We start from the raw sequence: 48,509 nt of genomic DNA, 5'->3' as shown, positions 1-48,509 counted from the left end.
TACAACAAACTACATTGAAATTTAGTCGGATTTAACTGTAGCATATTTTGGGTTCCAGTTAAGATGCGTTTACCCTGTTATTTTGACAGAGATAGCAATCTTTTTGGGAAACGGGCGATCGTGTCGCGTCCTCGCCCGTGCTACGGCTTTTTTTGCGCGAAGCATCGGCAAGACGCCTGTTCCACAAATGAAGAGAAAAGGAAGAGTTTACAAGTGCTGGGAGAATTGCTAGATATGCCTAAAGTTGGTTCCTCTTAAAGAGAGTAACTGCTATGATATATCGATAGCTAGAACAAGCATCAAATATGTCTGTGCTAGAAGCTGCTTGGAAACACGAATTTATCGCTACGAACGGCATTAAACTGCACTGTGTCACTCAAGGTTCTGGCCCGCTGATGCTGATGTTGCACGGATTTCCTGAATTTTGGTATTCTTGGCGGCATCAAATCCCGGAATTTGCATCAGATTATAAAGTTGTCGCTGTGGATCTCAGGGGTTACGCACTCCCCAACAATTGCTGAGAATTTGGTACATCTTTTTGTTTCAGTTGCCAGTTTTGCCGGAGTTTTTAATTCAGTTGGGCGACTATCAGGCAATTTCTGCTGCTTTGGAAGGTATGGCAGTTGACAAAAACACCTTTAGCCCCTCAGATATCGAAGCTTACAAAGATGCTGCTGCCAAACGGGGCGCTCTGACTGCTACTATCAATATATTACCGCAATCTAGCTGGCGGATTTCTCGATCGCCACAATTAGAGGGTTCTGCAAGTTCCGACGCTGATGGTTTGGGGAGAAAATGATGTCGCCCTCGGCAAAGAGTTAACCTATGGAACCGCAGATTACGTGCGAGATTTTCAGATTCATTACATTCCTAATTGCAGCCACTGGGTGCAGCAGGAACAGCCGCAGTTAGTGAATCGGTACATGAGAGACTTTTTGGCAAACAAAGCTGTTTGAATTGATATAGCGCAAAGAAGTTCGGCAACGAGGATTGTACAAGATGTAACGGGTGTAATGGATGTAAAAGCAACAAATAAAGCCTCAACAATTGCTGAGACTTTATTTTCTAATTTGTTGTATGTAAAACAGCTTTAAAATATACACTCAGAAAGCAATTATTAGGGCAACAGCGGCTAGACTGTAGGTAAAAAGTTGCCCTATTTCTGAATAAAACTCAAGCTGATAAATCGCCCTATCCTAAAATATCTTTGATGAAGCCGATAAAGCTTTGTTTAGTCAAAACTTCGATCGCCAGCAAAGAAACAAAGCCAATCATCGCAAAACGTCCGTTAACTTTCTCTGCATACTCGGTAAATCCGGTGCTGACGTTGGCGTCTACATACATCGCGGGCTCGATCGCGAAGTTGTTGAGCAGGCCTTGGTCATCTACGATCAGGTTACGTGAAGTCATGTGTTTTTCCTTGTTTCGTTGCTTTATGTAAATAAATGTAACAAAATGTTAATTTACATTACAGTGACTTGACGCATGAAAGTTAGTGATGCTAGTCACAACGGCTGCCAGTAGGGCTTGGGCGGCCTCGAAACGCACGCCTGGAAACCAGTAGAAACTCTCGCTACGGGGGCATCCTGCCCGATCGCCAAATTAAATCTAAATATATAAGAGCCAACTTGTTTGAGAACGATTATCATTGTATTTATGAGTCAATCAACAATCACCGCCGTAGCGGGCCCGCCCGGAAGCGGAAAAACAACCTGGATTCGACAGCAGCTAGCAGCCGAAACCTCCCCAGCGCTGTATTTATGCCCTGGAACAGGCAATGTGCCGATCGACCAAACCTGCATCGCCGCCGAATTTGGGCAAATCACCACCCTGACAGACGGCCAAGAATCCGAGCTCGCGAAACACCTAGAAAACGGCGTTTCAGCTTATATCGAACTGGGATTTTACCTGCAACTGACAGCAGTAGAAAACCTGCTTCAAAGCTTCCCCAGCCGCCGATTTGCTGTAGTCCCGCCAGAAATCAAAAACACCGAATGGCATCAATGGGCGGATGTAATTGTAGAAGGAATAGCCGTTAGCGGCGAACCAGAAAAACTATCAATTTGGCGCAGCCCCGCCAGCGGACAAGTCCTCGATCCCGCCAGCCTCGATCTGTTTTGGTACCAAGAAATGACTCAAGGAGCCTACGGCAAAATCCACCGAGCCAAAGGCATTTTTGACATAGCCGACGGTCGATCTTTTTACTTCGATTTCTCTGCCGAATTCAAAGAAACCGCCCACGAAGAATTGCCACTTCCCCGCTGGCTCGAAGGCCGCCCCCAAAGATTTAGCGGCATAGAAATAGTCGGCGAAAATCTCGATGAAACAGCATTAGGACAAACCCTAGAAGATTGCTGTCTGTCCGAAACAATTCTGTTGAATTACCAACAACAAGTCAAACAAGCACTTTTATTAGCAGAATAAATAACATGAAAATAGCAGTTATGTCCTGCATTCACGGCAACTATGAAGCCTTAAATGCAGTTTTATCAGACATTGACGAACAACAAGCAGAAAAAATCTTTTGCCTCGGAGATTTAGTCGGCTACGGCCCCCATCCCCACGCCGTCGTAGAAATGATTCGCTCCCTCGACATTCCCACCTGTGTAGGCTGTTGGGACGAAGATATAGTCGAAGGTTTGAACTCCTGCGAATGCAGCTATCCCTCAGTTTTAGCCGAAAAAAGAGGAAAATTAGCCCACGAATGGACTAACGCACAAATTCCCTTAGAAACGCGGGAATATTTAGCCACTTTGCCGCACAGTTTGCGGGAAGACAATATGTGTTTTGTCCACGGTAGCCCTCACAGCAATCATGAATATTTACTGCCGACAATGGATGCTTTTTCTGCCTTAGAGCGGGTATTTTCTGCGAGTGCTGACGTGCTGTTTTGCGGTCACACTCACGTTCCCTACGTTCGTACTTTAGATGCTGGAAAAATGCAGGTTCGGGTAAGCGGGCCGAGTATTGATAGAGAAAAAGATTTAAGTTTTACTGCTCCTTTAAAGCGGATTGTGAATGTTGGTTCCGTGGGAGAACCGCGCCACGGGAGGCCGAATGCTACCTACGCGATTTACGATGTTGACGCTCAACAAGTGATATTGCGAGAAGTCGAATATGACTATCAAGCCACTTGCGCTGCAATTATTGAAAAAGGTTTGCCGCCGATTTTTGCTTGGCGTTTGGCTAGAGGTTTGGAATATGCAGAAAGAGCTGACGATCCGACTCATGTTTGTGAGAGGTAGATAAACAGTTAACTGTTGACAGTTGAGAGTTGACTGTTGACTGTTGACTGTTCAATAAAGAGGTAGATTGTGATTTACCGTTGGGCGGGGGCGGGTTTATAAGATTATTGGTTTTTGGCGATTATTGTTGGTGAACCCGCCCCAACAAGTTTTTGATATTGGTATAAGATATCAGTTCAAAACAACTTCTGTTTATTAAACAGGTAGATTGTGATTTACCGTTGGGTGGGGGCGGGTTTATAAGATTATTGGTTTTTGGCGATTATTGTTGGTGAACCCGCCCCTACAAGTTTTTGACATTGGTGTAAGATATCAGTTCAAAACACGCTCCGAAAAAAAAAATCCAAACTAACCAGGCAAAAACCTCGATTATTACTAACAATTAACAAGTATGAAAAACTGGGCAATACTAAGTGGAGTCGAAGGAAATCTGGCTGCTTATGAAGCTGTAATAGCTGACATCAAGCGCTTGAAAATTCGTGTTGAGGAGTTGTATATATTGGGTGATTTAGTCGGCCCGAATCCCGATTGCGAAAAATTAGTGCAGCGAGTCCGATCGCCCAAACGAGGAGAAATCGAACCTCAAATTTGTATCGGGTGGTGGGAAGAACAGTGTTTCAACTTACACGGAATAGGTTCTAGCCCTGATGCGGCAGAATTGCGACAAAAATACGGCGCAGATACGATTAAGTTGCTCTGGGATTCTGTTAGTCGGAAAACTGTAGAGTGGTTGCGCTCTTTGAATTTTGGTTTTCATGAATTGGATTGTTTGTTGATTCACGGGAGTACGGTTAGCGCGTCTGATGAGCTTACCCCGGAGACTCCGCCGCCTGTGATGCTCGATCGCGTTATCCGCGCTGATGTTAATACTTTGTTTTGCGGGCGATCGGGCTTAGCATTTGAGTATCAACTACAGCCCACCATTATCAATAACTGGGTAATGACTCTGGACTCTCAAGAGCCGCCTGCAACCGTGTCTGCAACAGCGCGAAGGGCTATCGGAGTTGGGAATGTGGGTCGGCTCAGCGGACAAGCAAATTATACTCTCTACGACCCAGACACGGATACGGTCAAGTTCCGAAACGTCTCTTACACCACCCGCAAAGGGTTTCAAGCTTAGCAGTCGGGCATGGCAATGACTGAGAGCTAGTTGACATATATTATCAATTAGCTTAAGCTGTATGTTCTATCCAAAGTAGCGGTGACGCTAAACCTAAATCCTATGACTCTTTTAACCTACACTCCTGCCTTGTACCCTAATCTCAGACAGCAGACTTTCACCTGCCGTCAGTTGATACCCATGCCCTTTAACGGCTTACTGCGAATTGAGCGGGGAATTGTCCGAACCATGACTTGGAGCGAACAGGGAACACCAATAACCCTCGGATATTGGGGAGTTGGAGACGTACTCGGTCATTCGCTGTCAGGCGTTCAACCTTATCAAATTGAGAGCAAAACTCATGTAGAAATTAGTTACATTCCTCAAAATTTGTGCTATCAATCCTTAGATGAAGTTTTCAGACATCTTCAGCAAACTCAAGAATTTTTCTGCATTGTTCGCAGCGAATGTCTGCGCGATCGACTGTTGCAACTATTAGCTTGGTTGGCAAAAAAATTTGGTCGGGAAGTAGCACAAGGAGTTTTGATCGATCTGAGATTGACTCACCAGGAGATTTCTGAGGCGATGGGAATTACGCGGATTACGGTGACGCGCCTGATGTGTCGGCTGGAGGAGGAGGGAATTATCGATCGCACTCGCCCTCAATACATTGTTTTAAATTCCCGTTTGTAACATGGGATTTATCTGGAAAAGGGATGACAGTGAAGTGTTTATGAATCATCAGCTAGCTGAGCAATAATTCTAGGGCTTGCGCTTAAAGCACATCTGAAGTATGATAATGATTATCATAGTCGATATAGTGCGATACAGGCGACCGCACCTAAAGTTTGGCTAGGAAGTGCTATCCACAGGAGCTTTAGGATACTTAGCAGCTTTCTGAACTCACAGCAGGGCCTCTACAATTAATCAATGAGGAACAATGACTAATCTCGCTGTACAAACCCCAGATTTAATTTCCGATTTTCCCAAAAGAGGAATGCCAGTAACCATAATTACCGGCTTTCTCGGCAGCGGCAAAACCACTTTGCTCAATCAAATCCTCAAAAATCGCCAAGATTTAAAAGTAGCAGTTTTAGTTAACGAGTTTGGCGACATCAACATTGATTCGCAGCTTTTAATTTCTACCGAAGATGACATGGTAGAGCTGAGCAACGGCTGTATTTGTTGTACCATCAATGAAGGCTTAGTCGATGCCGTCTACCGAGTTTTAGAACGGGAAGACCGTATCGATTGCATGGTAATTGAAACCACCGGAGTTGCCGATCCCCTGCCGATTATATTGACATTTCTCGGCACGGAATTGCGGGAATTAACCAGTCTAGATTCAGTCCTCACTGTAGTCGATAGCGAAACATTCACCACCGATCATTTTGACAGCGAAGCAGCTTTAAAACAAGTAGCATTTGCAGATATCGTGCTGATGAACAAAACCGATTTAGCTCCTTCAGAAAAAGTAGAAGAATTAGAAGCTTACATTCGCACTGTGAAAGAAGGAGCGAGAATTTTACACTCAGAATATGGTGAAGTTCCTTTACCCTTAATTTTGGGTGTAGGTTTAACCAAAGCAGAACTTTTCGACAGTTTTGAAACAGAGGAAAAACACGAACATCACCATCACGAACACGAACATCACGAACACGAACATCACCATCACCATCACGAACATCACTCCAATCACTTAGATAATGACGGATTTGTTTCGCTATCATTTCAGAGCGATCGACCTTTTGATGTCCACAAATTCCAAGAATTTCTCACCGAAAAAATGCCCTTCGATGTATTTCGCGCTAAAGGCATTCTCTGGTTTAGCGACAGTCCGATGAGACACATATTTCAACTCAGCGGCCCCAGATACGAACTAGATGCTTCGGAATGGTTGACTTCACCTAACAATCAACTCGTAGTTATTGGTCGCAAATTAGATACCGCTCAAATTAGAGAACAACTGAACAGTTGCTTAGTTTAAGATTTCGTCAATCTAAGCATCTAGTAACTAAAAGTCCATACCCACGGTTAAACATTTCACAAACTGCAAGCATGACTTTATCTACTCGTCCCGAACTGACTTCTCCAAATGGTGTAGTGTCATCGATTCCTACTCAATCTCAACCCCCTGTATCAGATGAAGAAATGAGGCAAGCAGTGCGTACATTGCTGGTAGGATTGGGAGAAGACCCAGACCGCGAAGGGTTGCGAGATACACCGAAACGAGTTGTCAAAGCCTTGCAGTTCTTAACTGGAGGTTATCGTCAATCTCTAGACGAACTGCTCAATGGAGCGGTGTTCACAGAAAATGCTAACGAAATGGTATTAGTGCGGGACATTGATATTTTCAGTTCCTGCGAACACCACATCCTGCCAATTATAGGCAAAGCGCACGTTGCTTACATTCCCAACGGAAAAGTAATTGGACTGTCAAAAATTGCTCGAATTTGTGAAATGTACGGGCGCCGATTGCAAGTACAAGAACGCTTAACCGCACAAATTGCGGAGGCACTTCAAGGATTGCTAAAACCTCAAGGTGTAGCAGTTGTTATCGAAGCTACTCATATGTGCATGGTAATGCGGGGAGTGCAAAAACCAGGTTCTTGGACTGCGACTTCAGCAATGCGGGGAGTGTTCGCTGAAGATGCCAGAACTCGTCAAGAATTCATGAGTTTAATCGCGCAGAAATCAAGCTTTCACTAGCTAGAATTGTCTGCCAAAAATTCCGTGTTTGTAGGCTGAACAAAGAAAAGAGAGTCATATTGGATTACCATGTTTCTCTCTTTCCCTTTCCTCCCTCTGCGCCCTCTGCGCCCTCTGCGGTAAAAAATCTTACTTGAGGAAATACAACCCCTGTAAACTGAATATGGATCAAAAATATTTGTGGATAGAAGCTTTAAAATTTAACGATCGAGGTTTGATTCCGGCGATCGCCCAGGACGATCGAGATGGTACCATTTTAATGATGGCGTGGATGAACAAAGATTCTATTAAGCAAACTCTCGCCACAGGAGAAGCACACTATTGGAGCCGATCGCGCTCTGAATTTTGGCACAAAGGCGCGACATCCGGGTACATCCAAAAAGTCAAACAAATATTTTACGATTGCGACGCCGATACTATTGTGCTCAAAATAGAACAGATTGGTGAAATAGCTTGTCACACAGGCGTGAGGAGTTGTTTTTTCAACTCCGTGGCGCTACCGCTGCGCGCAATAATGTAATAATAATGATTATCATTATTGCCCTCTGTTCCTATGTCATCTGCAAATAACGTCGAGTCCGCCGTTCCCACTGAGAACGATCGAAATCCCTCCCTCACAACCATCCGTCCCCGCCGCCTCCGCCGTACACCAGCTTTGCGGCGGATGGTACGGGAAAATCACCTGACAGTTGACGACCTCATCTATCCGATGTTTGTGATGGAAGGGGAAGGGCAAAAAGTTGAGATTGCTTCTATGCCGGGTTGTTATCGCTATTCCTTGGATTTATTGCTAAAAGAAATAGCTGAATGTTGGAATTTGGGGATAGGCGCGATCGCCCTTTTCCCAGTCATATCAGACAGCAAAAAAGATGACGCCGGAACCGAAAGCTACAACCCTGAAGGATTAGTCCAACAAACAGTCAAAGCTATCAAACAAAACATTCCCGAAATAGTAGTAATTACCGACGTAGCTCTCGACCCTTTCACATCACACGGACACGACGGTTTAGTTGATGAAAATGGTAAAATTCTCAACGATCAGACTGTTGAAGTGTTAGTAAAAATGGCAGTTTCTCAAGCCGCTGCCGGTGCGGATATGGTAGCACCTTCCGACATGATGGACGGCAGAATCGGCGCCATTCGCAAAGCCTTAGATGCGGCAGGATACATCGATACAGCAATCTTGGCTTATTCAGCAAAATATGCCTCTGCTTATTACGGCCCGTTTCGAGATGCCCTCGATTCTGCCCCAAAATTTGGAGATAAAAAGACTTATCAAATGGATGCTGCTAATGCACGAGAAGCACTGAAAGAAGTTGCTTTGGATATCGCAGAAGGTGCAGATATTGTGATGGTAAAACCTGCTTTGGCTTATCTGGATATTATCTGCCAAGTGCGCGAAGCAACTAATTTGCCCGTAGCTGCTTATAATGTCAGCGGCGAATACGCAATGATCAAAGCTGCTGCACAGTTGGGTTGGATTGATGAAAAGCGAATTATTTTGGAGAGTTTGACGAGTATCAAACGAGCTGGTGCCGATCTGATTTTGACTTATTTTGCTAAGGAAGTTGCTTTGATGTTGAAATAAGGGAGTTTTTTTACTGCAGATGCACGCAGATTAACGCAGATATTTTTCCTCGTCCCTAGGAAGATCCTGGGAACCAGTTACACGGCAAAGAACTTTTTGTGGCGTTGCTGATTAACGGTATGAACCAAATTTTGTCGGAAGTTACAAAACTCACCATACTTGGCTGATGGCAATTCCGAACTATTCAATTCATCCCTGTATTAAGCAACGCCCTTTTTGCTATAGCCCGTCGGGCGATAGAACTCCCGCTTCACATATCGCAGTCGCCTAAAGACGACTGAACAGCAAAATAAATCTCAACATTTACTCCTCTAACACTAGATATAATCAGTGCTCAAAAAACATCGTCGCATAACCGCAGCGCGCAATTTAGTGATGGTTCACGCTGCGGTTATGCGGTAAATGCGATCGGCTTGAAGCTGATTGCCAGCCCTGTCTGGCGTGACTGCCGACCCTGGTATATAACTCCCTCAAACGCTTGAAATCTCGTAGTTTGTGGGTGAACACTGCCCTCATAGTGTATTGGTGCGATCGATCTACTTTACCTCATCCTACCGACTGGCGATCGGCGAGCAACCTAGTTTATGCTTAATCACCTGTTAAAAGAATAAGCTTGACAGGGCTGGTTAATAGAGTAAAATTTTTTCAAGCCTCAAGCCTGAATTCCAAATCCCTAGACTATTAGAGAGATTTTAATACTTACCTTGACAGCGTTGGAGGTTAAGCACTAAGCTGTGGAGCATTTAAACAACTAACGAGGCTTGTAGGGTGCGTCAGGAGTGAACACTTACGGGACAAGGAAAACACTTCTGTAAGCTCGGCACGCTACTATCGTCTTTTAAATGGCGAACAGCTTATTTCTACAACTAAAAACTGAGAGCGGGATACTTGTCTTTGAAAGTGAATATGATAGAATTCAGGTAACATATATGTTGATTGGTCGAGTGTAACTTTAGTTTGACCTATCTTTTTTTAACACAAGTCGATCAAATATGAGTGCGGTCTGGGTTTCCGGCGGCGTTGTCACCCCGCCAGATATTTAACGCAATTTATAGGGTTAATTGTTATACCCAACGATTTTACTGTGGTTGTTCGAGGTGAATCTTCACTTTTGACTGCTACCCGTGCTATTTTACTTTATGTATTAATTAGTGAAAGGGGTATAATAGTTAATGCTTTTTGATTACAACAGCTAACAAAGTCGCGCGATCGTCGAGTTATATTAGCGATCGGTCTCTTTACTTCTGGCAGAAAACAACCTAAATTAGTAGTTAATAATTACGTGTTATCAAAAACTAGAATTCTAATTTTTTTTCTCTGTTTTTTAATTGCCATCAGCCTAGAGTTGTTCATCGGAACGACAACTTTTACTCAAAACATCGAAACAATTAAAATTGCAGGTACGGCTGCGGGTGTCAGCACTCGCTACATCGGTGCAGTCGAGGGCAATATCAATTTTGACATCAAAGATTTGCAAGATTTGGGAATTAATACCTACCGCATTTACGGCGGGATGTCCCGGTGGGAACCCGAAGACGACGACGGTAAATACGGTTGGCCATCTATTGACGAAATTAAGACAAATCCCAATATAATTAATTGGACACATTGGGATCGGATGATGACTAATCCGCCCCAAGGTAGCGATTATTGGTGGTCGGGACAACCCGGCACGGTTTGGGAAGGCAATGCCAAAACTATTTTTAATACTCTCAAACAAGCAAATATTCGCCCGGTGGTGAGTATTCGGAATGTAGATAATGGCTGGAAGCCGAGTTGGGCGCTGCAACTGAATCCGCCGCGCACAGGAGAAGATTGGAACGAGTGGTGGGAACACGTTTTTGCTACAGTTTATTGGCTGAATGTTCGCAATGATTACCGCGTTGATGATTGGGAAATTCACAACGAACCGGACAATCGCGATCAGGGTTGGGGCGGGACTAGGGCTGACTATTTTGAATTGGTTAAGGTGGCAAAAGATGCGATCGACTTTGTTTATAAAACTTATTTGCCTTCGCGCACTTACCGCATCCACGGCCCGAAAACCATAGGCGGCAGCAATTGGCCGGCTAGTGCTTTGCAGGAAATACCGAATTATTTCGATACAGTCAATGTCCACAACTACGATGCAGATATTTCTAACTACACCCGCAAAGTGCGCGGCTGGATGAACGGTACTGTCCGCGCTAACTCGCAGCTTTGGTTAGGAGAATGGGGAACTTACAACATTAGCTACGGCGATTTATCTTTAGCTTTAAATTTGATTAAGAATTTGATTCGAGGTTCCGAACCGGGGGATAATTATATTGACGGCAGTCACATATTCTGTTTGTACGACTGGGGAAAGCAGGGGCTGGCGGAAGGTTTGCTAGGGGACGGGGGAAAACGGCGCGCAGGCTACTATGCTTTGCGGATGGGAATTAGGGCTTTGCAGGGCGGGAAAGCTACCTTTTTTCCTATCACTAAAAGTTCGGATTTAATGGCAGTTGCAACTGTTGATGCTAGCAAGAATGTTTACTTGCTGGTTGTCAATGACCGAGCAACATCTTACACTGTTAATGCTGATATTTCGGAGCTGATAAAAACTGGTAATGGCACGGTGCGGGAGTTCAGTTCTCAAAGAATGGATGAGGTTGTTGGTAGCTTAATGCTCAAGGGTGGCAAGGCGAGTTTTACACTGGCGGGGAACAGCGCTATTCTCATCAAGTTCGTTAGCGCAGCCCTCGAAGAGGATCGCCAGAATTGAAGCTCAAATCCTCTGGGCCCTAATTTGGATAAGATAGAATTAGTTATGCTCAAAATTATTTATTTTCTGCCTGTTTGGCCCTGGAACCCTGGAACCCTCGAACCCTCGAACCCCCAATTGCACAGTTGCAATACCTAGATGTCATGTTGTGATTCCCCTCCTGTCGCTGGTAAATTGGTAGGGTGCAGGTATCTGGCCTCAAACAGAATGCGAGCGAGAGTTCCGTTGAGGGGCAGAAAGTAGGGTGCAGTCTAGACAATCGCAGAAATTCTTGCTCGTAAACCAGCAGCAGTTAGGCTAGGCGAGGAATTACCCGCCCGCCTTCATGTCCGCCCTCTGGCAGATAGCATTGGTTCTGAAAGTCAGAAGCCGTCAACAATCGGGATATGGCACGGAATTAATTTTAAATGCCAAGATGCTGGAAGTATGGGTGAGTTGAATCGTACAGAAACTTTGAGCGCGCTTGGAAATCTCGCGGGTAAAGCCTCTCAATCAACCTGCTGCTCGCGATCGGCTTTTTCCAACAAATATCACTTTTATGCCCCCTGATGTTTATTCCCTCCCTCAGTCAGGTCATCAACCGCAATCCCCTCACCGTCACCCCTGAGACGCCCGTAGAAAAGGCGATCGAGCTGATGAGTAGCACAGGAGCCAGTTACGTCCTCGTGGTAGAACCGCGCGGGAATTATCAACTCGGAAATCCTACAAACGGGACTTCCCCACAATCGCGGGAACAGTCGGGTTTCTACAACGGTGTACCGCGTGCGCTACACGCAGGAGGCAACGGGCTGCCTCTCAACGGCTCAAAAGCTCCCTATCCGGGCGGCCAGACAGTGCTGGGGATTTTTACAGCGCGAGATGTCGTACAGCTAAATTCGATCGGCGCTGCTTTGAGGGGATTTGCGATCGAGCAAATCATGATCAGAACCGTAACTGTAGCCCGAGAATCGGAAATTCCCGACTTTTTTGCCTTAGCTAATCTGCTGGAAAAAAATCAAATCGGCCATTTGCCCGTCGTCAGCGAGGCGGAAGAACTTGTCGGTTTAATTAGCTCTCAAAGCTTGGTGCAAGTGTTGCAGGAAATTGGGGAATCGACACCAAAAGCAATTAGCAGCGCTTCGCTACCTGCGGCTTTCGCGTTCCCTCCTCCGCTGCCAATTCTGCATCATAAATTAGAGCTGCCCGCAAGTTTAATTAAACTTTATCAAATCCCTCAAATAGCAGCCTCGCGAATAATTCACGCTCCTTCTAATTCTTCAGTTCGCTATTTGGCGCAACTGATGTTTAGACACAATGTTAGTTATGTATTAATCACTGAAACCCCCGATCGACACTCGAATGCTGCTGCTCAAAATTCCAAATTTACAAATCCCAACATTCACAAACTGATTGGCGTGGTAAGTTCGCGGGATATCGTGCAGTTGCAGGCCCTGGGAAGAGACTCTAACAAAATTAAAGCCGGAGCAATTTGCAGCAGTTCGCCGCCGCTGGTGCGATCGCACTCTAGCCTCGAAACAGCCGTCGCGCTGCTGCAAAAACACTACTGCCAGTTGCCTTTATTAGTCATCAACGAAACAAATCACCCGATCGGGATTATCAATCCTAAAACTATCCTTTTACAAGCGCTGGATTCCAAATCTCTGCATTCTGGCTTAATTGCTTTGCAGCGCCAGCTAGAATCTAGCAACGCTCAATACAAAAAACTCTCAGCAGAAATACAGCGGACAGCAGCAAATAGCCACGAGATGGCTGAAATTTCTCACCACAGTTTCGTAGAGCGGGAAAATCTCCCCCCGGCAGTCAACAATCAGGGGATTTGGGACTGGAATCTCGAAACAGATGAGTTTTTTTATTCGGCGCGGTGGCAAGAAATGCTGGGCTACCAAGAAGGGGAAATCTCGAATCGCCGATCGGAATGGTGGAGTCGCATCCACCGAGATGATATTGACTCGGTAAAGGCAGCTTTAGAAGAACACTTCGCCCAAAAGACACCGGATTTTGCAGCCGAATATCGGATGTACTGTAAAGACGGCAGCACTGTCTGGGTGCTGAACCGGGGTCAAGTTTTACGCAGCGCTACTGGCAAACCGCTGCGGGTAGTAGGAACTCATACAGATATTACTCTAAACAAGGAGTTTGAAGTCAAAAACCGCGATCGCGATCGGGATCAATTTCAACTATTTGACTCTTTGAAAGCAACAGTAATTTTCCAAATAGATGCGGCGGGGGTTTGGAAATTTCTCAACCAGGCTTGGACGGAAATTACGAATTTTTCGGTTTCCGAAAGTTTGCAAACTAATTTTTTAGAGTGGGTGCATCCAGATGAGCGCGAGCAATGTGCAAATTTATTGGAGTCTTTGCTGTCGGGGAAGTCGGAATTTGAACGGCGAGAACTCCGATTTAAGTCCAAGTCGGTTTCGGGGAAAAACTCCTTGGGAATTCACAGTAATTCCGGCTTTGTTTCCGTAGAATTATTTGCCCAAGTTCGGCGGACTTCGCAAGGCGAAATAACGGGAATTTTCGGGACTTTGCACGATGTCTGCAACCGCCTCGAAGGAGTTGAGGAACTGCGGGAAAGCGAGCGGGCAATTCGATCGCTCTACGAGGTAATGGTGAGCTCGGAAGGCTCTTTTGACGATCGAACGATGCGGTTGCTGGCAATGGGCTGCAGTCAGTTTGGGATGGATATCGGGCTGTTGGGCAGGGTTTTGGGCGATCGCTACGAAGTGATTGCGGCTTATGTACCGGAAGATTTTCCCTTTGGATTTGCTAAAGGAGACGGTTTTGCTTTGAGCAGAACCTTTGAGCGAGAGGTTTTGCGATCGAGCGAACCTATTTCTGTCGAATCAGCCGGCACTACTCAGTGGCGCAACCACCCCGCTTACAGCGTCCGCAAGTTGGAGGCTTTTGTGGGGACGAGGGTAATAGTGCAAGGGCGAATTTTTGGCACTTTGAGCTTTACTTCTGGCACCACTAAATCTCCTTTTAAACCGCTTAATTTTGAAATTTTAAAGTTGATGGGCAATTACATCGGCGCAGAAATTGCCCGCGAAGAGCGAGAGCGAACTTTGCAACGTCAGTACCAGCGCGTTTTACTACTCAAACAAATTACTCAAAAAGTGCGATCGACCTTAGATACTCAAGAAATTTTTCAGACTACCGCCACCCAAATCGGCCGCGTATTTGGTGTCAATCGCTGTACAATTCATACATATCTTTCCGAACCTTATCCCCACCTTCCTTGCGTCGCGGAATACTTAGAACCCGGTCACGAATCAGCTTTAGATTTAGAACTTTCTGTCACTTATAACCCCTACACAGAAAAACTCCTCGCTGAAGATATAGCCCTGGCGTCCCCCGATGTTTTTGCCGATCCTTTGCTGGAATCTTCGGGGCCGATGTGCCGCCGCATCGGATTAAAATCTATGTTGGCTGTTCGCACTTCCTATCAAGGAGAACCAAATGGAATTATTACTTTGCACCAGTGCGATGCAACTCGCCAGTGGAATCCCGACGAAATTGAACTGTTAGAAGATGTTGCCGCTCAAGTTGGCATTACCTTAGCTCAAGCACAACTTTTAGAAACGGAAGTTCAGCGACAGCGACAGTTGGCAGAGCAAAATGAAGCTTTGGAGCACGCCCGACAAGCCGCGGAAGTTGCTAACAGAGCTAAAAGCGAATTTTTAGCAACGATGAGTCACGAAATCCGCACTCCGATGAATGCGGTAATCGGGATGACGGGCTTGCTGCTGGATATGGAACTAACTCCAGAACAGCGGGATTTTGTGGAGACAATTCGTACCAGCGGCGATGCTTTGCTGACTATTATTAACGATATTCTCGACTTCTCTAAGATTGAATCTGGAAAATTGGATTTGGAACGCAGCCCCTTCGAGCTGCAAAACTGTATAGAAGAATCTCTGGAATTGCTTGCTCCGAAAGCATCAGAAAAAGGTTTAGAGCTAGCTTACTTTATAGATGATTCTGTTCCGAAAAACATTTTAGGAGATGTCACGAGGCTGCGCCAAATTTTGGTAAATCTGCTGGGCAATGCAGTTAAGTTTACAGAATCTGGAGAAATTGTGGTGTGCTGTACGGCGAGGCAAATTGAACAGGTAGCTGCTAAGAGTTCGCCAGATAGAATTAATATTCTAGATCCACAACCGCTAGCAATTAACCGGGGAGAGTTGGCACGTAGCAGACAATACGAGATTCAATTTGCTGTCCAAGATACGGGAATTGGCATTCCGCCAGACCGGATGGATCGCCTGTTTAAAGCTTTTTCGCAGGTGGATGCTTCGACAACGCGACATTACGGCGGAACGGGTTTGGGGCTGGCTATCAGCCAGCGTTTGAGCGATATGATGGGCGGTACAATGTGGGTTGTCAGCCAGGTAAGTCCGGCAAGTTCTAAGTCTCAAGCGGCCGTTTCTGCGATCGGACAAAGTATCGCTGGAAGGTCGCCTGCAGAATTTACTCCGCCGTCGATATCGGGTTCGGGTTCGATTTTTTATTTCACGGTGACTGCTGAAGCGAATGACATCCGGGCTGAGGAAAAAAGACCCGAATTTGCCGCTGGTAAGCGCTTGTTAATTGTTGAGCATCATGCCATTAACCGGCAAGTTTTGATCCGGCAGGCAGAGTCTTGGGGAATGATACCCGTGGCTGTAACTTCGGGTGCTGAGGCTTTGGAAATCATCAAAGGAAACTCGCCGCTCGATTTAGCTATTTTGGCGATGAATCTACCAGATATGGACGGTGTGGCTTTGGCTGTGGAGATTCGGAAAATTGAGCTGAGCAATTTGTCGGGCGGCGACGGTCAAAATCCGAATGTCATCGTTAACAACCCTCGCAAAATAGCACTGCCTTTGGTGCTGTTTACTTATTTAAGTAAGGCGGAAGTTTGGAAAAAACTTGAAACTACAGAAGTACATTTTTCGGCTTTTTTAACTAAGCCTTTAAAACAGTCCCAGTTTTATAATGTGTTGCTGCAAGTTTTTGGATATGTTACTGGCAGAAGCGGCAGGGGAGAAGTTTCAAATGTGGTGACTGTGACTTCGGGATTGAAGTATTTTGAAAATTCTCAAGAACAGCACCGCGTGCAGCGGACGCCTGCTGTTTTGAGGCAGGTTGCGGCGAATTCTGCCGGACAGGATGCAGCTAATTCTAGTCAGATTCGGATTTTGCTGGCTGAGGACAATGTGGTGAATCAAAAAGTCGCTACGCATTTACTCGACAGGATAGGATATCGGGCTGATATTGCGGCTAATGGGTTGGAGGTTTTGGAGGCGCTGAAGCGGCAATCTTACGATGTTGTGCTGATGGATGTGCAGATGCCGAACATGGATGGGTTGGAAGCGACGCGCCGCATTTGTCAGGAATGGCCTGCTAAGAAGAAGCCGAGAATTATTGCGATGACTGCTAATGCGATGCAGGGCGATCGCGAAAAGTGTCTGGAAGCAGGTATGGACGATTATATTACTAAGCCGGTACGCCGGGAAGAGTTGGCGATCGCCTTGAGCAAGTGCTCACCTCTGATTCGGGATGAATTGGATGCGGTAACAGAGGAAAAGAATCAAGATATTTCTAATCGCATTGACAGTGATGCTGCGGCATCTTCGAGCGTTCAACCTGGAGCGAATTCGCCGATTGATTTTCATATTTTGCAAAATCTCCGCGAGCTAGACGATGAGGAAGACCCGGATTTTTTGGGGGAACTGATTAAGATATATTTGGTAGACGCACCGCAACATTTAGAAACTATTAAGGAGGCTATTTTTCTCGGCGATGCTGATAGTTTGAAGCTGGCTTCTCACACGCTGAAGTCGAGCAGCGCCAATTTAGGAGCTGTGTCTTTTTCTGCAGTTTGCAAGGAGTTGGAGTATATGGGTCGCTTGGCGGTTGAGTCTGGAGGGGAACAGGTTTTTGATGTGAGTACGGCGCGCGATCGCCTGTTGGAAGCCCAAGCGGAGTGGGAAAAGGTGCGGGCGGCTTTTGAGACGGAATTGGAAACGGGGAAGTTGCGATCGCAAATAGGGTAATTGCTAATTGGTAATTGGTAATTGCCAATGGGGAATTGCCGTTACCGATTACCGATTACCGATTACCAGAATAGTTATTTAACTTTCACCTAAATAGGCTTTGCGAACAGTTTCATTTGACTGCAAATCACTAGCAGTACCAGCGACTACAACCTGACCAGTTTGGATGACATAGCCGCGGTGGGCTACACTTAAAGCCATGCGGGCGTTTTGTTCCACCAGCAAAATAGTTGTTCCTTCAGCATTAATATCGCGGACGATCGCAAAAATTTGACTGACTAACATCGGTGCCAATCCCATACTCGGCTCGTCCAATAATAACAAGCGGGGGCGCGACATCAAAGCCCGGGCGATCGCCAACATTTGCTGTTCCCCGCCGCTGAGAGTTCCTCCTTTTTGACTAATTCTTTCTCGCAAACGGGGAAATAAATTTAATGCTTTTTCCATATCCGACTTGATACCGAGAGTATCGTTGCGGAGATAAGCACCCATTTCCAGGTTTTCTTGCACCGTCATGCGCGGAAAAATCAACCGCCCTTCGGGACTTTGAGAAATCCCCAAACGGACGATCGCCTCTGTAGATAGTGCTTCTAAAGGCTTTCCCTCAAATAATACAGTGCCGATTCGCGGGCGCAGCAGTCCTTGAATCGTGCGGAGAGTCGTCGTTTTCCCCGCCCCGTTGCTGCCGATTAATGTCACAACTTCTCCCTGCGAGACTGTTAGCGATACTCCTTTGAGAGCGTGGATATTTCCGTAGTAGGTGTGAATGTCTTTAATTTCTAACATGATTACTCTTTCTGCTTTGTGCCTTTTTATATTATCCCGACTAATTATAAAATTTTATTGCATTTATTTAAAATCAAGCTTTTCTATAGTAAACAGTAATTTTACTTAGATCGAGACCCGCCCAAGCTCCCATACAATGTATTTTTAGTAGCTGTGGCGATCGACTTTACATAATTTTTACTTAAAAATACGATTTCTTGACAGTAGCTTTACAAAAATCTCTAAGTAAATAGGTAGCATTGATACGTAAGCGAAACCAACCGCTACAAGTTACCAATAACAGCACTTAAAATGTTTCAAATTTAAGGAAATTTACCATGAAATTCAATCACATTAGTGGAGCGATCGCATTTTTATTAGCAACTCCTTTAGTAACCAGCTTGAGTGTAGGTATTGCGCCCAGCCGTGCTGCCACAATAGCCGGTTCTGCCGCAGCAGTAACGATTGACAACTTCAGTCACACCCCGACTGACAGAGGTACATCTACTAATACTAACACTCAGACAATAGCTAACAGCGGTGCAGTCATTAGCCAAGCGAACGCTGAGGCATTTTTTATATCTAACTGTCACGAATTGCTGGCAACAAATCTCTCGCAAAGTGAAGTCACAGGCAGCGGGAATAACTATTTGGGTGTAGCCCAAAGTCAAGCAGCAGTGTTCGGCGACTTCTCTATTAATGCGAGAGAAACTTTTTCCTTCACTGTTCAGACTCTTTTACATCTTGTTACATCTGTTAGTAATAGCCAATTAGAACGGGCTAGCGCCCAAAGCAGCATATCTTTTTCATTAATTGACACTGTTTCTAACATTCTTTTAGAATCCTTTGAACTTGGGATCGGTTTGCACTCTTTTAAAGCCCCGGAATTGAGTTTGTCATACAACCTCGCCGGAAACTTTAATCCCACACAAATTAATTTTGCTTTTTTGGCTGAAGGTAATACAAAAAGCCTGAGTTTGTATACTTCGGGAGTGTATTCGCGGACTTTTGACAGCACCACTAATTTAAGATTAGTAGAAGTTAAGAACAATATGGCAGTGGCACAAGCGCAACCACTTTCCAAAGCCGAACCAGTTCCAGAACCTACTACTATATTAGGCACTGCCCTATTTTTCGGTTTCCTGGTCAAGGGGAGAAAATTTAAGAATCAATTCTCTGAAGTTAAATCAAAAGTTTAGGAACGATCCAAAACATCTAAGGATCGTCAATTAAATAATTTCCCTTTTTTATTGTGGGATGGGCCTGAAAGCCCGTCCTTTCTGGGCGGGCTTTCAGGCCCATCCCACAACAGTCATGAAAAGTGGATTTTATTTAATTCTCATCCCTAAGTATGTCAACTATCGCTGTTAGATAGGCGACTTCTTTAATAAGAAGTCGCCTATCTAGTTATTCTATACTATCCATGTCCATCTTCTTCTTTTCCCAAATATGCCTCAATCACGCGAGGATCGGCGCGAACTTGATCGGGAGTTCCCTCAGCAATTTTAGTACCGTACTCCATAACACTCACGCGATCGCTAATTCCCATTACCACTTTCATATCATGTTCAATCAGCAAAATACTCAAATTCAACTCATCGCGAATTCGGTAAATAAAGCGAGTTAAATCAGCCGTTTCGTTCGGGTTCATCCCCGCAGTAGGTTCGTCCAAAAGCAACACTTTCGGATCGGAAGCCAAAGCCCTCGCAATTTCCAATCTGCGCTGGTCGCCGTAGGAAAGGTTTTTTGCCAACTCCGACGCTTTAGCAGCACCTAAACCGACAAAATCAAGCATAGTCAAGGCTTTTTTCTTAGCTTCCCGCTCTTCTACAATCACAGCCGGACTGCGGAGGATTGCACCCAACAAACCTGTTTTTAATCGGCAGTGTCTACCTACTAAAACATTATCCAGCACAGTCATGTTGTTAAACAAGCGGATATTTTGAAAAGTTCTAGCAATGCCGAAAGTTGTCAGGCGATCGGGCGGCAAACCCGTGATATTTTTATTTTCAAGTACCAACTGTCCCCCACTCGGTTTGTAGATACCCGTCAGCATATTAAAAAAAGTAGTTTTGCCCGCACCGTTGGGGCCGATCAAACTGGCGATCGATCCTTTTTCCAAGGTTAAACTAACCTGGTTGACGGCAGTCAAACCACCGAATCGCATTGTAAGTTGCTGTGCTTCTAATAGTGACATTTTGGTTGTGATTCCTAATATTAGTTAAGCGGTTATAGCTCGGATTCTATATAATAATACCAAATCGGCTCTGTTAAAGTGCGTCAGCTTGGCTGTGGTGGGATGCTCGTTACCACAGGGAAAGATTTGGGGATCGGAATGCGTTACAGAAAGTCTTGGGCTAAGCTTCATGACTGCGTTTCGGTTTAAGGTTTCCCCTTGAGTGTAAGGACAAAAAGGGTGGAAAATTAAATTACACTGCTAGTTTTTCATGGGTATGGACTACTCTAGTAAGAGGGAATGTAGAGGCCGGAACTATGATAAAGCTTGGTTTGCTGGTGCGATCGCGAAGCGTCTCCGCAGAAAAATCGCCAAACAACGACTTCGGAATCGGAAAAGTTACCGAGATATCTTACTCTACAGCAACAGTTGAATACTTCTGCTCAATTGGGCAACGCCTTGAAAAAACCTTACCCTTAACTTCGCTTTATAGAGTTCAACTCCCGCCTCAGACACGATGCTACATCCAGCCAGAAAGCCAGGATACATGGATAATTGGCCGAATTTTTGACTGGGACGAAGACAAAGGTCAGTATCGAATCGACCTACCCGATAAAAAGATAGCATTAGTTGCTGAACAGGAAATTTACGTTCGTTGCAACCTACCCATCGATGACCCCATCGAAACTCTAGCGATGAAAGGTCAGGAAACGCCCTACTTTCACGATCGACGTTTAGCTTTTGTCCAGTGTCTCATCGAACAACGCGCTGTCAGTCGCGGGATGACAGGGCTGATTTCTGCCAATATTGACCTTTATCCTCATCAAGTTGAAGTTGTCCGCCGCGTACTCGAAGACCCCATTCAACGTTACCTCTTAGCTGATGAAGTTGGACTGGGAAAGACGATCGAAGCAGGTGCTATTCTTCGCCAGTATCTCCTCGATCAACCGCAGGGACGTGCAGTGGTGCTTGTACCGCAATACCTGCGGGAACAGTGGCTTCAAGAATTAGAACATAAATTCTATCTCTCTGACTTGGACAATCGTGTCCAGGTACTTGCAGTAGAGGATGTCGATCGAGTCAGCCCGAATGCCGATTTGGGCTTCCTGATTTTAGATGAAGCACATCATATTGCAGCAATGGCGACCTCTTCAGATTCGATACAGCGCAGGCGTTTCCAGACTTGCAAACACCTCGCTCATAAAAGCGATCGCCTACTTCTATTATCTGCAACTCCAGTTCTCAATCACGAGCAAGATTTCCTGGCGATGCTGCACCTACTCGATCCGATCACCTACCAGCTTGATGATTTAGAAGGTTTTCGTGCGAGGGTGAAAAACCGCCAACAAATTGGTCGAGTTTTACTCTCATTTAAAGAGAAAGCAAATCCGTTTGTGCTTAAAACTAACCTCAACCAACTGCGAAACCTTTTTGCTGAAGATAAATATCTGCTAAATCTCGTAGACGAATTACAAAATTGTTTGGTTTCTCCAGAAACACTCCCCGCCGATCGAGATCGAATTGTGCGATCGATTCGCACCCACATCAGCGACACCTATCGGTTACACCGTCGAATGCTCCGCAACCGTCGCGCTGCGGTGGAAGATGTAATTTTTGCCCGAAATGTGACACCAAAAGTAGAGTATGACTTAGATGAGCGATCGCCCCAAATTCACGAACTCATCGACGAATGGCGCACCGTCGCCCCCAAAGAACAACAATATCAGCACCTTTTCCTGCTTTTATTCCGTGCTGCTGGTACTTGGCTGGGAATCTTACAACAGATAGTTGCAGTCCGTTTAAGTTGTATCTCCCATCCTGACATCATTCAGGAGTTTGGGATTGATAGCGCCAGAATTTTGACGGAAACCCCTCAATTTTCAGGAGAAGCAGAAATTATGCAATCTTTGCAGCGAATTATTCAAGAACCTTCTTCAGAAGGCGATCGCATCGAATTACTCAAGATAGTTCTACTTTATCATCTGTCAGAATGTTTGAAACTTCAATCTTATCGCAGCAACCTTGATAGATTGCTGGAACAGGTGCAGCAGCGAATTCGCCGCCCGATACCGGGAGATACCCTACCAAAAGTTATCATTTTCACCAGTTTTATTCAAACCGGCGCTGAGATTGTCCGGTGCTTATCAGGTACTTTCGGTAGCGGAACTGTAGCTAGCCATCAATTAGGGATGAAACGCTCTGATGTTGAAAAAAACCTCGCTCGCTTTAAAAATGACCCCAATTGTTTTATCCTAGTGTGCGATTCCTCTGGTGAAGAAGGCCGCAACTTCCAATTTGTGAATTGGATGATTAATTTCGATATTCCCTGGTCGCCAAATCGTTTAGAACAAAGGATTGGCAGGATCGATCGCATTGGTCGCCGGATAAATGTTCAGCTTACACTATTTGCGGGTGCAGACTTAGAGGATAGCCCTCACAGTGCTTGGTATGAATTATTAAAAGATGGTTTCGGCATTTTTAATCAATCAATTGCCAGCCTTCAGTTTTATGTAGATGAAAAACTGCCGGAACTGGAAACAGTGCTGTTTCAATCTGGTGCTAGCGGACTCTTAGAAAAAATCGAGTCAATCCGGGAAGGAATCGCTGGGGAACAAGTTAAAATTAGCGAACAAAACGCTTTAGATGAAATTGATGCTCGGGATGAAACTGCTACCGAATATTTTAAAGCTTTAGATGATTGTGACGCTCGCCATCAGGAAATCAAACGAGCAACTGAAGACTGGATTTGTCAAGCGCTACTATTCAAGGCAATTGACGATCTGAATTTAGAAAAAGTGCAGCATTATCAACATACTGCGCGCACTTTAATTCCCGTTCACGATCTAAGAACTCACTTTGCCGATTGTAGAGAACTATCTGGTACTTATAACCGGAGAATATCAACTCAACATCCTGGTGTCAATCTCTACCGTATTGGGGAAGGATTTGTGGAAGCGCTAGCATCTTACATTCATTGGGATGACCGAGGTCAATCCTTTGCGATGTGGCGGTGCGATCGCTCTTGGGATGCTGGAGAAGGGATGGAATGGTTCGGTTTTCGCTTTAATTATGTAGTCGAGGCTGATTTGGAATTAGCCCAGCAAGTTTTAACAGATTTTGAGCTGGAGCGAAGTAGATTTGTATCTGTGAAACGGCGCGCTGATGCGTTATTTCCTCCGATATTAGAGACAATTTTTATTGATGCTCGCTACGAACCAATGAGCATTGTTGAAGATGAAGCTGTTTTGAAGATTCTCCAAGGTTCGTACAAGGGTAAAAGTTCTCATCCCTGCCGAGATTATAATTTAGCAAAAAGTCGATTATCGGTTCTCAATGAGTTTGTTGATGAGAGTAAGTGGCGTGATTTGTGCAGTCAGGCGCGTGAGACTTCGGAAATACTGCTGCGCGATCGCACTTCTTTCATCGAACTCTGCGAACAGCGCGCCCGAATCGCTGACCAGAAACTAGGAAATAGACTAGACCAACTGCGGCTGCGCCTCAACCGACTGGCTGAAAGCGCACAAACTTCGCATTCTTTACTAGCCAAGGAACTTAACATAGAAACTGCGTTAAGTCAAGCTATGTTAGAAGGGATTCGCTATCCCCGAACCAAGCTTGATTCTGTAGGATTCATTGTAGTTTCTGGGCGACCTCCGGTTGAATCTCAGGAAGGGGGAGATGAGTGATGGCTGATTCTTTTCAAAAGCTCAGAGAAATTCTCCAAACAGGTAAGATTCCTGCCGATACAAGTCAGTTTTCAGAAGCCTGTTACAAGCGCTTGCGGGAAACTTTGGGTGCTGCGGAAACTTCTTATGCGCCGGGAATGGGAGATATTGCGGCTCTGATCCGTCAGGTTCTGCGGCGGGAATACGAGCAAAAGGGCGGGATACCCCCAACTTTGAAAGTACCTCGGACTTCTCTTTTTCCCGATCGCGAAATGTGGCAGCAAAGCGGTATCGATATTTTGAGCGAACGTGCGGATTACTATCTGATTAGCGCTCATCCTTGGCAGCCTGATTGGCTAGATTTTTCCCAACAATATCCCCCAGACAAACCCGTATTTGATGAGAAAAAACGCCGCAATTACGAGCCAGTAGAGGGAGATCCGTTTCTAGAATTGGTGAATTTGCAGAAGTATCGGAGTGTAGGGCAACGTGAAGCAATTCGGGCTGTTTTGACGGCTCCTGACAATTCGACACTCGCCATTAACCTGCCTACTGGATCGGGGAAAAGCCTTTGCGCTCAACTGCCGGCGCTGGTGCGATCGCAAAATGCTGGTGTAACAGTTGTTGTAGTGCCAACTACAGCACTAGCCATTGACCAGGAACGAGCTTTAAAACCTTTTGTGAATCATGCCACTGCCTATTATGGCGACGAGTTTGGGCAAGGACAAGAGAGACGGCAGGAAATTCGCGATCGCATCCGCAACGGCACTCAGCGCATCGTTTTCACCTCACCCGAAAGCTTGATAAATTCTCTCGCACCTGCTCTTTACGAAGCCGCAAAATCAGAAATGCTGCGGTATTTCGTAATAGATGAAGCGCATATCGTCGAACAGTGGGGCGATGAATTCCGCCCCGCTTTTCAAGAACTCCCAGGTTTGCGAAGAGATTTGCTGCGCTGGACTTCTTTTACAACTTTATTGCTGACTGCAACCTTAACAGAATCCTGTTTAGATACCCTAGAAACTTTATTTGGTAAACCCGGCACTTTTCAAGTGATATCTGCCGTACAGTTGCGACCGGAACCGTCTTATTGGTTTGCTTGGTGTCAAAGTGAAGAAATCAGGAAACAGCGATTAATTGAAGCAGTTTATCATCTTCCCCGCCCTCTGATTATTTACGCCACAACGCGCCAAGATGTGAATCGATGGAAACAGGAGTTATTGTTGGCTGGATTCAAACGGTGTGCGATGATGACCGGGGAATCCAGTTCAGAAGAACGCTCTCAACTGATTGAAAATTTGCGCGAGAGACGAGTTGATATAGTTGTTGCTACTTCTGCCTTCGGATTGGGCGTGGATCAGTCAGATATTCGAGCCGTGCTTCATGTCTGCATCCCAGAAACTATCGATCGCTTTTATCAAGAAGTGGGTCGAGGAGGTCGAGACGGCAAAGCAGCAATATCGCTCACCTTACATACCACTCAAGACTTAGACATTGCAAAATCGCTTAATGACAAATCTGCCATAACGATCGATCGGGGATTTCAGCGGTGGAAAAGTATGTTTTTGAGGAAAGAAATTCTTCCCGGTGGGCGGTTTCGCGTTCCCGTCAATATTCCTCCATCCTTACAACCAGGAGACATTGACATGAACAGCCAACAGAATCAGGCTTGGAACATCCGCACTTTAACGCTGATGAGTCGATCGGGTTTAATCGATATTGATGCCGATGAACCGCCGCGAAGAAGAAATTTTAAATCGGAAGCAGCTTATAACGAAGCTTGGGAACTGCACAGAAAGTCCCGGTGTATCCGCATCCGAGATGAATCGCACCTCAACCGTCAAACTTGGGAACATAAAGTAGAGCCAATTCGCCAACAGCGCCAAAACTGGAGCTATAAAAACCTGCAATTAATGCGCGAGTTTTTGCGGCCGGAACGCTGTATTTCCGAAATCTTTGCTGAAGCTTACACTATTCCCGCCCGTGTAGTCCCAGAACCGAGAAAACAGGTGATAGTTTCTCGTACTTGCGGTGGATGTCCTGTTTGCAGAAAAAACAGGGAACCAGAGTTTTCGGGAATTATACCCGCGCCATTACCTGTATGGCAAAAACCGAAGTTTTTTGTAGGTGAAAAACTCAAATCCTTGCTGGGAGAAGATAAGTTAATGCTCGTTTTCTATGAGTCTCTTGAATCTCAAAGCTGGAAACTCCAAAGCTCTAAAATTTTTAACTGGTTAATCGAGCAGGGAATTAATAATCTGGTGGTGACCGATGAATTTCAGAGTATATTGATAGCAGAAACAAATGGAATTGCCGATGCTTGTATATTTTTGTTTGGAAAATACGAACCCATGCTGATGCCGCGCATTCCCACCCTGATATTTCATCCGCCCGGAAAGGCTATCCCTCACAACTATCTGTCACTCAACAGAACTTCTGACGCGCCGTTGATTATCATGCTTCCTGTAGATACACCCGATCCCAGTCGCAATGACCGCAAGCTGATCGAGATTTTTTCAGGCAGATACTTGATGTTTAACCAGTTTTGCAGGGAGGTTAATTTATGAGCGTCTTAAAAACTGCTTTGGCTACTCCTAGCAGAATGCGAGGAATATTTAGATATTTACTTCAAGCACCCAAACAGCGCGAAAACAAGGAAAAACTCACTCGGCTGCTTTCTCCCGATCAATTGTCAGAAGGGAGAAACAAAAGTGCCGAACATCCGATGTTTGATGCTGCACTGCGAGAAAGTATCAAGTGTGGCTTATTAATCGCAGACAATGAGGATATTGCTATAAATTTTGAGCTTCCCGAAGCATCTCGACATCTTCAGACAGGTGATAAATTGTTGCCCGATACGCTGATAGAGCTATTATTTGCTGCTGATAACAAAGATGAAGAAGATTTAGGTCGGTTAATAGCATGGTATTTAGCACAGGATATTTATGAGGCTCCCGATACATGGGAAAAAGTAGAAAAGCTTGTCGCAGAGCAGGGAGTTGCTGAGTCTTTAGATTTGAAAATATCCAGCAATACTCTGTCTGGTCAAGTAGAGGACTGGATGTGTTATTTAGGGTTTGCTTGGAGCCATGCTTCAGATTCAAACAAAAAACTTGTTGTGGCTGAGCCAACTGCTTATCTCAGACGAAATTTAAAGGATTTATTTCAAGGAGAAGCAAAAGCTAAACTTTCAATTCGAGATTTTATCGATCGCCTAGCTAAAAAATGTCCTCTGTTTGAAACAGGCAAATTTCGAGAACAGGTTGAAGAAAAAATTGGTGGTCGCTTACCAAATCACTTATCAACTAGCACGGCTTTTGCCTTATTCCGCCTTCATGATGATGGTTGCATCCAGCTTGTAAAAGAGTCGGATGCCGATTTATTCATCTTTCCAAGTGGAGACAAAGAAGCAGGATTTTCTCATATTATTTGGACGGGGATAGAACAATGACTTTTACAAAGTTTGTTTGCTGGGATGTCGATCGCGTTCGCCGCGTAATGGGTGTGGAGGCTACGCAAACTCCAGATAGTATATTTCTGGCAACTCACCATCCAATTGCCATGTACCGCCAGGAACTTATCGATGCACCGTCGCGAGTTCCCTACAGTGAGGAACAATTTCTGAAAGACTTTCTCGCTGAAAAAGATTTCGCTTTCGTGCCAGTTTTAGGCAGTTCTGGGACGGGAAAATCTCACCTGATTCGCTGGCTAGCTGCGAATATTGAATCGACCCAAAAGCGCCGAGTTTTGCTCATACCCAAAATTGGAACGAATCTCAAAGATATTCTCAGTTTAATATTAGAAGGGATGGCAGGAGCAACCTTCGATGAATACCGGCAGCGTTTAAATCGAGCCACTAGCACCTTGACTGAAGCACAAGCGCGGGAACAACTGCTGAATCAGCTTGCGGCTGCTGTTGGCCCAAATGGTCGGGGCGATCGCACAAAACTGTCGGACGTGGAAGATTACCTAGTTGGTGCTGTTGATTCTTTCCTATACGATCCATTTTTCCGAAAAGAATACTGGCTAAAGGATGGGGGTATTATCCATCAATTAGTTATCCACATTCTCGGACAGCGAGATACGGTAGAAGTTGTGGAAGAACGGAGGCATTTTTCGCTAAATGACTTGCCTCTCAATGTTTTAAACTTGCAAAAAGCTGGGCAGTCTGCGCGGGAATTTTATAGCTTACTCATCGGCGATGAGGATATTCAAAGGGCAACTGTAGATTGGTTGAACCGACATTTAGATGAAGCCATAGCTCAGGTTTTGAGCTTGGGGCGGGAAGATTTACAAAGATTGATGGGGGAAGTTCGCGAAACTTTAGCCCAACAAGGAATAGAGTTAGTTTTGCTGATTGAAGATTTTGCTAAATTGCAAGGCATCGATCGCGAAGTTTTAGAAGCAGTTTTAGCGCGACCTCAACAAGCGGGTGGCAAACATTTGTGCGCGATCCGAACGGCGCTAGCTTGTACTACGGGCTATTTTGACAGTTTGAGGTTAGATACTGTAAAACAGCGGATTACTTTTAGCGTTAATCTTGACCTTGGCACAGTTGGCGAACAATCTTTAGTGAATTATGCAGATATCAAACAATTTGTGGGTCGATATCTCAACGCCGTGCGTTTGGAGGATAAAACAATTCAAAATTGGTGGGCTGACTCTCGCAATCGCGAAGGTGCGGATCGAGAATCTCTACCTAGTGCTTGCAATGAATGCGAACATAAATTAGCTTGTCATGCAGGTTTTTCAGAAGCAGACGGTTTTGGTTTGTATCCTTTTACGCCTGAAGGATTAGAACAAATGCTTTATAGAGTCAATCCCGGCAATTTTAACCCTCGGATTTTGATTAAAGATGTTCTTAAGTGGACGCTAGAAAATTCTGCTGCTGATATCGAGGGCGGAGAGTTTCCTGCTATTTCTGTGCGAGAACACTTTGGCAAGATGCGGCTGAGTGCAATTGTTCAGGGAGATATTCAAGCGAAAGATCCAGAAAATTGCAATCGCCGCCAGATTCTCCTAGATTTGTGGACGGATAGTAACGAGCTTTGCGATTTGCACCCAGAAGTTCACTCTGCATTTGATATTCCGGCGCTGGGGGTGAAGGTTCAGCCTACAAAAAAATCATCATCTATTTCGGGTGCTAAAGAGTCTAGGTCTTCTGTTAGTAAGTATCAAGTTGAGTCACAATCTCACACTAAAAAAAATCTGACAGCAGCCGGACAAGTTCCCGACAAGCTGACTAGGCAAAAAGAAATTCTTGATAGGTGGAACAATCAAGAATTTCTCCCGCAAGATATCGCTGGGGAACTGCGGCCGTTGATTTACTCAGCTATCGGCGAGCGGCTCGAATGGGATACGGAAATGCTGCTTAAGGGGGTTTTTGCTAGTAGTGGGACGACATATTTTAAAAGCAGAAATATTACTTTTTTTAGTCCAAAAGTGACGAGGGAGACGATTTCGGGAGTTAAACTATCTCTTCCTCTGAATCCTGATGATGCAGATGAGTTTCGGGAAACGGCGATCGCCTTTCAAGGTATGTTGCAATACAGCCATTACAAGCATTGGAAGTTCCCCGATGGAGCTCGCTACTTCCGCACCTACGCCAAACAACTGGAAAGATGGAGTCAGTATGTAGTTGAGCAAATTCGCCTGTATCCCCGCGAGTCTGGGGAACCCTGGAACCCTGTCCCTGCTGCTGTTGAGCTACTGGCGATCGCAGCAACAATGGCCGGACATCCTACAAATTCGATTGAAGATTTGATTAATAGTTTGTTTCTCGATTTAGAAGCAAAAGATTTAGAAACTCGTTCAGCTAGCTGGAAAAAGCTATTTAATAGCTTACAAAACCACCGCGAGGCTTTACTAGAAATTGTTAAAAGTCGCACGGCCTGCACAAAAGGAAGTTCTAAACAATTTCAGATTATTGATGTTGTACAAATCCTCGACCCATTGAAACAGGTTAGCAAATCTTGGCAACCTCAATCTAAAATTCCGCCAGATGTTCGAGAAAAGTTTCCCGAAATTAATAAGGCGCGTCAAGCTGCGGATGAACTGCTAGAAAAAGCGATTCAGGAAGAGTGCGATCGCCAACTTGCTGTTTATAATTTTCTAGTAGCTGAATTAGGGGAAGACATCAAGAAAAAAGATGTTACCGATTTAGTAAAGCGGGCGATCGGTCGCTCGACACAAGCTGGTGTATTTCGAGGCAGAAAGAGTGTCGATGACCTAACATCTGTATTGGAACAGTTTAAACGAGTTGGGCTTTCTAGCTATTTAGAAACAATGAAGCGCGTGCAAACTGAGAAAAATAATCCCGATAGTAAACCGGGGAAGTTGCTTAAGTATCTCAGCGAAAATCATCAAAAAGCCATGACAGAGGCTTCCGAATTTGTCGGCAGCACTAACAATTTTCTTGAGGCTTCTATAACCGAGGTGAATAACCAAATTGAAGTTTTAGAAGTGTCCGGTGGTGCAACAGTAGAATCTTGCCATAGGGCTATTCAAGATGGATTGGCTAAACTGCGAAATCTAATTACTGACATTAAAGATAGATAATATGCTTCTAGAAAAATCCACTCAACTGATTGACTTATCTCAAAATAAAATTAATCTTCAGACCTATGCAACCCATCTTCAAGGTTTTCAATCTCGACAACAACAAATAGAGCAAGCTGTGGCTATAACTCTACCTCTCGTTCAATGTTTGAGAGCTTTTCGTAAAAAAGGAATTGCCAATGTGGATTTAACTCAAAAGGCTGAGATTCTGCTGACATTTATTGCTAATGTTGAGTCAAAATTTAAAGAAGATCCTGAGTGGATTATAAATAATGAAAATTTCAACGAAAAAAATTTCACTTCTAGGATAAAACAATTGCAAAAAGCTCTGGAAGAGCAACTCAGTCAAGCTTGGTGGCGCTACCGAAATCAAAATAGGCCAAGCGCTAATAATGAAATCCTAAATTTATTGGATAAAGTTTCGGCATTTAAGTCAACTGTCCAACGGATTAGAAGTTTAGATTTGCAAATTCTGGAATCAAACTCAATTCCCCAAAGCAGTGAGGATTTTGAAAGAGTCGATCGGCTAATTGAGGAATTAAAGCAGTGCTGGGATGGCTTAAATGCTGATGAGGTTCCTGAAGCAGTGCTTCGTTTTCTGAGAGTGGCTGCTAATGAGGGTGCTACCCTGGAACTTTTAACGCCAGAGGTAAAAGATTGGTTGACTAAACACCGTCTGATTGATTCTTTACGAATTCGCTTCACCCAATAAATGGTTTGCGATTGTCCCAGAAATCACTGACGCACCCTCCTGCATTTTCTAGCGTACACACAAAGTGCGATCGTCTGTACTCTGCGGTGAGTCAGCAGCAAATTGTGTCAGTTGAGTCAAATCTCTTGACTGACGCCCCCTACTGCATTTTCTAAGGTACAAACAAAATAGAATTTGAAAAGATTAGATTCTAGCGAACGGCCAGGGCGATATTGTGCGTGTAAATCGGCAGTCGAAAAGTTTTCAATAACTTTGAGATTCAGTTCGTCAGCCAAAGTAGCAATCTTTTCAAACCCCGTAATCCACGGTGCATACATACTTTCGTATTTATCTATGTAATCATTGATATCTTGATACCCCGTCGTTCTCAAAATCACCTTTTCCGACATATAATCAAAGGACAATCGGAAATTATGAACCTTGTCGCGAATTTGTTCTAACACAAATATTACATCTTTTTTGTCAAGCAAAGTAGTGTTGCCTTCCCACAAGAAATATGTCGGTCGAGCGAAATCAAATTCGCTCTGTTTCAGCAAGGGGATTAAACCATCTTTTACGTAGTCGCCGGGAATGTAGCGAGCATTGGCAGTAACTTTGTTAGCTTTGAGAGTTTCTTCTTTTAATTGAAGAGTCGCCTGGTCGTCTATTTCAAAATAAATCACTCCTTCTCCATTAATTCTAGCGGCGCGAGTATCCAAACCCGAACCTAAAATAACTACTTGCTTGCAACCTCCTAAAATGTGATTTGACAAAACATCATCAAAATATTTAGTCCGCAACTTAACCATTTCTTTAGCGGCGGGAGAGTTTTGAGCTATTTTTGCAGCTACTTCTTTTGTTTCCTCGTTGAGCCAAATTTTTACTACATTATCAGTGTAAAGAGGAATTGCCTCTTCATTCTCTTCAGCTCTAAATTCCGCAACGATAAAAGCCGTACCAGTTACATTTTTCATGGCTAACCTTTCACCCTTACTAAGTAGTTGGTTACAAGTAAACATTAGATGGGGAGGGGAGTTTTACACTCGTAAACTCCCTTGTATCCTAGATTCTTAGCTCAACCCGCCTACCAAATACTAGGGTTTTTGCCCTTACCTACTTATTGACTTCTCGCATCTGCTAAAGACTCATTGCTCGCTTCACCATCAGAATGCAGTTCAGCTTGGTGTATCTTATCAGGAATCAGCCCCTCCGGCCGCACGATCATCATGACAACAAGAGTTAGGCCGAATAGAAATAAGCGCATTTGAATCGGGTCTAAACTGGTTGCCAGAAAGTCTCGCAACTGGGGAATTGCAATCCTGGGGAGTACAAAAGTATTCAGAAAACCCTTGAGGACTTGCGCTAATTGTGGCAGATAAAGCCGATCGGCAGACATGATAATGATAGCCCCCAAAATCACCCCGGTCATGTTGCCCAAACCGCCTAAAATCACCATACACAGGATGATTACCGACACCGAGAAATCGAAAACGCTGGGAAAAATCGCGCTGATATAGGCGGCGTAAAACGCGCCTGCAAAGCCCGAAAACGTCGCTCCCATCGCAAAAGCCGAAAGTTTGGTTTTGACCAGGTTAATGCCCATCGCACTAGCCGCTAACTCATCTTCGCGCATGGCATTCCACGCCCTCCCCAAGCGGGAATCTCGCAGCCGCGAAATCATGAAGTAAGCGAAGACAACTAGCAGCAAAATTAGGTAGTACCAGGGAAAATAGTTGCCGGTGCTGAAAGTGCCGACGATGGGGAGAGATGGACGCCCGATCGGGTTTATGCCCGCTTCGCCCCCGGTGAGGTTAAAAGGTCGATCGCACCCAACCAGACACAGCACCAACTCTGGTTTACCCAAAACAGCAGCGACAATCTTCGAGACTGGTTCGTCGATCCGAATCGCGGTTAAATTCCTAAAGACAACCGGGATAATTTCGCCGAAACCGAGGGTAACGATCGCCAAATAATCGCCCCTGAGCCGCAGCGTCGGAATACCCAGGATTACGCCCGCGATCGCAGCTACACCGGCCGCGATCGGGAGTACCACCCAAAAATTCCAAGCAATATTTAACTGCCCAGAAGATAGCAAAGCCGTCGTGTAAGCGCCGATCGCAAAAAACGCCGCATATCCCAAATCCAACAAACCCGCAAAACCCACAGTAATATTCAAACCCAGCGCCAACATAATAAAGATTTGAATCTGTACTACAGTAGCAATCCAGCCAGTCTGAGCCTGAATGTCGATAAAGGGAAACAGAATTAGAAGAAAAGCTAATGTCACCAGAGTTGCCAGCCGCTGCCGTTCCCCCTGCAAACCCTGCAAAGCACCCATTAACGTAGCTGTCAAAATGGCGATCGTCAAACTGCAAATCCCGTACAGCAGCGTAGTCGGCAAAGCCACAGCCGATTGCCCAGAAAAAGGTCTAATCAAAACCCCTTCTACCACACTCGCAACTAACAGCCAAACTCCCAATCCCAAACCCGCTAAACTGCCGATCGCAGCACCCATTTTCGGGCTGTAAACCTTCCGATCCCGACAGCTCATAAACCCTGCCGCCGTACCCATCAGCCAGCCGATCACGGTGCCGCTCCAACCCCCGAATAGGAGGACTGTTAAAGAGCCGATCGCTCCTAAAATACCGCTCGATTTAATTGCTTGGATTATTTTGTTTGACATAAGGAAGTTCGGCAACGGAGTCGCTCCACGGATGTAAAGGATAGAAGCAAGAGGTAAGTCGTAGGGTGCGTCGCCACCTTTAATCCCTCAAAAAAATAGACAATCGATGAGCGACGCACCTTACCATTAGTCTTTAGTCACTGTTCACTGTTCACTGTCAACTGTCAACTGTCAACTGTCAACTGTCAACTGCTATATACTGGAACTGTTACCGGAACACACTTCAAACGGGCGATCGCTATATGGTACAAGCACCTCAAAAAACTATCACCCTCGACGAGTTTTTGCAACTCCCAGAAACCAAACCCGCTAGCGAATACATCAAAGGTGCGATCGTCCAAAAACCTATGCCGCAAGGAAAACACAGCAAACTACAAGGCAGACTCGTAACAGTCACCAACGACATCGCAGAGAAACCGCAAATTGCCCTAGCCCTACCCGAACTTCGCTGCACCTTTGGCGGACGTTCTATTGTTCCCGATGTCGCCATTTTTGTTTGGAATCGCATTCCCCTAGACGCTGACGGCGAAATTGCCAATACATTTAACGATCACCCAGACTGGACAATAGAAATTTTGTCCCCAGCCCAAAGCCAAACCAAAGTCACAAACAATATTTTGCACTGTTTGAATGCCGGTTGTCAGATGGGTTGGTTGCTCGATCCCGATGAAAAAAACATTTTAGCTTATCCCGCAAGGCAGCAGCCTATTTCCTTGCAAGAAGCAACAGATATACTTCCGGTTCCCAAATTCATGCCGGAAATGCAGTTGACTTTAGGCGAAGTTTTTAGCTGGCTCAAACCAGGGAATATTTAAAAGGTAAAACTAAAACGTAAAACGATCTCGCTTTTAGTTCCCCAACTTATATGAAAAATCTGGGAGCTGCCTGCGCTGTTTTTTCATGTCTACTTAAATATCTCTTGCGATTATTTAAACCCAAAATTTCAAACCTTCTCCTGAACATTTTCGCCCAACAAACCCCCAGGCCGAAAAGCCAAAATCACCACCAAAACCCCAAACACCCAAGCATTAGTCCAGCGGCTCGATAAATACTGGTCGCTCAAAGACGAAAGCAACCCAATCAAAACGCCTCCCAACATCGCCCCGACAATATTGCCAATTCCCCCCAAAACCGCCGCCGTAAAAGCTCTCAAACCCGCCGTAAACCCCATCGTAAACACGATCGTATTGTTGTACAAACCCACCAAAATACCCGCAGAACCAGCCAAAGCTCCACCAATCAAAAAAGTCAGAGCAATAATCTGATCTACATTAATCCCCATAATTTTAGCAGCATCGCGGCTTTGAGCCGTTGCCCGCATCGCCTTTCCCAGACGAGTGTACTGGACAAACACGTGAAGCAAAACCATCAATACAACCGCCACCACCAACACAATTAAATCCTTGGTAGTAAATACAATACTCGTTTGAATTCCCAAAGCTTTGAAAATATCAACTCGCGGCAACAAATCTGGAAAGCTTTTCGGAGCAGCAGAATTAGAACCCATCACCGGAATAAAAGCTTTCAATCCTCCCCAAAACAGCCCCATATTTTGGAAAATAAAAGAAACTCCAATCGCTGAAATTAAAGGAGCTAAACGGGGAGCATTTCGCAAAGGCCGATAAGCGTACTTTTCCACAACAATATTGAGTCCAGCACAAAACACCGAACATACAATTAAAGCAACTAACATCACCGGTATAGCAATACCTAAAGGTGCGCCATCTTGAATCCCAAAAGCTCCGAACACGGTTAGGGAAGCAAAAGCACCCAACATATACAAATCGCCGTGAGCAAAATTGATTAACTCAATAATGCCGTAAACCATAGTGTAACCCAAAGCAATAATTGCAATCAGCGCGCCGTTGACCAGACCTACTAATAATTGTTGGATAAAAACTTCAGGATTGCTGACTATTTCTCCAAGGATTTTTGGCAAATCTAATCCGGCGATCGGGCCTAATAACAAAACTATATAAGCTACACCTAGATATAAGAGAATACGCGGCCAGTTTTTCATAACTTTCGGTAATTGGTAATCGGTAATCGGGAATTGGGGAGCGAGACAGAAACCGGGTTTTTTTCCGAAACAACTCGATCGAAACCTTAAATCCAGTAAAAACCCGGTTTCTTTAGTATGAATGCGTCCTAATGACAACTGACAACTGACAACTGACAACTGACAACTGACAACTAACTAATTATTCCGTCTTGAGCGCATTCACGAACTCCCACTTGCCACCTTTAACCACATTTCCTGACATTGTAGTCAAGCTCGTGTCGCCGTTGGTGTCAAAACTCCAAGTGCCGAGTACCCCGTTAAAATCTTTAGTTGCCAACACAGCTTCGCGGATAGCAGCGCGGTCATTTTTGCAAACTTTATTAATTGCGCCGATCGCAACTTTAGCAGCTTCATAGGCGTAAGCTGCATAAGCTTCCGGTTCAGCATTATATTTTGCCTTGTAACTTTCGTACCAATTCGCGCCCGCACCAGTCAATTCTTGAGGAGGCAAGCCGCCAAAAGTAGCGTAAATTCCTTCCGCATCTTTGCCCGCCGCGTCAATTAAAGCTTGCTCTTTAATGCCGTCGGGCCCCATGAATTTAACTGCCTCAGCCGCCATCCCAACATTTCTCATGTCTTTAATTATTTGTCCGGCATTGCTTTGAGTAGTGCCGCCGAAGTAAATCAGGTCTGGATTTAAAGCTTTGATCTTATTCATTAACGCCTTGTAGTCGCTAGCTTTAATATCAATTCCCTCTCTTCCGAGGACTTGAATTCCCAACTTTTTAGCAGTGGCTTCAAAAACATCAGCGATGCCTTTGCCGTAGAGTTCTTGGTCGTCGAGAATGTATACTTTTTGCACGCCTAAAGATTTTGCCCAGTTGCCAGCTACAGCCCCTTGAAGGTCGTCAGCGGGGACAACGCGGGTGAAATTGCGAGTGCCTGCGGGATAATAAACGTTGGGTTCTTTGGCTTCGCCTTTTCCTGGTTTAGTCAGTCCCGGATAAGTGTTCGCCGGACTGATCATGACGATGTTAGCTTGGTTGAGCACGGGAATGGAAAGTTTGGCGGCACCGGAGTTATAGTGACCGATGACGGCAACTACCGAACCGTCAGCCACGGCTTTGTTGGAATTAGACGTTACTTGGGCCGGATCCCATTTGCCGGCCGCGGCGGTGGCGTCGTCGAAAACTTCGTATTGAATTTGGATTTTGCCGTCGCAAGCTTTGGAGTTGGTTTCGGCTAGGGCTTGTTGGATGCCGTTGACCATTGTTTGAGCTTGACCCAAGGCGCTGCCTGTCATCGGCAGCATGGAGACAATTTTGACAGTATTTGGGTCTCCGGGGCTGCTGACTGCGACGGGAGTGGCTGCGGGACTGGTTCCGGGGCTGCCTCCGGGAGTTGTGGCGGTGGGTGCTTGAGGATTTTGACAGCTAGCGCACAGAGAGGCTATTCCGGCGGCAAAAAGTAATTTCCGCAATCCTCCGACGCCGAGATTTTGTGTTGAGTTGATTTTTGGGGATGTGGCACTTTTGCCCCCTGACTTCTGGGAAAAGTTCATAGGTTGGTTTGTTTGTTGCTTGCGTCTTAGCATATTTTCACTGTTTTAACTATGTAGTCAAGGGTTAGCACAAATTTTCAAATTTTAGACCAACTTTTAAAGATACACCGCTGCAACAAGCTGTTTCTCTCGTTTTCTATCGTTCCCAGGCTCTGTTTCTCGTTCCCAGGCTCTGCCGGGGAATGCCTACGGGGAGGGTCTGCTTCCAGCACACGAGGTAGAGCAAGAGTGAAATGGGTTTGCAGGCAGAGCGTGGGAACCAGTTAAAACCAGTTAAACCAGTTAAAATTTAAAAGAGAAAGGAAAATACAAATTTCCTTTCCCTTTTTCAACCCCCCAGCGTCAAATCCGCTTGATTGCGAAATCAAAGATGAATCCCTTTTTCCCTGTGAGCGATCGGCACTAAAATATTCCTAATTAATCATTACTCTAGCTCTTTTAACGCTTCAAACACCAACAGCGAATCGATCGCCCGTAGAGCCTCCGACATTCGCAACTCGTGCGTTCCTCCCACAATCATATACCGCTTTCCTTTCTTCTGAAGAACCTCAACAAACCACTGGTGCATAATCATCCGTAAATGTTCGCTTTCTCGCGTTCCATCCTGAACAAACCCGAAATCCGGCTGAGTCAAAATATACAAATCGCAGCGGCGGCTGTCTGCAATTTGCTCGACCGTCGGGTGTTCCGAACCAACGTAACGTTTGTGCCAAATACAAGTAGCTAAAGCGTCTGTATCGCAAATAACCACTTTGTTAGCGCGAGTAGCAATATCGTCTTCTATAGCAGCTTGTTTCTTGGCAATTTCTACAAATTCATAGCTGTCCCAAATTTCTGGATCGGGGGAATATTGCCTGCCTTCCCAGTAACACCTGCCGTATTCGGGAACCCAAGCAGTTTGGTAGTGCTGTGCGAGCGATCGTGCTAGGGTAGTCGTGCCGCTCGATTCTACACCCAGCACGCAGACTCGTTTGGCAAAGTAGGCCTTGGCTGGGGGAGTTAGCATTTGCCAGTGTTCGGCTAGGTGCGATCGCAATTGCGTTCCAGAAATCGGGAATTTGAGTCGTTCGCGATCGACTGCACAGTGTTGAGATCCCATCAGTTTTGCCCAAGGTTCGCCGTAATCTTCTGAAGTAAAAGCGATATCGGGTTTTCGCCCGGAAAGCACCTCAAGAGTCCTCTGAGCCCAAGGTTCGGGGGCTTCCGGCAAATCGTCGAGCACTTCGATAACTTCTGCGTCGGGATGCAAAAACCGAATCCAGTCGGCTCTAACGCTTCCTGCAACTGCTTGATTTGTTTTGTAACAGGCGAGAACGATTAAACGGTCAACTTTTTTTTTAGCTTCTCGAATTAAGTAGTCGTGTCCTTTGTGGAAGGGGTAAAATTTGCCTACAGTAACACCGAGTATCATAAAGATTGCTGCTGTTTTAACTTTTGTTCCGAGTAAATCCGCTGAAAATTTTGCAGTCCGTGAATTGCCATCAAGCAAAATATCGCGTACAAAATACTCGTCAGATATAGCCCCCGCGAGGCATACAAGGGAACGTAAATCGTGTCTGCAACAATCCACAAATACCAGCTTTCGAGATAGCGTTCCATCAGGTACAACTGGGCGAGCGCGCTTAAGATGGTGGTCAGGGCGTCCCAAAAGGGTGCTGCACCGCCCAAAGATACTAATACTGTTCGCAAGCCAAATACGCCAACTGTAACTAAGACTGCGGTGAGGATGAGCCAGCGTTGGTTCATGCGACATACAGGTTTTTCGGTGCTGTTTTCGCCGCCCCGCAGCCAAATATAAATTGCTTGCAAGCTCGTGATTAAATAGAAGAATTGAATCGCAACTTCGCCGTAAAGTTTAACTTGATAAAACACCGCAGCGTAGGCGATAACTCCGATTAAGCCGACCCACCAGCCTAGGGGATTGTTTTTAGCAAGCAGCCAAACGCTCCAAGCAGAAGCGATCGCGGCTATCGCTTCGATTAAGTCGAGTTGGATAGGGACAAACCACTGCACTGAAAGCAGGAGCACGAAGATGCTTGCTGCGAAGCCGATTAAGTTTTGCAGGTTCGCTTTTTTCATGGCAATCCCTATTTCGGCTGGCTATATGGACTGCGAAATCAAATCCGAATCCTTTTTTTCTTTTGAGCGATCGACACTAAAATCTTCATAGTACGATCGCTCAGTATTCACATCCCACAAATCGTGCTTTTCCCCGATAATATTTCTCACAGCCAGCATCCCCGTCAGCATAGAATGGTCTTGGTTGTTGTATCGGTGCATACCGTTTCGCCCGATCGTCTGCAAATTCTCAAATCCCTTCAAAAAACCTTCAAGTACCTGCAAGTGTCCTCGATATTCCCCATCATAAACTGGATAAGCTTTAAGTTGCCGTATGACAACTCCATCTTGCACATCAGGAGTTGTTGCTAACCCCAAACCAACCAATTCGCTAGTTGCTAATTTGACAAGTTCCGCGTCCGACATTTCCCAAATCTCGTCGCCTACGCTACAGAAATATTCCATTCCCAAACAACTTTTGCTAGCGTCAGGAACTAAAGCAGCGCTCCAATTCTTAAAGTTTTGAATTCGTCCCACTTTGACTTCGGGAGAGTGAATGTAAATCCAGTTGTCAGGAAACAAATCCTTGCGATCGACAATCAGCGCTACAATCAAAAAATCTCGATATTTGAGCGATCTCGCGGCGTGCAATACCTCTTCGGGGGGCTGCGGTTTCATTCTTGCTATCAGCGCCGATATCGGCATACTGGTAATGAAATTATCAGCAGAATATTGAACTAATTCTCCGTTTTCCTCCGCAGTAATACTTTTAATCTTATTACCTTCACGCTCAAAGCTAATCACTTTTGTATCGAGATAAACTTTGCCGTCTTTATTCTCCACAGCTTCCGCAAACTTTTCCCACATCATCCCCGGCCCCAAAGCCGGATAATCAAACTCTTTGATTAATGTTTTAGTGTCATTGCTGCCAAACAAAGCATTAATTATTGCTGTCGTCAGCGACAATCCTTTAATCCGCTGCGCCGCCCAATCTGCTTGAATTTCCGAACAAGGAATGCCCCAAACTTTTTCTGTGTAAGTCTTAAAAAATGTTTTATACAAGCGTTCGCCAAAACGATTGATCACCCATTGTTCAAAAGTTTTTTCTTCGGTAAGTGGCCATATTTTCACTTTCAGATAACTCAAAATAATCAGCGTACTCTCAATTATCCCCAAATTAAAGAGAGTATTGAAGGCACTAATCGGATAGTTGAAAAATTTACCTCGATAAAAAATTCGCGACAATCGTGGCACTTTAATAAACTCATTTCCCAGTACCTCTTGCCACAACTGCTGCACGGCTTCAACTTTAGTATAAAAGCGGTGGCCGCCAATGTCGAAACGATAGCCTTTGTAGGTTTCTGTGCGAGCTATTCCCCCAACTTTATCATCTTTTTCTAGTACAACAGGGATGATGCCTTGCTTGACTAGCTCGTAGGCAGCAGTCAAGCCCGCAGGGCCTGCACCGACGATCGCAACCGGATAATGTTTCACTCAGCCTACCTCCAGCTTTTTTATCGAAACTATACAGTTATTTATAACTTGTCACAGTGATAGATGCACCCGTGAATACCCTGAGAAACGAGCGATCGACCTGATGTTTAAGCACACTTTGCCTTGATTTATTGAGCGGATACTGGCAAGCTAACTTTGCCAGTCACAGGCTTTTTTTGGTATAAGTAGCGACCAGTGCCGATCGCGAATGCCAGTCCGCTGTAAAAGTAGAAAAGCCAGTGCCACGGAATAGTTTTCAGGGCAAATAGCATACCGTGTTTACGGTGAAAAAATCGGTAAAGCGGTGCATTAATTGCTACCAGCGGTATGGCCAGCAAACCAGCCAGTAGCAGAAAGCTTAGCGACCAGCAGGTTCCCAAAGTTGCCAGCAGGACTGCATAAGTTAAAATCACGCTGATGCGGTTCGAGACTTGCAAGTTGAGGTCGTTATTCAATTGGCGATCGCGCCAAATCAGTTCTGTCCAAGGCAGCGCTCGGTAGAAAAAGTCAGCTTTCACCATACCCATAGGTTTCCACCGCTTTAAATGCTTCACCTGCAATGTTTTGCACAGCCGAATGTTATAACCTGCTTGTTTCAAACGGTAGCCGAACTCAATATCTTCGATCGAAGCTTGGCGGTAACTCTCATTAAAGCCACCCATTTGCAAAAAAATTTCCCGGCGAATCACTCCGCAAGCGCCCCAAAAAGTCGAAGCTTCTTCGTTACCTGTTTGGTGCACGTAGTGGTGCAGCAAGTTCCTGTACTGCGATAGAAAATCAGGATCTCCAGGATCGTCGTCGTAAGAGCCGATGAAAGCAGCTAGGTAGGGATTATTTTTGAACACCGATATCGCATAGCCCACAGCTTCTGGACAAACAGCGACATCAGCATCCACAAAAAACAGAATATCTCCCTTTGCAGCCTGGGCACCCAAATTCCTGGCCCGCGCTGGCCCTCCGCATTCGGGAATCCTGATCACTTTGGCGCCGAATTCCTGGGCCAGACGCCAAGAACCGTCGCTTTCGCCATCTGCTACTACAATAATCTCGATCGGCCTGGGCACAGTTTGAGCCAGTTTTGACAAACAGGTGCGGAAGTAAGAGCCCCCGTTGTGGACTGGGATAATAACGGATACAGTGGGGTCGGCGGTAGAAATCATTACCTAAATTGTTTAAATTGCAGGGGCTAAAATTTGCTGGAATTTTATGGGTGCTACTTTACAAAGGGTAAAATCAGCTCTACTTTTTTATTTATAACTCGATTTTTGTTGATCTTCAACTATATTTTTTTCTGGTATTCTCGATTTAATTTTACCCATTCTTACTTCTATTTTACGCCATCTCTTGCTCAGAGTGACCTGATGTAGACAACACCTTTACAAAATCTTTAAATATATCATTGTTTGTATAAACTTGCGAAAAAGCCCCAGCAGCCTTTTGGTGCGACTGTGTTGCAATGCACAAGACTTTGATTTTATAAGTAGGCACACCGTATAAAATCAAACATACTTTATACGGACACCGGGAACTGTCATGACTTGCGCGGTAGAATTTCTTTTACAGACCTCATCCGCCAGTGACTCCTGCACCAAGTGTCGATCGCGACTGCGGACTCCATACACATTTTATGACTTTTGGCAATATATTTTAAATATACGTCTTAAAATTTCCGACGCTGTACGATCGAGCTTTGGTAATTTGCTAACATACCCTTAGCTAGTTCCCTTTGAACCAAAACTTTTACACAAACAAGTTTTTATATTACATGAAAACCTTCCAAAACACTTTAAATACGCCCTTAGTTTCAGTCATCATACCAGCTTACAAAGCTGATTTTTTATTTCTCAAACCAGAGAGTCTTTCTTCTCTCAAAATTGTCAAAACATACAACTTTTAGTAGTTGGTGACGGCACTACAGATACAACAGCCGAAATAGTCCAATCTTTTGCTCAAAAAGATAGCCTAGTCAGCTTATTCCACCAATCAAGTGCCGACGCCGCCCTCGCCAGCAACCTAGCAATTGAGAACTCAAAAGGCGAATATATCGCTCGCATCCATGCCGACGATATTTAATATCCGCAAAACCTAGAAAAATAAGTAAAATGCCTGAACTCCCCAGCACCCTTTGTCGGAGTTGTCTATTCCTGGTAAGTTGATATAAATGAAAAAGACTTGCTCACAGGTGGATTTTATACTCCACCATCGAAGGAGAAGTTTACACAGCATTAATTTATAAATATTTTATAGGCAATGCCAGCTCATCTCTAATCCGCAGCGTTTGTTTTGCAAAAATCGGCGGTTACAACGGCACATAGCCAAACATTATCAATTTAAAGTCATACCACAATGCTTAGTTGCCTATCGACCGATTGCCAGCAGTATATCTAGCAACTATGGAATGAGAATTAAATAACTTAGAATGCGTGATGGTTCTTGTGGGATGGGCGTCCCGCCCCTCGATAAAGGGCGGGCTATAAGAGCTCAACCCACTTTCAAGAGTGTAAATTATTTAATTCGCGATCCTATGCAGCAATGGCAAAATCTCACTCTTTAATTATGGCAGATATCCGGCAGCAACATCCCGAAATTCCCAGCAGCATTTATCGCTGCTATAGCAGCAACTTTTACATTTACTTAGGCTCGCGAATTAAATAACTTACAATTTTAATTGTTATTCTGGGATGGGCGTCCCGCCCGTCCCACTTTCAAGAGTGGAAGTTATTTAATTCTCATTACTTAGCTGTCAAAAGAAACCGCAGCGCCAATCACCACAGTACATTATCTTGGCTGTATCGAGCTTTCAAAGAAGATTTATCTATGGGATTTGTGAGCCACATTTTGTATCTGCTGTCAATAGAAAGTATATTAAAAATAATATTTCCAGCGCCAACTGAATCAGGGTTAGAGTTAAAACAAGCATCAGAATCGAGTGCAGGGAAGACACTTTCTAGGATTGAGACTCGCACGAAGGCTCACAGAATGTTACCGTCGCAGGTATACGAAAGAATGCGATTCAACAGTTTAGGAAATCTAAAATCTAAATAAACCCAACATTGAAAAACCCGGTTTGTTGAAGAAACCGGGTTTTTGAGGAAGCTAGAGGGCGTTTAATTTTGACTGGTTGCTCCATCGAGAATCAGGAAAGAGGGTTAAATAAAAAAATCTAAATTTTCCATTCTTCCTTCTTTCTTCCGTCTACCTAATCTCTCTAAGCGTGAGAAGCTGTAGCAGTTTGAGCTTGCGGCTTCTTACCATCGGGCGCAAGGGATTCCCCTTCAATAAACGATCGCAACATCCAAGCCATTTGTTCGTGCTGTTCCATCAAACCAGTCAAAAAGTCGGCAGTTCCGTCATCCTTAAACTCTTCGCCGCACTGTTCGACGTGTTGGCGGAGATTGCGAATAATCAGTTCGTGGTCGTCAACTAAACGCGACACCATCTCAGTCGCTAAAGGCAAATCGCCAATATGTTCTTTGATCGAGGCATACTTGAGAAAACCCTCAGCAGTACCAATTGGATAGCCGCCTAAAGCTCTCACCCGTTCGGCCATAGCATCGATATTTTCAGTTAATACTTGGTAGTGTTCTTCCCACAACTGGTGGAGCGATCGAAACTGCGGGCCAACTACATCCCAGTGATACTTTTTGGTTTTGATTAACAGCAGATAAGCATCTGACAGGTCGCGATTTAATAGTTCGATAACGCCTGCACGTTGCTCGTCAGATAGACCTATGTTTAACTTACGCATTGAAAATTGTTCCTTCAACTCTAACTTTACTATTAGAACAAATTTCGCCACCCACTTACATCAACCCAGAGGACGATCGAAGACGATCGCACTTGAGTAAAATATCTGCTTTTCAGGTGAAAGTAATTGCAATATTGATACCTTTAGATAGATGCAATCCAACTTCTTGTTCCGAAGCGCCTTTGTTTGGCGATCGCACCGATTGGGCTGCTGGGGAACCCAGCTCAATCTCGCTATATAAAAAGGCTGCACTCTGATTGTTAGTAAAAATCAAGGAATTTATGTCCCAGTTAACCAACATCCCACACAATTAAGTGTGTGGGCTGCTTTAAATGACGGCATAGGGGACTTAGAATTAAATATAACCCCAGTTATCCTAGAAAGCTAGGAAACAGATTTTCTGACATCAGCGGTGCTGACCTCTGTGATTGGGATGCTAGAAATGATATTGAGTCCAACCGTTAAATCGACGTTCCAGGATGGTGCCAAGAAACAGACGGGCGATCGCCGTCGAAACTTTATGGCAAAAGTGGCGGCAGGCCCCGATCGAATACAGCCATGAAACCCTTTGTCCCATATAGTAGACCGCCTGGATAAGTTGTGCGATCGCTTCACCTTCAGGAACACTTGCTGCTGCGACCGCCGCAGCACTAAGCCGAAGGTATCAACCGCAGTGTAGCGTTTTCGGCCCCCATGAAGGCTTGGTCAAACCCGACACTCGGATGAACCATCGTTGCAATGGCAACTGTTTAAACCGGGTTTTTAACGGATGGCGTCTCCAGGACGTATAAAAAAAGCAGTTCTCTGTGTTGGCGCGAAAGAGGAGAAAGACGGGATTGCAGTTTGTCCTATGTGGGGAATACGGGGTAAAGTAGCGGTAGGAAAGATTTATCCATACTCTTACTAACTGTGCTACTTTCATTGTTAGCTGTAAACCATCATGCGGGAAATCTGCCAGAGCGTGGAAACCATATTTCAACTGCTGTTAGACGAACTTAAAAAGTCCACTCGCGCGTCTGAGCAGAACTGCCAAGATGTAGCAGGGCGACTCGCAGCAGAAGTCAACAGGATATGCACAGAAAGCCAGCGGATTCAGACCTCTGGAGATATAGAAGGTTCAGCCCAGACCCTAGCTCAGCACCGCTTGCAACAATGCCTCCACTATTACAATTTAGGCTCTGGGCCGGGGCGAGTAGAATTGCACAGTACCCTCAGCGCGATCGTCTATCGCTACATCACCCCTCCGCAGGTGCAGTCTAGCTATCAGGCGCGAGTAGAACTGATCAAAGATTTTTTGCAAGGATTTTATCTCGAAGCTTTAAAGGCATTCCGGCGCGAAACCCAACTGCCACCCACCTACAGTCCCCGCACTCGCTTAGAACTAGCAGAGTACATGGCCTTTGTAGAGCGCTTCGGCAAGCGGCGCATTCCTTTACCTCGGAACCGCAGCCAGCAACTAATTATTTTACGGGCCCAAACCTTTTCCCAGCAGCAGCCCAAAGAAACCTCCGTAGATATGGAACAAGCAGCCGACGGAGGGGCTTCAGATTCCGACCAAACTTGGAATGACACATCGGTGCACTCAGTGCGGGAAGCGATGGCCGGACAGGGATCGGCGGCAATTCGTCCCCTAGGCGACGAGTCAGAATCTCTGCGGCAAAACGTGATTGACGAATTAGTGGGTTACTTAAAAGAGCGCAATCAACAAGACTGCGCCGATTACTTCGTGCTGCGCTTGCAAGACTTGCCGACTAATGAAATAGAGTCGCTTTTGGGCATAACTCCCCGCCAAAGAGACTATTTGCAGCAGCGCTTCAAGTACCATTTGCTCAGGTTCGCTATGTCGCACCGCTGGGAACTCGTTCACCAGTGGCTGGAAGCAGATTTAGACCGCAATTTGGGTTTGCTGCCTTCTCAGTGGCAGGCTTTTGGCGAGCAAATTGGTCCAGAGGGACAGCGTTTGCTAAAGTTGAAGCAACAAGGTCTGTCAGAGTCAGCGATCGCCCAAACCCTGGGTAGCACGGTAGCCCAGGTACAGAAGCGGTGGTTTAAATTGCTGGAACTTGCGTGGGAATTGCGAAATCGTTCAGATTCCGGAGAAGGGGCATCTAGTGATGAATAACGAAACGAACAGGGATGCAGAGGCTTTCGATCGCCATTTTTTAGACTGGATATTGCAGGTGCCGATCGCGAATACCTCTAACGAAAATGAGGAAAACCTCAATCCATCCCCTCGCTCAGAAGAGTGGGGCGACACAGAAGAAAATTCCGGGGTGGAATACTGGGAATGGGACGAACCAGACCCGCTGGACTATCAAGTGGGGGCGCACAGTAATGCACCCGCACAACCGCTGACAATTGGAGAAATACCGACCGTGCAAGACCGTTTTCAGACCTTGTTAAAAGAAAGGCTTAGAGCCGAAATTGAATCCAACCCGCCGCTGTTCCCCTGGGAAACAGAATTCAAAAGCTACGACCACGATTACCCAGACGATGTAGCCCCGCAATGGGTTCCCCCCCTACACATCTGGACTCCCCAACTACAAAATATCAGGTGGGGCCGCCTGCCAATTCCGATCGCCCAAGGGGTTTTTGCTCAACTGCTAGAACCTTGTCAGGAACTGGTAATGTCGTCGCTGCGGCAAGGCTCGAAGTTAGTTCGCGCTGTAGATGGCTTATTTCCGGGCCAGTCTCAAGAACTTAACGAGTTAGCTGGTTTAGTGCTCCGAGGTTCTTTGCGGGGACTTCTAGATTTAGAAGATTTCCCGAATTACGAAGCAGCCAGTACCGATCAACAAATGGTGCTGTCGCTGTTGGCCGCCAAGGAAATCATTGAGTCTCTAACTCTCGATTGTCCTGTGAATCAGCCGCCGGTTTCGCGGGAGTGGCTGACTGGTTTGGGTGCGCTGACTCTGGAGGCTCAATACCTGTCGAACCCCAACAGAGAACAGCCAATGCCGTGTTTAAGAGTTGAGTGCCAATTTCCGGGGGCAGGAAGTTTGGAACTCAAGGGAGGAGATGCCGAAGCAACTGCACATCGTCCGAATTCCGGGCATTTAAGTGTGGAGTTGTTTGACCCGCAACCTAACAAGACTTATGCCCTAGAAGTTCGATTCCAAAACTTCGAGACCAGACCTTTGATGTTTGCTATTCGTCCAATTTGGGTCGGACAAGATAGCAACTAGAAAGGTTTAATTAGAGTAAATAATGTAGGTATTTACTCTGTGGTTTGACCTCACACAAAACAGATGCAATCCCTCGACTTCGGTCGTGGAAAGCCAAAAAAGTTAGATATTAGTTCAATACCCCAGATTCATCTGTGGATTCAAGCTAAAATCTAATGAGATAGAAACAAGATTTAGATATTAGTTAAAACCCAGATTTATCTGTGGATTCAATCTAAAATCTAAAATCTAAAATCTAAAATCGCTTGACAGGGAAATAAGATTTAGATATTAGTTAAAGCCAAGATTTATCTGTGGATTTAATCTAAAATCTAAAATCTAAAATCTAAAATGGTTTGACAGGGAAATAAGATTTAGGTATTAGTTAAAGCCAAGATTTATCTGTGGATTTAATCTAAAATCTAAAATCTAAAATGGTTTGACAGGGAAATAAGATTTAGATATTAGTTAAAGCCAAGATTTATCTGTGGATTTAATCTAAAATCTAAAATCTAA

At 45.1% G+C, this 48,509-nt stretch carries 38 protein-coding genes; 26 read left to right on the top strand and 12 right to left on the bottom strand.

The genetic code is table 11. The annotated features are described in order from the left end of the window. Positions 1 to 63 precede the first annotated feature (63 nt). Genes QUA50_RS18505 through QUA50_RS18490 form a run of 4 tightly spaced genes read left to right on the top strand, consistent with a single transcriptional unit; the run spans position 64 to position 956 of the window. Complete coding sequence (locus QUA50_RS18505) at positions 64 to 258, top strand: hypothetical protein (RefSeq protein ID WP_333265418.1); 195 nt, start codon at positions 64 to 66, stop codon at positions 256 to 258. 47 nt (positions 259 to 305) lie between these two features. Beyond that, entirely contained in the window at positions 306 to 521 is a 216-nt protein-coding gene (locus QUA50_RS18500) for an alpha/beta fold hydrolase (protein ID WP_333265421.1), read from the top strand. Beyond that, the gene (locus QUA50_RS18495) at positions 515 to 799 is read left to right on the top strand and encodes a hypothetical protein (protein ID WP_333298781.1); all 285 of its coding nucleotides are present in this window, start codon (positions 515 to 517) and stop codon (positions 797 to 799) included. Before QUA50_RS18500 ends, QUA50_RS18495 begins: the two co-directional genes overlap by 7 nt. Further along, positions 780 to 956: an alpha/beta hydrolase gene (locus tag QUA50_RS18490; protein WP_333265425.1), complete on the top strand. Its 177-nt coding sequence runs from the start codon at positions 780 to 782 to the stop codon at positions 954 to 956. The genes QUA50_RS18495 and QUA50_RS18490 overlap by 20 nt, the downstream gene beginning before the upstream one ends. Positions 957 to 1,191: 235 nt before the next feature. Here the strand turns inward: QUA50_RS18490 and QUA50_RS18485 are convergent, their stop codons facing one another. Next, positions 1,192 to 1,410, bottom strand: a complete 219-nt coding sequence (locus QUA50_RS18485) for a chlorophyll a/b-binding protein (protein ID WP_333265427.1) — start codon at positions 1,408 to 1,410, stop codon at positions 1,192 to 1,194. 246 nt (positions 1,411 to 1,656) lie between these two features. Here QUA50_RS18485 and QUA50_RS18480 point away from each other — a divergent pair, with 246 nt between their 5' ends. From QUA50_RS18480 to QUA50_RS18435, 10 genes are all read left to right on the top strand, one after another. After that, positions 1,657 to 2,424: a GTP-binding protein gene (locus QUA50_RS18480; protein ID WP_333265429.1), complete on the top strand. Its 768-nt coding sequence runs from the start codon at positions 1,657 to 1,659 to the stop codon at positions 2,422 to 2,424. 5 nt (positions 2,425 to 2,429) lie between these two features. Further along, a complete protein-coding gene (locus QUA50_RS18475) occupies positions 2,430 to 3,245 on the top strand; it encodes a metallophosphoesterase family protein (protein WP_333265431.1) in 816 nt (271 codons plus the stop codon). 391 nt (positions 3,246 to 3,636) lie between these two features. Then, positions 3,637 to 4,365 (top strand): metallophosphatase, encoded by a 729-nt coding sequence (locus tag QUA50_RS18470; RefSeq protein WP_333265433.1) that lies wholly within the window; start codon positions 3,637 to 3,639, stop codon positions 4,363 to 4,365. Between the two features lie 102 nt (positions 4,366 to 4,467). After that, positions 4,468 to 5,037, top strand: a complete 570-nt coding sequence (locus QUA50_RS18465) for a Crp/Fnr family transcriptional regulator (RefSeq protein WP_333265435.1) — start codon at positions 4,468 to 4,470, stop codon at positions 5,035 to 5,037. A gap of 247 nt (positions 5,038 to 5,284) precedes the next feature. After that, positions 5,285 to 6,331: a GTP-binding protein gene (locus tag QUA50_RS18460; protein ID WP_333265437.1), complete on the top strand. Its 1,047-nt coding sequence runs from the start codon at positions 5,285 to 5,287 to the stop codon at positions 6,329 to 6,331. A gap of 71 nt (positions 6,332 to 6,402) precedes the next feature. Then, positions 6,403 to 7,053: a GTP cyclohydrolase I FolE gene (gene folE / locus QUA50_RS18455; protein ID WP_333265439.1), complete on the top strand. Its 651-nt coding sequence runs from the start codon at positions 6,403 to 6,405 to the stop codon at positions 7,051 to 7,053. A gap of 163 nt (positions 7,054 to 7,216) precedes the next feature. Further along, positions 7,217 to 7,573 carry a phosphoribosyl-AMP cyclohydrolase gene (gene hisI, locus QUA50_RS18450; RefSeq protein ID WP_333265441.1) on the top strand — a complete coding sequence of 119 codons (357 nt, stop codon included), beginning with the start codon at positions 7,217 to 7,219 and terminating at the stop codon, positions 7,571 to 7,573. A 33-nt stretch (positions 7,574 to 7,606) separates the two neighbouring features. Beyond that, positions 7,607 to 8,641, top strand: coding sequence for a porphobilinogen synthase (gene hemB, locus QUA50_RS18445; RefSeq protein ID WP_333265443.1), 1,035 nt, complete (start codon positions 7,607 to 7,609; stop codon positions 8,639 to 8,641). 1,282 nt (positions 8,642 to 9,923) lie between these two features. Further along, entirely contained in the window at positions 9,924 to 11,387 is a 1,464-nt protein-coding gene (locus tag QUA50_RS18440) for a hypothetical protein (protein WP_333265444.1), read from the top strand. 548 nt (positions 11,388 to 11,935) lie between these two features. Further along, the gene (locus tag QUA50_RS18435; protein ID WP_333265447.1) at positions 11,936 to 17,428 is read left to right on the top strand and encodes a response regulator; all 5,493 of its coding nucleotides are present in this window, start codon (positions 11,936 to 11,938) and stop codon (positions 17,426 to 17,428) included. Positions 17,429 to 17,506: 78 nt separating this feature from the next. On the opposite strand, the gene QUA50_RS18430 is transcribed toward QUA50_RS18435, so the two are convergent. After that, positions 17,507 to 18,214: an ABC transporter ATP-binding protein gene (locus tag QUA50_RS18430; RefSeq protein ID WP_333129289.1), complete on the bottom strand. Its 708-nt coding sequence runs from the start codon at positions 18,212 to 18,214 to the stop codon at positions 17,507 to 17,509. Positions 18,215 to 18,531: 317 nt separating this feature from the next. On the opposite strand from QUA50_RS18430, the gene QUA50_RS18425 reads away from it, so the two are divergent. Continuing rightward, positions 18,532 to 19,392, top strand: a complete 861-nt coding sequence (locus QUA50_RS18425; RefSeq protein WP_333265449.1) for a PEP-CTERM sorting domain-containing protein — start codon at positions 18,532 to 18,534, stop codon at positions 19,390 to 19,392. Between the two features lie 218 nt (positions 19,393 to 19,610). Here the strand turns inward: QUA50_RS18425 and QUA50_RS18420 are convergent, their stop codons facing one another. Then, the gene (locus QUA50_RS18420) at positions 19,611 to 20,390 is read right to left on the bottom strand and encodes an ABC transporter ATP-binding protein (protein ID WP_333265451.1); all 780 of its coding nucleotides are present in this window, start codon (positions 20,388 to 20,390) and stop codon (positions 19,611 to 19,613) included. 296 nt (positions 20,391 to 20,686) lie between these two features. Between QUA50_RS18420 and dpdE the strand changes: the two genes are divergently transcribed. Genes dpdE through QUA50_RS18395 form a run of 5 tightly spaced genes read left to right on the top strand, consistent with a single transcriptional unit; the run spans position 20,687 to position 31,304 of the window. After that, positions 20,687 to 24,055, top strand: coding sequence for a protein DpdE (dpdE, locus tag QUA50_RS18415; protein WP_333262896.1), 3,369 nt, complete (start codon positions 20,687 to 20,689; stop codon positions 24,053 to 24,055). Beyond that, positions 24,055 to 26,601 (top strand): protein DpdF, encoded by a 2,547-nt coding sequence (dpdF, locus tag QUA50_RS18410; protein ID WP_333265453.1) that lies wholly within the window; start codon positions 24,055 to 24,057, stop codon positions 26,599 to 26,601. The genes dpdE and dpdF overlap by 1 nt, the downstream gene beginning before the upstream one ends. Beyond that, positions 26,598 to 27,485, top strand: a complete 888-nt coding sequence (gene dpdG / locus QUA50_RS18405; protein WP_333265455.1) for a protein DpdG — start codon at positions 26,598 to 26,600, stop codon at positions 27,483 to 27,485. The genes dpdF and dpdG overlap by 4 nt, the downstream gene beginning before the upstream one ends. After that, a complete protein-coding gene (dpdH, locus tag QUA50_RS18400; RefSeq protein WP_333262905.1) occupies positions 27,482 to 30,592 on the top strand; it encodes a protein DpdH in 3,111 nt (1,036 codons plus the stop codon). The genes dpdG and dpdH overlap by 4 nt, the downstream gene beginning before the upstream one ends. Position 30,593: 1 nt before the next feature. Further along, positions 30,594 to 31,304, top strand: a complete 711-nt coding sequence (locus QUA50_RS18395) for a hypothetical protein (protein WP_333262907.1) — start codon at positions 30,594 to 30,596, stop codon at positions 31,302 to 31,304. Positions 31,305 to 31,420: 116 nt separating this feature from the next. Here the strand turns inward: QUA50_RS18395 and QUA50_RS18390 are convergent, their stop codons facing one another. After that, positions 31,421 to 32,257 carry a class I SAM-dependent methyltransferase gene (locus tag QUA50_RS18390; RefSeq protein WP_333265457.1) on the bottom strand — a complete coding sequence of 279 codons (837 nt, stop codon included), beginning with the start codon at positions 32,255 to 32,257 and terminating at the stop codon, positions 31,421 to 31,423. A 143-nt stretch (positions 32,258 to 32,400) separates the two neighbouring features. Beyond that, positions 32,401 to 33,966: an ABC transporter permease subunit gene (locus tag QUA50_RS18385; protein ID WP_333265460.1), complete on the bottom strand. Its 1,566-nt coding sequence runs from the start codon at positions 33,964 to 33,966 to the stop codon at positions 32,401 to 32,403. A 242-nt stretch (positions 33,967 to 34,208) separates the two neighbouring features. Between QUA50_RS18385 and QUA50_RS18380 the strand changes: the two genes are divergently transcribed. Beyond that, the gene (locus QUA50_RS18380) at positions 34,209 to 34,781 is read left to right on the top strand and encodes a Uma2 family endonuclease (RefSeq protein ID WP_333265462.1); all 573 of its coding nucleotides are present in this window, start codon (positions 34,209 to 34,211) and stop codon (positions 34,779 to 34,781) included. Positions 34,782 to 34,909: 128 nt separating this feature from the next. Here QUA50_RS18380 and QUA50_RS18375 read toward each other — a convergent pair whose 3' ends face one another. The 6 genes from QUA50_RS18375 to QUA50_RS18350 form a co-directional block, all read right to left on the bottom strand. Next, the gene (locus QUA50_RS18375) at positions 34,910 to 35,986 is read right to left on the bottom strand and encodes a branched-chain amino acid ABC transporter permease (protein WP_333262913.1); all 1,077 of its coding nucleotides are present in this window, start codon (positions 35,984 to 35,986) and stop codon (positions 34,910 to 34,912) included. A gap of 181 nt (positions 35,987 to 36,167) precedes the next feature. Next, a complete protein-coding gene (locus tag QUA50_RS18370; RefSeq protein ID WP_333265464.1) occupies positions 36,168 to 37,529 on the bottom strand; it encodes a branched-chain amino acid ABC transporter substrate-binding protein in 1,362 nt (453 codons plus the stop codon). A gap of 424 nt (positions 37,530 to 37,953) precedes the next feature. Further along, entirely contained in the window at positions 37,954 to 38,940 is a 987-nt protein-coding gene (locus QUA50_RS18365; protein ID WP_333265467.1) for an AAA family ATPase, read from the bottom strand. Then, complete coding sequence (gene pnuC, locus QUA50_RS18360; RefSeq protein WP_333265469.1) at positions 38,937 to 39,608, bottom strand: nicotinamide riboside transporter PnuC; 672 nt, start codon at positions 39,606 to 39,608, stop codon at positions 38,937 to 38,939. The genes QUA50_RS18365 and pnuC overlap by 4 nt, the downstream gene beginning before the upstream one ends. 21 nt (positions 39,609 to 39,629) lie before the next feature. Next, positions 39,630 to 41,081 (bottom strand): NAD(P)/FAD-dependent oxidoreductase, encoded by a 1,452-nt coding sequence (locus QUA50_RS18355; protein WP_333265471.1) that lies wholly within the window; start codon positions 41,079 to 41,081, stop codon positions 39,630 to 39,632. 128 nt (positions 41,082 to 41,209) lie between these two features. Then, a complete protein-coding gene (locus tag QUA50_RS18350) occupies positions 41,210 to 42,241 on the bottom strand; it encodes a glycosyltransferase family A protein (protein ID WP_333265473.1) in 1,032 nt (343 codons plus the stop codon). A 679-nt stretch (positions 42,242 to 42,920) separates the two neighbouring features. Between QUA50_RS18350 and QUA50_RS18345 the strand changes: the two genes are divergently transcribed. Next, a complete protein-coding gene (locus QUA50_RS18345) occupies positions 42,921 to 43,154 on the top strand; it encodes a glycosyltransferase family A protein (protein ID WP_333298782.1) in 234 nt (77 codons plus the stop codon). Between the two features lie 459 nt (positions 43,155 to 43,613). Further along, complete coding sequence (locus QUA50_RS18340) at positions 43,614 to 43,736, top strand: hypothetical protein (RefSeq protein WP_333053255.1); 123 nt, start codon at positions 43,614 to 43,616, stop codon at positions 43,734 to 43,736. Positions 43,737 to 44,289: 553 nt separating this feature from the next. Here the strand turns inward: QUA50_RS18340 and QUA50_RS18335 are convergent. Beyond that, a complete protein-coding gene (locus QUA50_RS18335) occupies positions 44,290 to 44,829 on the bottom strand; it encodes a Dps family protein (RefSeq protein ID WP_333265475.1) in 540 nt (179 codons plus the stop codon). Here QUA50_RS18335 and QUA50_RS18330 point away from each other — a divergent pair. The 3 genes from QUA50_RS18330 to QUA50_RS18320 all read left to right on the top strand — a co-directional run bounded on the left by QUA50_RS18330 (position 44,829) and on the right by QUA50_RS18320 (position 48,014). Further along, the gene (locus tag QUA50_RS18330; RefSeq protein ID WP_333265477.1) at positions 44,829 to 45,086 is read left to right on the top strand and encodes a hypothetical protein; all 258 of its coding nucleotides are present in this window, start codon (positions 44,829 to 44,831) and stop codon (positions 45,084 to 45,086) included. The two genes, QUA50_RS18335 and QUA50_RS18330, sit on opposite strands and share 1 nt — an antisense overlap. Before the next feature lie 683 nt (positions 45,087 to 45,769). Next, positions 45,770 to 46,951 carry a heterocyst differentiation protein HetZ gene (gene hetZ / locus QUA50_RS18325; RefSeq protein WP_333265479.1) on the top strand — a complete coding sequence of 394 codons (1,182 nt, stop codon included), beginning with the start codon at positions 45,770 to 45,772 and terminating at the stop codon, positions 46,949 to 46,951. Next, positions 46,944 to 48,014, top strand: coding sequence for a hypothetical protein (locus QUA50_RS18320; protein WP_333265481.1), 1,071 nt, complete (start codon positions 46,944 to 46,946; stop codon positions 48,012 to 48,014). The genes hetZ and QUA50_RS18320 overlap by 8 nt, the downstream gene beginning before the upstream one ends. The last annotated feature ends 495 nt before the right edge of the window (positions 48,015 to 48,509 follow it).

Origin of the sequence: Microcoleus sp. M2_D5, assembly GCF_036701935.1 — a bacterium.
In the GTDB taxonomy this organism is placed as follows: Bacteria; Cyanobacteriota; Cyanobacteriia; order Cyanobacteriales; family Microcoleaceae; genus Microcoleus.
The sequence above is the reverse complement of the archived record's forward strand: the minus strand, read 5'-3'. Positions and strand labels throughout refer to the sequence as shown.

Coding starts and splice junctions, on each gene's coding strand:
- dpdF (WP_333265453.1), top strand. CDS start 24,055: ATGGCTGATTCTTTTCAAAAGCTCAGAGAAATTCTCCAAACAGGTAAG.
- QUA50_RS18460 (WP_333265437.1), top strand. CDS start 5,285: ATGACTAATCTCGCTGTACAAACCCCAGATTTAATTTCCGATTTTCCC.
- QUA50_RS18385 (WP_333265460.1), bottom strand. CDS start 33,966: ATGTCAAACAAAATAATCCAAGCAATTAAATCGAGCGGTATTTTAGGA.
- hemB (WP_333265443.1), top strand. CDS start 7,607: ATGTCATCTGCAAATAACGTCGAGTCCGCCGTTCCCACTGAGAACGAT.
- QUA50_RS18395 (WP_333262907.1), top strand. CDS start 30,594: ATGCTTCTAGAAAAATCCACTCAACTGATTGACTTATCTCAAAATAAA.
- dpdG (WP_333265455.1), top strand. CDS start 26,598: ATGAGCGTCTTAAAAACTGCTTTGGCTACTCCTAGCAGAATGCGAGGA.
- QUA50_RS18380 (WP_333265462.1), top strand. CDS start 34,209: ATGGTACAAGCACCTCAAAAAACTATCACCCTCGACGAGTTTTTGCAA.
- hisI (WP_333265441.1), top strand. CDS start 7,217: ATGGATCAAAAATATTTGTGGATAGAAGCTTTAAAATTTAACGATCGA.
- QUA50_RS18480 (WP_333265429.1), top strand. CDS start 1,657: ATGAGTCAATCAACAATCACCGCCGTAGCGGGCCCGCCCGGAAGCGGA.
- QUA50_RS18485 (WP_333265427.1), bottom strand. CDS start 1,410: ATGACTTCACGTAACCTGATCGTAGATGACCAAGGCCTGCTCAACAAC.
- QUA50_RS18320 (WP_333265481.1), top strand. CDS start 46,944: ATGAATAACGAAACGAACAGGGATGCAGAGGCTTTCGATCGCCATTTT.
- QUA50_RS18500 (WP_333265421.1), top strand. CDS start 306: ATGTCTGTGCTAGAAGCTGCTTGGAAACACGAATTTATCGCTACGAAC.
- QUA50_RS18420 (WP_333265451.1), bottom strand. CDS start 20,390: ATGTCACTATTAGAAGCACAGCAACTTACAATGCGATTCGGTGGTTTG.
- QUA50_RS18505 (WP_333265418.1), top strand. CDS start 64: ATGCGTTTACCCTGTTATTTTGACAGAGATAGCAATCTTTTTGGGAAA.
- QUA50_RS18490 (WP_333265425.1), top strand. CDS start 780: ATGGTTTGGGGAGAAAATGATGTCGCCCTCGGCAAAGAGTTAACCTAT.
- QUA50_RS18335 (WP_333265475.1), bottom strand. CDS start 44,829: ATGCGTAAGTTAAACATAGGTCTATCTGACGAGCAACGTGCAGGCGTT.
- QUA50_RS18375 (WP_333262913.1), bottom strand. CDS start 35,986: ATGAAAAACTGGCCGCGTATTCTCTTATATCTAGGTGTAGCTTATATA.
- QUA50_RS18430 (WP_333129289.1), bottom strand. CDS start 18,214: ATGTTAGAAATTAAAGACATTCACACCTACTACGGAAATATCCACGCT.
- pnuC (WP_333265469.1), bottom strand. CDS start 39,608: ATGAAAAAAGCGAACCTGCAAAACTTAATCGGCTTCGCAGCAAGCATC.
- QUA50_RS18350 (WP_333265473.1), bottom strand. CDS start 42,241: ATGATTTCTACCGCCGACCCCACTGTATCCGTTATTATCCCAGTCCAC.
- QUA50_RS18435 (WP_333265447.1), top strand. CDS start 11,936: ATGTTTATTCCCTCCCTCAGTCAGGTCATCAACCGCAATCCCCTCACC.
- hetZ (WP_333265479.1), top strand. CDS start 45,770: ATGCGGGAAATCTGCCAGAGCGTGGAAACCATATTTCAACTGCTGTTA.
- folE (WP_333265439.1), top strand. CDS start 6,403: ATGACTTTATCTACTCGTCCCGAACTGACTTCTCCAAATGGTGTAGTG.
- QUA50_RS18390 (WP_333265457.1), bottom strand. CDS start 32,257: ATGAAAAATGTAACTGGTACGGCTTTTATCGTTGCGGAATTTAGAGCT.
- QUA50_RS18465 (WP_333265435.1), top strand. CDS start 4,468: ATGACTCTTTTAACCTACACTCCTGCCTTGTACCCTAATCTCAGACAG.
- dpdH (WP_333262905.1), top strand. CDS start 27,482: ATGACTTTTACAAAGTTTGTTTGCTGGGATGTCGATCGCGTTCGCCGC.
- QUA50_RS18340 (WP_333053255.1), top strand. CDS start 43,614: ATGGCAAAATCTCACTCTTTAATTATGGCAGATATCCGGCAGCAACAT.
- QUA50_RS18425 (WP_333265449.1), top strand. CDS start 18,532: ATGAAATTCAATCACATTAGTGGAGCGATCGCATTTTTATTAGCAACT.
- QUA50_RS18475 (WP_333265431.1), top strand. CDS start 2,430: ATGAAAATAGCAGTTATGTCCTGCATTCACGGCAACTATGAAGCCTTA.
- QUA50_RS18365 (WP_333265467.1), bottom strand. CDS start 38,940: ATGATACTCGGTGTTACTGTAGGCAAATTTTACCCCTTCCACAAAGGA.
- dpdE (WP_333262896.1), top strand. CDS start 20,687: ATGATAAAGCTTGGTTTGCTGGTGCGATCGCGAAGCGTCTCCGCAGAA.
- QUA50_RS18370 (WP_333265464.1), bottom strand. CDS start 37,529: ATGAACTTTTCCCAGAAGTCAGGGGGCAAAAGTGCCACATCCCCAAAA.
- QUA50_RS18470 (WP_333265433.1), top strand. CDS start 3,637: ATGAAAAACTGGGCAATACTAAGTGGAGTCGAAGGAAATCTGGCTGCT.